Here is a 57671-nt window from a genome sequence, read left to right as displayed (position 1 = left end):
GACCCACTGGATGCCACCAAGATCTGGCCGAATGTGCCCGAGCGCAAAGTCGGGCAAATGGTGCTGAACCGCAACCCGGCCAATGTGTTCCAGGAAACCGAGCAAGTGGCGATGGCCCCGGCCAACCTGGTACCGGGTATCGAGCCGTCGGAAGACCGCTTGCTGCAAGGCCGGGTGTTCTCCTACGCCGATACGCAGATGTACCGCCTGGGCGCGAACGCCCTGCAACTGCCGATCAACGCTCCACGGGTCACCGTCAACAACGGCAACCAGGACGGCGCGATGAACTTCGGCAAGACCACCACCGGCGTGAACTACCAGCCAAGCCGGCTGTTGCCACGCGAAGAGCCGCAAACCGCGCGCTACAGCCAGTCGCCGCTGTCGGGCAGCACCCAGCAGGCGAAGATCCAGCGCGAGCAGAACTTCAAACAGGCCGGTGACCTGTACCGTTCCTACACCAAGAAAGAGCGCGAGGACTTGATCAACAACTTCGGCGGCTCATTGGCCACCACCGATGACGAGAGCAAGCACATCATCCTGTCGTTCCTCTACAAGGCGGATCCGGAATACGGCACCGGCGTGGCCAAGGTCGCCAAGGGCGATCTGGCTCGCGTGAAAGCGCTGGCGGAAAAACTGACTGACTGATTCGTTGGTTGCGGTCGGCGCCTTCACGGGCGTCGACCTTTGGCAGGAGAACACCCTATGCGCATCTCTATCGGTTTACTGATGGCCATGCTGGCCTTCGCTGCCCATGCCGAGTCCCCCGACCCGGTGGCGCTCAAGGCGCAGTTGCAGGACTACTATTTCGACGCCGCCCGTCGTGGCGACCTCGACATGCTCAACACCTTCATTGAGTCCGGCTACGGTCTCAATACCCAGGACGACAAGGGCTACACCGCGTTGATCCTGGCTGCCTATCACGGCCAGGGCCCGTATGTGGAGCGTCTGCTCGATGCCGGCGCCGACGCCTGTGTGCAGGATCAACGCGGCAACACAGCGTTGATGGGCGCCATCTTCAAAGGCGAGCTGAAAATCGCCCAGCGCCTGTTGGCCACCGACTGTAACCCTGACCAACGCAACGGCGCAGGGCAGACCGCCGCCATGTACGCCGGGCTGTTCAAGCGCGTCGAGTTGCTGGGGGCGCTGCAAGCCAAAGGCGCCGACCTGAACGCCGAAGACCCCGTCGGTAACAGCGCTTCACGTTTGGCTAATGGCGAAATCCGGACCCCAGCGTCGCGCTGAGCTATCATCGCGTTTTTTCGGTTGGAGGTTCTCATATGGCAAAGGCCAAGCGCATGTACGGCTGCACGGAGTGCGGCGCGACCTTTCCCAAATGGGCGGGCCAGTGCTCCGAATGCGGCGCGTGGAACACCCTGACTGAAACCATGATCGAGAGCGGCGGTGCCGCAGCCCCCACCGGCCGTGCCGGTTGGACCGGGCAACAGGCGCAGATCAAGACCCTGGCCGAAGTCAGCGTCGAAGAGATCCCGCGTTTTTCCACTGCCTCCGGCGAGCTGGACCGGGTACTGGGCGGCGGCCTGGTGGACGGCTCGGTGGTGCTGATCGGCGGTGACCCAGGCATCGGCAAGTCCACGATCCTGCTGCAAACCCTGTGCAGCATCGCCAGCCGCATGCCAGCGCTGTATGTCACCGGCGAAGAGTCCCAGCAGCAAGTGGCCATGCGCGCCCGGCGCCTGGGCTTGCCTCAGGATCAGTTGCGGGTGATGACCGAAACCTGCATCGAAAGCATCATCGCCACGGCGCGCATCGAAAAGCCCAAAGTCATGGTTATCGACTCGATCCAGACGATTTTCACCGAACAACTGCAATCGGCACCTGGCGGCGTGTCCCAGGTGCGCGAAAGCGCGGCGCTGCTGGTGCGTTACGCCAAGCAGAGCGGCACGGCGATCTTCCTGGTCGGCCACGTCACCAAGGAAGGCGCACTGGCCGGGCCACGGGTGTTGGAACACATGGTCGACACCGTGTTGTATTTCGAAGGGGAGTCCGACGGTCGCCTGCGCCTGCTACGGGCGGTGAAGAACCGCTTTGGCGCCGTCAACGAACTGGGTGTGTTCGCCATGACTGACCGGGGGCTGAAAGAAGTCTCGAATCCCTCAGCGATTTTTCTCACCCGCGCCCAGGAAGAAGTCCCAGGCAGTGTGGTGATGGCGACGTGGGAAGGCACCCGGCCGATGCTGGTGGAAGTCCAAGCGCTGGTGGATGACAGCCATTTGGCCAACCCACGGCGCGTCACCCTGGGCCTGGACCAGAACCGCCTGGCGATGTTGCTGGCGGTGCTGCACCGGCATGGCGGCATTCCGACTCACGATCAGGATGTGTTCCTCAACGTGGTGGGCGGGGTCAAGGTGCTGGAGACCGCGTCCGACCTGGCGTTGATGGCGGCGGTGATGTCCAGCCTGCGTAACCGGCCGTTGCCCCATGACTTGCTGGTGTTTGGCGAGGTGGGGTTGTCGGGCGAAGTGCGCCCGGTGCCGAGTGGGCAGGAGCGCTTGAAGGAAGCGGCCAAGCATGGCTTCAAACGGGCGATTGTGCCCAAGGGCAATGCGCCGAAGGAGGCGCCGCCGGGGTTGCAGATTATTGCTGTGACACGCTTAGAACAGGCGTTGGATGCGCTGTTCGAATAATCCGCAACACTGCTGAACCCCTGTGGGAGCTGGCTTGCCTGCGATAGCGGCGGGTCAGCTTACCCATCCTTGTCTGATACACCGCCATCGCAGGCAAGCCAGCTCCCACCCTTGATTCATGTTGGCAGCTAGATCTCCAGCAGGGCGCCCAGTTCGCGCTCCAGCTCTTGCTCATCACCCAGGTTCAGCTCAACGAACCTGCGCAAATGGCTGATCGAATCCAGATCAATGTGTTTGCACACAAAGCCCAATTGACCCTGATCTTCATGGGTCAGCCGCGCTTGCAGCTTTATATGCGTCTTCTGGTCCAGGCGTATGTCGATGTCAAAGGGCAGCGCTTTATTCCCCTTCCAGTCGTCAGGCCGTTCCACCAGTAAACCTTTGAGTGATAGATCCAGCAGTTTCACCGGCCATTCGCTGCCTTTTTGCCGAAGTTCGGCCGTGGCATCAAAGGCAATCCGACGAAAACGGCGACGTTCAGACGCATGCTCGGTCATGGTAAAGCCCTCTGTGAATGGGAGGAGTGTAGCCCCGGGCCATCAAGGGGTGATTATTTCGGCTTTTTTTTCCGGTTGAAGGCTCTAGACCAACGTAGGGGGCTGGTCTTTAAGGCCAGTAGCGCTAAACTCGGGCTGGCTGTCCTTTCTGTCCACCCTGGCTGGAATATAAAAATGAAAAATAATAATAGCCTGCTACGCCACTTACCCTGGCTGGTGCTGGCAATTGTAGGAGCGTGCGCCCTGGGCGTAGTGGCCTTGCGCCGCGGCGAGGCGATCAACGCCTTGTGGATTGTGGTCGCTGCAGTGGCCATCTACCTGGTTGCGTACCGTTACTACAGTCTGTTCATCGCCAACAACGTGATGCAACTCGACCCTCGGCGGGCAACCCCTGCGGTGGTCAACAACGATGGTCTGGACTATGTGCCGACCAACAAACACATTCTTTTCGGTCACCACTTTGCGGCGATTGCCGGTGCAGGCCCGTTGGTCGGCCCGGTGCTGGCGGCGCAAATGGGCTATCTGCCCGGCACCCTCTGGCTGATTGCCGGGGTGGTGCTGGCCGGTGCGGTGCAAGACTTCATGGTCCTGTTCCTGTCCACCCGTCGTAACGGCCGTTCCCTGGGGGACATGGTTCGCGAAGAGATGGGCCGCATTCCCGGGACCATCGCGCTGTTCGGCTGCTTCCTGATCATGATCATCATCCTCGCGGTGCTGGCGCTGATCGTGGTCAAGGCCCTGGCCGAGAGCCCATGGGGCATCTTCACGGTGATGGCGACCATCCCGATTGCGATGTTCATGGGCATCTACATGCGCTACATCCGCCCGGGCCGCATCGGTGAAATCTCGATCATCGGTGTGCTGTTGCTGCTGGGTTCGATCTGGCTGGGCGGGCAGATTGCCGCTGACCCGGTGTGGGCCAAGGCGTTCACCTTCACCGGCATCCAGATCACCTGGATGCTGATCGGCTACGGTTTCGTGGCCGCTGTGCTGCCGGTGTGGCTGATCCTGGCGCCCCGCGACTACCTGTCGACGTTCCTGAAAATCGGCACCATCATCGCCCTGGCGATTGGCATCCTGGTCACCATGCCTGACCTGAAAATGCCGGCACTCACCCAGTTCATCGACGGTACCGGCCCGGTGTGGAAGGGCGGCCTGTTCCCGTTCCTGTTCATCACCATTGCCTGTGGCGCGGTCTCCGGCTTCCATGCGCTGATCTCCTCGGGCACCACGCCCAAGCTGCTGGCCAGCGAAAGCCATGCCCGTTACATCGGTTACGGCGGCATGCTGATGGAGTCGTTCGTGGCCATCATGGCGATGGTTGCCGCCTCGGTGATCGAGCCTGGTGTGTACTTCGCCATGAACAGCCCGGCCGCCATTGTCGGCACCGACGTGGTTACCGTGGCGCAGACGGTCAGCAGTTGGGGCTTTGCCATTACGCCTGAGGCGCTCTCTGCCGTGGCCCACGATATCGGCGAAACCACCATCCTGGCGCGTGCCGGTGGTGCACCGACGTTGGCAGTGGGTATCGCGCAGATCCTGCACAGTGTGCTGCCGGGTGAAAACACCATGGCGTTCTGGTACCACTTCGCGATCCTGTTTGAAGCGCTGTTCATCCTCACGGCGGTCGACGCCGGTACCCGTGCCGGTCGCTTCATGCTGCAGGACCTGCTGGGTTCGTTCGTGCCGGCGCTCAAACGCACCGAGTCCTGGACCGCCAACCTGATCGCCACGGCCGGTTGCGTGGCCATGTGGGGCTACTTGCTGTATCAAGGCGTGATCGACCCACTGGGTGGCATCAACACCTTGTGGCCGCTGTTCGGTATTTCCAACCAGATGCTGGCGGGTATCGCGCTGATGCTGGCGACCGTTGTGCTGATCAAAATGAAGCGCCAGCGCTACATCTGGGTGACCATGTTGCCAGCGGTGTGGCTGTTGATCTGCACCACGACTGCGGGCTTCATCAAGCTGTTCGACGCCAACCCGGCGATCGGCTTCCTGTCGCTGGCCAAGAAATACAGCGATGCCCTGGCTAACGGCCAGATCCTGGCCCCGGCCAAGAGCATCGACCAGATGCAGCACGTGATCTGGAACGCCTACACCAACGCAACGCTGACGGCGCTGTTCCTGTTCGTGGTGTTCAGCATCCTGTTCTATGCGCTCAAGGTGGGTGTCGCCGCCTGGGGCAACAAAGAGCGTACGGATAAAGAAGCCCCGTTCCAGGCTGTACCGGACGCGTAAACGAGGATTGCAAACATGTTCAATGACATCAGTCGCCTCGGTAAATACCTCGGTCAGGCCGCGCGCCTGATGGTCGGCATGCCCGACTACGACACCTACGTCGAGCATATGCAAACCAAACACCCGGACAAGCCGGTGATGGACTACAAGGCGTTCTTCCGGGAGCGCCAGGAAGCCCGTTACGGCGGCAAGGGTGGGCCCAAGTGCTGCTAAGTTGGTAAAACGGCTGTACCTGTAGGAGCGAGCTTGCTCGCGAAAAACGCAAGGACACCACGTGCATCCAGACAGCACGCGTTATCGTTGACGTTCTTCGCGAGCAAGCTCGCTCCTACAGTTGTTTTTGCGCCCTCATATTTCAGGAGAATCTCTTTGTCCTCTCCCATCCCCGTCACCATCCTCAGCGGCTTCCTCGGCGCCGGCAAGACCACCTTGCTGCGCCACCTGCTCAAAGCCGAGCACGGCTTGAAAATCGCCGTGATCGAAAACGAATTCAGTGATGCCGGTATCGACACCCAACTGCTGGGCGACGAGCCGGTGCAAGTGATGACCCTGTCCAACGGCTGCGTGTGCTGCACCATCCACACCGACCTGACCAAAGCCCTGTACCTGCTGCTGGAACGCCTGGACAGCGGCGAGATCGCCTTCGACCGGTTGGTGATCGAATGCACCGGCCTGGCCGACCCGGCGCCGGTGGCCCAGACCTTCTTCATCGACGAAGAACTGCGCGAGCGCTATATCCTCGACGGCATCATCACCCTGGTGGATGCGGCCCACGCCGAGCATCACCTGACCCAGACCATCGCCCAGGCCCAGATCGGCTTTGCCGACCGCCTGTTGGTGAGCAAGCGCGACCTGGTGGACGATGCCGCCTTCGACGCCCTCAGCCAGCGCCTCACCCGCATCAACCGCCGTGCGCCGATTCGGGTGGTGGACCACGGCAAGATTGACCTGGCCGAATTGCTGGATGTGCGCGGTTTCAACCTCAACGCCGGCATGAGCCTGCGCCCGGTCAGTGCAGCGCCGTCGGTCGACCGTATTTCCAGCCTGGTGCTGCGCACCGACCAGCCGCTGGATATCGACCGCCTCAGCGAGTTCATGAACGAACTGCTGGAAGACCATGGCAAGCAACTGCTGCGTTACAAAGGCGTGTTGAATATTGCCGGGGAGGATCGACGCATGGTGTTCCAGGGCGTGTTGAAGCTGTATGGCTTCGACTGGGATACCGAATGGGCCGAGGGCGAGGCGCGGGAGAGTGTGATTGTGTTTATTGCCGATGAGCTGCCCGAAGACAAGATCCGCCAAGGCTTTGAGCGGGTCTACCAATAAATCCGGCTTGAAATGCACTCCAATGTGGGAGCTGGCTTGCCTGCGATAGCGGCAGGTCAATCACTGATGGGCTGACTGCAAAACCACCATCGCAGGCAAGCCAGCTCCCACACTTGACCCTGTTTCAAATTGAAATCGGCATAAAAAAGCCCGGCACAAAAGCCGGGCTTTTTATTCAAGCAACTGCAGTTACGCGCCGTATACCGGCAGCTTCTTGCAGATGGCCTTGACCTTCTCACGTACCGCGTCGATCACGGCTTCGTTGTTCAGGTCGGCCAGGATGTCGCAGATCCAGCCGGCCAGTTCCTTGCACTCGGCTTCCTTGAAGCCACGGGTGGTCACAGCCGGAGTGCCGAAGCGCAGGCCGGAGGTGACGAACGGCGAACGCGGGTCGTTTGGCACGGAGTTCTTGTTCACGGTGATGAAGGCTTTGCCCAGGGCAGCGTCAGCATCTTTACCGGAAATGTCCTGCTTGATCAGCGACAGCAGGAACAGGTGGTTTTCGGTACCGCCGGACACCACGTCAAAACCGCGCTCGATGAACACGCTGGCCATGGTCTTGGCGTTCTTGACCACTTGTTGCTGGTAGGTCTTGAACTCAGGCTGCAGTGCTTCCTTGAAGCAGATCGCCTTGGCCGCGATCACGTGCTCCAGCGGGCCGCCTTGGGCGCCCGGGAAAACGGCGGAGTTGAGCTTCTTCTCGATCTCGGCGTTGGCACGCGCCAGGATCAGGCCGCCACGTGGACCGCGCAGGGTCTTGTGGGTCGTGGTGGTGACCACGTCAGCGTAAGGCACTGGGTTGGGGTAAACGCCCGCAGCTACCAGACCGGCCACGTGGGCCATGTCGACGAACAGGTAGGCACCCACCTTGTCGGCGATTTCACGGAAGCGTGGGAAATCCAGGATCTGCGAGTAGGCAGAGAAACCGGCCACGATCATTTTTGGCTTGTGCTCGACCGCCAGACGCTCGACTTCGTCGTAGTCGATCAGGCCGTTGGCATCGATACCGTACTGAACGGCGTTGTACAGCTTGCCGGAGGACGAAACCGTGGCGCCGTGGGTCAGGTGACCGCCGTGGGCCAGGCTCATGCCCAGGATGGTGTCGCCGCCTTGCAGCAGGGCCAGGTACACGGCGCTGTTGGCTTGGGAGCCGGCGTGTGGCTGGACGTTGGCGTAATCGGCGCCGAACAGCTCTTTTGCACGGTCGATGGCCAACTGCTCAACCACGTCGACGTACTCGCAACCACCGTAGTAGCGCTTGCCTGGGTAGCCTTCGGCGTACTTGTTGGTCAGAACCGAACCTTGAGCCTCCATCACCGCAGGGCTGGTGTAGTTTTCCGAAGCGATCAGCTCAATGTGCTCTTCCTGGCGCACGGCTTCTTGCTCCATGGCGGCGAAGAGATCGGCGTCGTACTTGGCAATAGTCAAATCACGGCTGAACATGGCGGTCCTCAAGGATCGGGGGCAGAAAAGGAGGGCATTCTAACCCAATGGGTTTTAGATGGCATATGAAAGGACATCATGTCGCGGACAAGTGGGGTTCATCTGGGGATGGGCGGTGTCGGTACTGGCCCCATCGCAGGCAAGCCAGCTCCCACACTTGATCGGGTTCACACAGCCAAATGTGGGAGCTGGCTTGCCTGCGATGAGGCCCTGAGCCTCACCACAGCACTTTCAGTCAAACATGAACAGCGCATCATTACTGAACTGCACCTCAAACCGATTCGCCGGCATTGGCCGCCCGAACAGGTAACCCTGCACCTCATCACAGCCATGCTCACGCAGGAAGTCCAACTGCTCATGGGTTTCCACCCCTTCGGCAATCACCGCCAGGTTCAGGCTGTGGGCCATGGCAATGATCGCCCGGGCAATCTGCGCGTCCTGCTCACCCGAGGGCAGGCCGTCGACGAAGGTGCGGTCGATCTTCAGCACATCGATGGGGAATTGCTTGAGGTAGTTGAGCGACGAATAGCCGGTGCCAAAGTCGTCCACCGCGATGCTCAGGCCCAGGTTCTTCAGGCTGGCGAGGATCTGCAGGGCTTCGTTGACTTCGCGCATCAGGATGCTTTCGGTCAGCTCCAGCTCCAGGCACGCCGGCGGCAGGCCAGTGTCCTTGAGGATGGTGGCGATGCGCGTGCCCAACTGGCCGTCGGAGAACTGCCGTGCCGAAATGTTCACGGAAACTTTAGGCACGCGCACTTTGTTCTGGTGCCAGGCCTTGAGCTGGCGGCAGGCTTCGCTGATCACCCAGTCGCCGACATCCACCACCAGCCCGAGTTCTTCCAATACCGGGATGAAATCCCCAGGCGGCACCAGCCCGCGACGCGGGTGGCGCCAGCGCAGCAGGGCTTCGGCGCCGGTCAGGCGTTTGCCGTCGCCGCTGAATTGCGGCTGGTAATAGAGCACGAATTCGTTCTGGTCCAAGGCGTGGCGCAGGTCGCTTTCCAGCTCCAGGCGCTCCAGGGCGCTGGCGTTCATGTCGGCCTGGTAGAACTGGAAGTTGTTCTTGCCGCGTTCTTTAGCGTGATACATCGCCGTGTCGGCGTTTTTCATCAGTTGGCTCAGCTCGTTGCCGTCTTGCGGGCTCAGGGCGATGCCGATACTGGCGGTCACAAAGAACTCGCGGCCTTCCAGCACAAAGGGTTTGACCAGGCTGGCGAGGATCTGCTCGGCCACATGGATCGCACGGTTCAGCGCCATTTCGCGGCTGACCCGTGGTTGCAGGAGCAAGGTGAACTCGTCGCCGCCCATGCGCGCCACTGTGTCGTCTTCGGCCACACAGCCGAGCAGGCGCGTGGCCATTTCCTTGAGCATACGGTCGCCGGCCGCATGGCCGAGGGAGTCGTTGATCGGCTTGAAGCGGTCAAGGTCGAGGAACATCAGCACCACCCACGACTTCTGCCGTTCGGCGGACTGCAGCGCGGTGTGCAGACGGTCCTGGAACAGCGTGCGGTTGGGCAAGTGGGTCAGGGCGTCGTAGTAGGCCAGGCGGTGGATGCGCTGCTCACTGGCCTTGCGCTCGCTGATATCGCTGAAGAAACACACGTAGCTGGCCAGGTCGCCTTCGTCGTCGAACACCGCGGTAATGCCGACCCAGGCCGGGTAATGCTCGCCATTGAGACGCTTGAGCCACACCTCGCCTTCCCAGGTGCTGTGCTGGTGCAATTGTTTGAGCACATAACGCAGGTGGGCTTCCTGCTGCTCATCGACGGTGAGCATATTGGGCAACTGGTCGAGCACATCGCTCACCGCATAGCCGCTGACCCGGCTGAACGCCTCGTTGGCCTGCACGATGTAACCGGCCGGGTCGGTGATCAGGATCGCCGAGGTGGAATGTTCGAATACCGTGGCCGCCATGCGCAGGTCTTTTTCGGCGCGGCGTTGCTGGCTGATATCACGGCCCACGCCGAGGATGCCTTCAAACGCGCCATGTTCATCCCACACCAGCACCAGGCGCAGCTCTATCGGCACCTTGCGCCCGTCGGCGCGCAGGCAGTCGAACAGAAACAGTTGGGTCTGCACTTCATCGCGCAAGGTGTTCAAGGCGTCGGGGTTGCCGAGGGCGCGGCTGACCTGCTCCATCAGGCTGTAAATGCCGGTCAACTGCTGCGGGTTGGCAACGATTGACTGCCAGCCGTTCTTGAACACCCAGTCCACGTCATAGCCCAGCACGGTGTTGACCGAGGGGCTGATGTAGTTGAGCGCCAGTTGGCTGTCGGTGGAGCAGATCACGTCGCTGATGCTTTCGGCCAGCATCCGGTAGCGCTGTTCACTGTCGCGCAGCGATTCACTGGCCTCGATCTGGTCGGTGATGTCCTTGGCCACGCCGATGATCCGAGTGACCACCGTAGACGTATCCCGGGCCAGGGCCTGCTCGCGGATGTCGAAGCGGCGCCACTGGTTATTGCGGTGGCGAAAGCGCAGTTGGCAGTGCAGTTGGGTGGTGTAAGCGGCTTGGCGTTGCTGCTGACGCAAGTCGTGGTAATGCTCGGCGTCTTCGGGGTGCAGCAGGATTTCCCAGAAGTACTCGCCCATTTGCTGCAGTTCGGCCTTGTTGTAGCCCAAGGTGTGGCCCAGATGATGGTTGCTGAAAATCATGCGCTGGCTGATCACATCCTGCACATACAGGTGATCGGGCACCGTGCGCACCACATCCGACCAGAAGCTTTCACGCTCCACCAGCGACAGTTCGATCAGCTTGCGGCTGGTGATGTCGCTGATGCTGAGGATCACCGCCTTGACGTCATCTTGCTGCTCCGGCAAACGCATCACCAGCCACAGGTACTGTTCGTTGCCGGCCACGTCGTTGAGCTGGATTTCCAGCTCCAGCTGTTTTTGCCGGGTCAGTACGGCTTCCAGCACCTGATAGCCGATGGACGTAGCATTGCTCGGGCAATCATCGATCAGGCGCTCCCAGGCTTGCTCGCAGGACGCGACGTTCAGCAGGCGCACGGCCATCTGGTTGACCTCGGTGACGCGCAACTCCTTGAGCAGTTGCTTGCGCTGCGTGGGGTTGGCCTGCAACCAAGCGTGCAACTGCTCGCGGCTTTGCACCTGGGTTTTGTCGCAAAACGCCTTGAGCCCCGACAGGTCCAGCACGCACAAGGCCACGCCGGTGCCTTCGAAGATGTCCTGATAGCGCCGCCGGCCTTCATTCACCTGGCGTTGGCGGCGGCGCATGTTGAGCAGCACGATCACCGGGATCAGCGAAAACGCCAGGCCAAGCAGGCACTTGCCGATAAAGGCCGGCAGCAGCTGTTCCAGCACCGCACCGCGGTCAAACATGCCGCGCAGTTGCCAATCGCTTTTGCTCAACGGCGTGACCAGCACGCTGCGGTTCAATTCTTCCGGGGTCAGGGCGCCGGACCACTGCGCCGGCATCCCGCTGTCACGGCTGACCACACGATGGTTCAGGCTGTTCTCGATCGCCCACATCGGGCGCTGGCCCTGAACATCCTGGCGCGTGAGGTTAGCCAGATAATTGGGCGCCAGGCGCAAGGCCCAGTACACCTTGGAGCCACCGCTGGGTTGGTGCAGCAACAGATAGATGACCGTGCCGTCATTGTCGTTGCTCAGGTAGTAGGACTGGGCGTGACTGCGCTTGACCAGGTCTTCGAGCAGGGCACTGTCTCGGCTACCTTGGGCAGTGTCGCTGATCAGGGCGCCGCTGGGGGCGAGCAGGGCGAAGCTGCGCAAATCCGGCAGGGAGCGCTGCAGAGAGCGCATCAAGGCCTGTTGCTGTTCGGCGGTGCGCGGTGGTTCAAGGATGGGCAGCAGGTTCAGGGCGATCTGCGCGCTCAGGGCCATGTTCTGGCTGATCTGCTCAGCCAGGTCGGCGCTGTAGTCGATGGTGTATTGCTGTTGGTTTTTCTGGTTTTGCTGCAATTGGTCAAGCAGTTGCCAGAACAACAAGGCGAGCAACAGCAGGACAAGCGTCGCCAACGCGCCTTTCAAGGTGCCGTGCAGGGGCGCTCCCGGCGCAATATGAGCGGCGCGCAAGGGCGTGGGCGGCGTGACGTTGGACAAACTGTGATCCTGCGGTTTGGCTGGACTGGCGCGCGACGTGCACTATAAGCCGGACGCCCGAAGGGCGGCTAGCATGCCTTGAGTTGTGGCAAAGTGCCAGTCCTGCCTGGCTGGACTGCCCCAGCGCATTCAGGTAGCTTTGCCGGTTACGCGGGGGCGTTCCAGCCCCAGACATTCAGGCTTTTTTTGCTCGCTGGCATTGATGATAGTCAAAGGCCAGCGCGGCGCATGGCCTGGCACGGGCTTCGTCCGCTTAATTCATCAGTCACTGACGCTAGGTTCACCATGGCTCAATACGTCTTCACCATGCATCGGCTGGGAAAAGTTGTTCCGCCGAAGCGGGAAATCCTGAAAAACATTTCGCTGTCCTTCTTCCCAGGCGCCAAGATCGGCGTGCTCGGCCTCAACGGTTCGGGTAAGTCCACCCTGCTGAAAATCATGGCGGGCGTCGACACCGAGTTCGAAGGCGAAGCCCGCCCGATGCCGGACCTGAACATCGGTTACCTGCCGCAAGAGCCGATCCTGGACCCGACCAAGACCGTGCGTGAAGTGGTCGAAGAAGCCGTCAGCGTGATCAAGGACGCCCAGGCCCGCCTCGATGAGGTGTACGCCGCCTACGCCGAACCGGATGCCGACTTCGACAAGCTGGCCGCCGAACAGGCCAAGCTCGAAGCGATCCTGCAAGCGGGCGATGGTCACAACCTGGAGCGCCAACTGGAAGTCGCCGCCGATGCGCTGCGCCTGCCAGCCTGGGACGCCAAGGTCGAGCACCTGTCCGGTGGTGAGAAGCGCCGTGTGGCCCTGTGCCGCCTGCTGCTGTCGGCCCCTGACATGCTGCTGCTCGACGAACCGACCAACCACCTGGACGCCGATTCCGTCGCCTGGCTGGAGCACTTCCTCCACGATTTCCCGGGCACTGTGGTTGCGATCACGCACGACCGTTACTTCCTGGACAACGTCGCCGGCTGGATCCTGGAGCTCGACCGCGGCGCCGGTATCCCTTACGAGGGCAACTACTCCGGTTGGCTGGAAGCCAAGTCCGACCGTCTGGCCGCCGAATCCAAGCAGCAATCGGCCCACGAAAAAGCCATGAAGGAAGAACTGGAGTGGGTGCGCAAAGGCGCCAAGGCCCGCCAGTCCAAATCCAAGGCCCGTCTGCAACGCTTTGAAGAAATGCAGTCGCAGGAATTCCAGAAGCGCAGCGAGACCAACGAGATCTACATCCCGGCCGGCCCGCGCCTGGGTGACAAGGTCATCGAGTTCAAGAACGTCACCAAAGGCTATGGCGACCGCGTGCTGATCGACAACCTGTCGTTCGCCATGCCAAAAGGCGCGATCGTCGGCGTTATCGGTGGTAACGGTGCGGGTAAATCCACCCTGTTCCGCATGCTGATGGGCAAGGAAACCCCGGACTCCGGCAGCATCGAGATCGGCGACACCGTGCAACTGGCTTGCGTGGACCAGAGCCGCGACGACTTGGACGGCAGCAAGACTGTGTTCCAGCAGATCTCCGACGGTTCCGACCAGATCCGCATCGGCAACTATGAAATCCCGTCGCGCACCTACGTTGGCCGTTTCAACTTCAAGGGCGGCGACCAGCAGAAGTTCGTCAAGGACCTGTCCGGTGGTGAGCGTGGTCGCTTGCACCTGGCCCTGACCCTGAAAGAGGGCGGCAACGTCCTGCTGCTCGACGAACCGTCCAACGACCTCGACGTTGAAACCCTGCGTTCCCTGGAAGAAGCCCTGCTGGACTTCCCGGGCGCCGCCATTGTGATCTCTCACGATCGGTGGTTCCTTGACCGCGTCGCGACCCACATCCTGGCGTACGAAGATGACTCCCAGGCGGTGTTCTTCGAAGGCAACTACACCGAGTACGAAGCCGACCGTAAGAAGCGCTTGGGTGAGGCCGCTGCCCAGCCGCACCGTGTGCGTCACAAAAAGCTGGCCTGATGTTGCAATAGCCGCAGCAGCCTGTTGAAAAAATACCCCTCACGCAGGGGTATTTTTTTGCCCGCGTTATGCCGGAAGCGTTGTGGGCGCCAGGGCCGGGCGGCTGCGCAGCAATTCTTCGACCACTCCCATAAAGGCCTCGACCAACAATGAGCGTGATGGTGAGCGCGTGAGTATCAGCAGGTGTACCCAGGCTTCGGGGTCTGCCAAGGGGCGGTAGACCACGCCTTCCCTGGCCAGGGTGCGGGTGCACTGGGGCACCAGCGAGACACCTTGGCCTGCCGCCACCAGGGCGATGATCGAGGTGATCTGGCGCCCCGCTGGGCCCGGGCGTAGCGCCAGGCCGCGGCGTTGATACAGGTGCTCGATGGAGCCGTTGAGGCCCGAACCGTAATCGCTGGGAAACAGAATCAACGGGTACTCACTGAGCTGGGCGAGGGTGACTTCGTCCTGCTCCGCCAGCGGGTTGTCGCTGCAAAGCGCCGCCACCAGCGGTTCTTGCCCCAACGACAAAGCCTCGACGCCGGTTTGCCCGGCCTCCGGCAGCAGGCGGCTCATGCCGACGTCGATGCGCCCGTCCAGCACGTGCGTGTGCAGGCTGCCGGAAGCGCTCTCCACCAGGGTCAGTTGCACATCGGGAAAACGCTGGGCGAAGGCTTGCAGGGTTTGGCTGAAGAGTTCCGACAGGGCGATCGAGCTGGCATAGCCTACGACCAATTGGCCGGTCGAGCCGGCAGCCAGCTTGGCGGCGATGTCTTGTGCAAGCCTGGCGTGCTCCAGCGCCGCGCGTGCATAGGGCAAAAAGTGCTGGCCTTGGGCGGTCAGTGTGACCGTGCGGCTGGTGCGGTCGAACAGGCGAAAGCCAAGCTCGGTTTCCAGGGCCGAGATCTGCCGCGTCAGGGGCGGCTGGGCAAGGTGCAGGCGCTGGGCCGCACGGCCGAAGTGCAGCTCTTCGGCGACCGTCAGGAAGTAACGTAACTTGCGTAGATCAAGCATTCTGTTTCCTGGGTATTGATCGGTCCGAATTCGGTATTGGTGTTCCCTGCGCTGGGTATTCTATAAACATCCTCGACTATAAGACGAGAGGTCACATGAACCCGCGCTTGCCTCATGCCCGCTTCGCCGTGTTCCTGTGTGGCTGTGCGGCGTTTCTGAATCTTTATGCGACACAGAGCATCCTGCCTGCGTTTGCCGAAAGCTTCCAGGTGAGCGCCCGGCAGGCAGGGTGGAGCATCACGGTGACCACGCTGGCGGTGGCGCTGACCGCGCCGTTTGTCGGGCGTCTGACCGGACGTTTCGAGCAACGCACCGTGATTGCCGTGGCCGCGTTGCTGCTGGCGCTGCCGACGCTGCTGACGGCCTATGTGGACAGTTTTGCCGAGCTGCTGGTGTGGCGTTTTGTCGAAGGGATGTTGATTCCCGTGGTGTTCGCCACCAGCGTGGCCTACATCGGCGATCGCTGGCGCGCGGCCAGCGTTACCGAGATCACCAGTTTGTACGTCGCGGGGACGGTGCTCGGTGGGTTTGCCGGGCGCTTTGTCTCGGGTGTCATGACCCAATATGTGGGCTGGCGCGAAGCCTTCGAACTGTTGGCGGTGATCAGCCTGCTGGTCGGCCTGCTGATTGTGTGGCTGTTGCCGGCCAATCCGGTGGCGCGGCCCGGCGTTGCGGCCGTGGGCATGCACGGGGTGCGCCGGCTCCTGCGCAAACCCTTGCTGGCGGCCTATGGCGTCGGTTTCTGCGTGCTGTTCTCCCAAGTCGCAACCTTTACCTATGCCGGGCTGTATCTCAGCCAGGCCCCGTTCAACCTGGGCGCTGCAGCCTTGGGCACTTTGTATGCGGTGTTCCTGCTGGCGCTGGTGGTCATTCCTGTTGCGGGGCGCTTGAGCAAATCGCGACCACAATCGCAGTTACTGACCGGCGCTGTGGCGCTCGGCATCTGTGGCTCGGCGCTGACATTGTTGCCGTCCCTGTGGCTGATCGTGCTGGGGCTGGCCCTGAGCTCTACCGGCGTATTCCTGGCACAGGCATCCGCCAATGCGTATATCGCCACCACGGCGGGCCCGGACAAGTCCGGCGCCGTGGGGCTGTACCTGACCGGTTATTACCTGGGCGGCAGCGCCGGCGCCGTGGCCCCGGCCATGCTCTGGAATCAATGGGGCTGGCCGGGCTGCGTGGCGTTGGTCGCAGGTTTTCAGCTGTTGTCGCTGGCGATTGCCCTGCTGGGCTGGAAACCGGTAAAGCCCCAGGCCCTGATCGCCGGACAGCGGGGCAAACCAGCCTGATTTTTCATCCAATAAAGGACTATGAGAGGTGAACATGACTAACACCGTGATCAAGCGCAGCCAGTTGTTGAAGCTCATCGAACCGGTATTGAACGACATGCCGGCCGGTGCATTGCGCCACGCGCTGTTCGAAGCCTTCTGGGCTCAGGAAGACGCGCTGGTGGATATCGAAGACGCTTTTGCGCGACTCACCTCGCGTCGGCATTCGCCGGCGGTACTGCGCAAGTTCTTCGCCAGTTGGTCCAAGACCAATAATTCGGCAGCCAGTGTGTCCGGCCTGGCCAACCGCATTACCTTGCTGGCGCGCTCCGATGAAGGCTCCGCCGCCGCCGCGCAGTTGTACCGCGCCTGCGGCAGCCTGCAACGCATCACCGATGAAGATCTGGGCGCGTTGGGCAACACCTTGCACGCAGACCTGTTCTACACCATGGCCACCGCGCTGTGCGGCGATGGCCAGTGGATCTTGAAGGACAATTGCCTGCCCTCGGCGCAGGCGTTCAAAGACTGGACCGACACCCGCCGCCTGCGTGATCGCGACCTGCTGCAGGGGTTGCTGACCACGTTGATCCACGAGGTGTACACCCACGGCGAAGTGGAATTCATCCACCCGTTGTACTCACAGTGGTTCGTGCGGGACATGGGCGTGCCGCCGGAGAAATCCCGTGCGACAGTGGCCTGGGTCACGGTGCACACCGGCGGTACCGAGAGCAACCATTTCGCCCATGCGGTGGCGGCGGTGAATGAGTTCACCACTGCCATGCAGATTGAAGTAGACCCCGCCACCGCGCGCGACATTTTTGCCCAATACCTGCAGCGTAAAGCCAGTGTGATGAGCGACTGTGCGCAGTTGCTGGGTTAACCCGGCGTATTGCCTGAGAGCCTCTGACCCAGATGAACACCCTGAAGCAGACCGCAGCGCCATCGTTGTCGCCGCCTGACCCGGTCACCGTGCGTCGCCGCGCTCTGGTGGCCGGCTGCGGCGCGCATGCCGTGCACGACGGGCTGACCGATGTGATTTATGTGCTGTTGCCGATCTGGCAAGCGCAGTTCGGCCTCAGCTACGCCCAGATCGGCCTGTTGCGCGGTGCCTACGCGGGCATGATGGCCGGTTTTCAGTTACTGGCCAGCCGCGCTGCCGCGCGCTGGGGGCGTGAACGCTTGCTGGTAGGTGGCACGGCGTTGGCAGGCCTGGCCTACCTGCTGGCCGGCCAGGCCGGTGGGCTGGGCGTGTTGCTGTTGGCGCTGCTGCTGGGCGGGCTCGGCGCGAGTACGCAGCACCCGCTGGCCTCGTCATTGATCACCGATACGCATGAGGCAGGCGGGGGCGTCAAACAAGCATTGTCGCAGTACAACTTCGGCGGCGATATCGGCAAGACCCTGATCCCGGGGTTGATCGGCCCGTTGCTGGCGGTCATCAGTTGGCGCGCCAGTGTCACCCTGCTGGGTGTCCTCGGGCTGCTGGCGGCAGGCCTGTTGTGGTGGCTGATCCCGGCACGGGCCGAGGCGTCGGCAGCACCGGTGAAAGCTACCCGTACGGGCGGCGGCGCCGGTTCTGCGAGCGGCCTGCGTGCGCTGATCGTGACCGGCACGCTGGACAGCGCCGTGCGCATGGGGTTTCTCACGTTCCTGCCGTTTTTGCTCAAGGCCAAGGGCGCCGGGCCCGCGGGCATCGGCCTGGCGCTGACGATGCTGTTCGTGGGGGGCGCCTTCGGCAAATTGTTGTGCGGTTACCTCGGTGCGCGCATCGGCATGATGAAAACAGTGTGGGCCACGGAGTTCACCACGGCCGTGCTGATCGTCATGGCGGTGTACTTGCCCTACGCCGGCTTGATGGTGATGTTGCCGCTGCTGGGGCTGGCGCTGAACGGCACGTCGTCGGTGCTGTACGGCGCAGTCCCGGACCTGGCAGGGCCGGGCAAGCGCGACCAGGCGTTCGCCGTGTTCTACACCGGCACCATCGGTGGCGGCGCCTTGGCGCCGGTGCTGTTCGGCAGCCTTGGGGATGCCACCGGTGTGCCCATGGCCGTCCTGTTGCTGGCCGCCACCCTGTTGCTGACCTTGCCGCTGTCCTGGCGGGTTCAGCAAGGGTTGGAGGCCCAAGCCCGGTAGGGCGAACGAACGTTCCAACGTGTTCTGGCAGGTATAACAATGAATAACAGTGAGCCCTCTGCCGTGTCATTGCCGTTGTCCCAGCGTGCGCAACGTCTCAGCGCACCCGGCACGTCCAGCATGCGCAGCAAAGCCAATGCCTTGAAAGAAGCCGGCGTCAATGTGGTCAACTTTGCCGCGGGCGAATTGTCCTTCGATGCCTGCCCGGTCATGCAAGCCGCCGCGGCCGAGGCGCTCGCCACTGCCCGCAACCGCTATACGCCGCCCATCGGCCTGCCCCAGCTTCGCCACGCGCTGGCGCAGCAGGTCACTCAGCGCTGCGGGGTGAAGTACGTCGCCGATGAAATAGCGGTGACCGCCGGTGCCAAGCAGGCGTTGTATAACGCCGCAATGGTGCTGCTCAATCCGGGGGATGAAGTCATCGTCGCGGTGCCGTACTGGGAAACCTTCCCCACCCAGATCCAGCTGGCCGGCGGCGTCCCCGTCTATGTCGACACGGCTGCGGATGACTATCGCCTCACCTGCGCAGCGGTTCAGAAGGCCTTGACCCCGCGCACCCGGATGATTGTGATCAACACCCCGAACAATCCGACGGGCACGGTTTATCAGCGCGAAGAACTGCTGGGGATTGCCCGGCTCGCCTTCGCACACAGGCTTTGGGTGGTGTTCGACGAGTGTTACCGCAAACTGGTGCGCGCGCCCCACGAGCATCACAACATCGTGTCGCTGTTTGCGCCGCTCAAACATCAGACGGTACTGGTCGATTCGTTTTCCAAGAGCCACGCGGTTACCGGCTGGCGGGTAGGGTATGCGTGCGCGCCGGCCCCAGTTATCGCCGCCATGCACAACCTGCAAGGGCATACGACGTCCAACCCCAGCAGCCTGTCCCAATATGCCGCGCTCGGCAGCCTGATGGCGGACGCGCCGCACTTTACCCGCCAGGTCAATGCCTTCCTCGACCAGCAATTGCTCGCGGCCTGCACTTGCCTTGGGCATGTCGACGGCATTCGGTGCGCCCCGCCGGAAGGGGCGTTTTATCTGTTTATCGACGTGTCCCGCAAGTTGGGTGGCCGCTACCTGGGCACCGTTATTCGTGACGTCGACCACTTGGCCGATCTGTTATTGACCGAGGCCCATATCGCGGTGGTGCCCGGCTCTGGCTGTGGCGACGAAAACAGCATCCGCATCTCCTACGCCGTTGAGCGTGAAGCGCTGATTGAGGGCCTCACACGCTTCGCTCGTTTCATGTCAGAAATCGTTGCGCATTAACCCCACCTTAAAAGGATATGAGCCGTGGAAAATCTGAGCCGCCAATTTATCGGGTACGTGAACCAGGCGCTGGTGGATGTCGAGGACGAACATCTGGCCCAGGCCCTGCTCAGCGGTTTCAACAGTCAAACCGCCGCGCTGGACACGTACTGCGAGACCTATGTCGACATGACCTCCAGTAATTGGAGCGAGTCGTCACTGTGTACGTTCTTCTGTGGCTGGCGTAGCCCGGACGGCGCCGCCCATGCCGTGTCGAGCATCATCGTGCGCATCCTCCAGGAGTCGGCATCGTTGACGGATGACGCCCGGTTGAAAATGCTCGAAGCGGCGGCCCATTGTGGGGAGATCATTGTCGAGGACATCGGGCTGGGTGAAATGCATGGGCATCCGCACCATTCCAAGCTGTATTACCGCATGGCTTCGGCCATCTGCGGCTCCGATGATTGGCGCCTGCAAGACAAATTCCTCAACCCGATCACCAAAGAATTCTCCGGTTGGGTGGGGGAAAAACGCCCGTTGGCGCCGCAACTCATCGAAGCGCTGGAAATGATGGCCATGACGGAGTTGTTCAATACCGGCGAATACAACCTGATGACCCCGCTGTGGAAACAGTGGTTGCGCGATGTGCGGGGCTATAGCGCCGGTGAGGCCAGCCGCGTCGCGAGTTTTCTCAGCGTGCATTGCGGCAGCGTGGAAGCACGCCACTTCAAGCATGCCGCAGAGGCGTTGCGGCTGTATGCCAGCGCCACCGGGCAGGCGGTGGATTACGCGCGTATCGCACGGCTCTCCAGGGAGTACGTGGCCAGGGCCTGCGAACATCTGCAAAAGATGGCGTCGGTGCTCAAGTGCGAACAGCCCGCCTGGGATTGAGGCTGTCCGATAACCCCGTTGTACCGCTGATAAGGAGCCTGAACCTATGATGGATACCGAAGCGCGCCGACGCCCTCTGTCGGCGCTATTGGATAGCAACCGTTGCCTGCGCGTACTCGAAGCCCATAGCCCGATATCGGCGTTGCTCGCGCAGCGCGCCAGGCTGGAAATCAGCCCCGGGCATACGGTGGGGTACGACGCCATCTGGTCGAGTTCGCTGACCGACTCGACCCAGCGCGGGTTACCCGACATCGAAATTCTTTCGCCCAGTAACCGATTGCCGGGGATTCGCGAAATTTTCGATGTGTGTTCGCTGCCGCTGATCTTCGATGCCGATACCGGCGGCAAGGCCGAACATTTCGCGATTCATATCAAGATGCTGGAGCGCGCGGGCGTCTCGGCGGTGGTGATCGAAGACAAGTGCGGCCTGAAGAAGAACTCACTCTTGGGCATCGAGGTCGACCAGGCGCAGGAGTCCATCGAGGCCTTTTGCGCCAAGCTCCAGGCCGGCTGTGCGAGTCGCACCGGCTCAGGGCTGATGATGATTGCCCGGTGTGAAAGCTTGATCCTGGACCGCGGCATGGAAGAGGCGATGGCGCGGTGCCTGGCGTATGTGGAGGCGGGGGCGGACGGCATCATGATCCACAGCCGCAAGCAGGATGGCCTGGAAATCCTGGAGTTCGCCCGGCAGTTTCGCCGGCAGCGGCCCAAGGTGCCGCTGATTTGCGTGCCGACCAGCTATGTTCACCTGAAGTTCGAGGTGCTGGAGCGAGCAGGTTTCAACGCGGTGATTTATGCCAATCACATGTTGCGCAGTGCCTACCTGGCCATGCGCGATACCGCCGTCGGCATACTCGCCAATGGCAGGACGCTGGAGCTGGAGCCACGTTGCCTGGGCATCGACGAGATACTCGACCTGGTGCCGGGTACGCGCTAGTACCCTGCTCCCACATTTGATCGAGTACACCGGTCATGTGGGAGCTGGCTTGCCTGCGATAACGGCCTACCTGTTGGTGCAAAACTCAGAGCGAAATCCCCATTTAAGGGCAAAAAAAGGCAGTTATTTATACTTATTGCACCATTTAATTTCACAAAGGCGACATTTTGCCCTGTCGCGGTGCGAAACGAATTGATAAAGTCCGGCTCAATCTCTGTTTAACAACAATCAATTTGCCGAGACTTTTCATGACCGAATCCGTCGACTCCTTCCTTGCCCGCCTCAAGAAACGCGACCCGGACCAGCCGGAATTCCACCAGGCTGTAGAAGAAGTCCTGCGCAGCCTGTGGCCCTTTCTTGAAGCCAACCCGCACTATCTGACCTCGGGCATCCTGGAGCGCATCTGCGAGCCGGAGCGCGCGATCACGTTCCGGGTGTCGTGGGTGGATGATCACGGCCAGGTCCAGGTCAATCGCGGTTTCCGTATCCAGATGAACAGCGCCATTGGGCCCTACAAAGGCGGCTTGCGCTTTCACCCTTCGGTCAACCTGGGCGTGCTGAAATTCCTTGCCTTCGAACAGACCTTCAAGAACTCCCTGACCTCGCTGCCCATGGGCGGCGGCAAAGGCGGCTCGGACTTCGACCCCAAGGGCAAGAGGGACGCCGAAGTGATGCGCTTCTGCCAGGCGTTCATGAGCGAGCTGTACCGCCACATCGGTGCGGACGTGGACGTACCGGCCGGCGACATCGGTGTGGGCGCGCGGGAAATCGGCTTTCTGTTCGGCCAGTACAAACGCTTGAGCAATCAATTCACCTCGGTGCTGACCGGCAAGGGCATGACCTACGGCGGCAGCCTGATCCGCCCGGAAGCCACCGGTTTTGGCTGTGTGTATTTCGCCGAGGAAATGCTCAAGCGCCAAGGCCAGCGCGTCGAAGGCAAGCGGGTGGCGGTGTCCGGCTCTGGCAACGTGGCGCAGTACGCGGCGCGCAAGGTCATGGACCTGGGCGGCAAGGTCATTTCCCTGTCGGACTCCGAAGGCACCCTGTACGCCGAAAGCGGTTTGACCGAAGAACAATGGTCGGCGCTGCTGGAGTTGAAGAACGTACAGCGCGGGCGTATCAGTGAACTGGCCACACGTTTCGGCCTGGAGTTCCGCAAAGGCCAGACGCCTTGGGAACTGGCCTGCGATATCGCGCTGCCCTGCGCCACCCAGAACGAGCTCGACGCCGACGCTGCGCGCACCTTGCTGCGCAACGGCTGCCTCTGCGTGGCCGAAGGCGCGAACATGCCGACCACCTTGGAGGCTGTGGATATCTTTATCGATGCGGGCATCCTGTTTGCGCCGGGCAAGGCGTCCAATGCCGGTGGTGTGGCGGTGAGCGGCCTGGAAATGTCGCAGAACGCCATGCGCCTGCTGTGGACCGCAGGCGAAGTGGACAGCAAGCTGCACAACATCATGCAGTCGATCCACCATGCCTGCGTGCATTACGGTGAAGAAAACGGCCGCATCAACTACGTCAAGGGCGCCAACATCGCAGGCTTCGTGAAAGTGGCTGACGCGATGCTGGCCCAAGGCATCGTTTAAATCTCGGGTTCGACGCGTAACACTTCGATCAATTGATCGCCGACGGGGCGCTGCCACAGCACCTCGTCGCCCACCTGGGCGCCCAACAAGGCACGGCCCAGAGGCGAGCCCCAGTTGATCAAGCCCGCGTTGGCATCGGCCTGGTCTTCACCGACCAACTGGATGCGCTGCTGTTCGTCCTGCTCGTTGGCGAACGTGACCCAACTGCCGATCTGTACCTTGTCGGTGGACGTGGCCGGCACGACTACCTGGGCGCTCTGCACCCGCTGGTTGAAGTAGCGTAAATCCCGCTCAAGGTCAGCCTGGCGCTGTTTATCAGCCTGCTCACCTTTGGCGGCTTCGTCGCTGTGCTCCGCGTGTAACTGCGCCACCTTGGCCTGCAACTGCGCCAGCCCTTGCGCAGTCATGCGGTTGGGCTGCTCGCTGACCTGGCGCTCCACCGGCTGATCGGCCTGGGCCGCCGCGTTGTCTTCATTTACAAAAGCTCGGCTCATGGCGTTCTCCTTCCTATGGAAGTTGGGCCACATTCGCGGGCTGATCGTTCCCACGATCAGCGTGAGCGATAGGCTTTGGCGGCGTCGCGATCTTTTTCCTGCTGCCAATCGCGTTCGCGGTCGTCCCTGCGGTTTTCCTCGTAATCGCGCAGTTCCTGGCTCTCGCGCATGGCCTTGCACTGACGAAACCCATCTTCCCAACCTTCGGCGTATGGCCGGTCTTTCAGATAGCGCGGCACATTCTTGCGAAACGCCCCGGTAATCACCCCAGCGGCCTGGCGCCCGCTGCTGCAACCGTCGTCAAAACCGTCGGCGAAGGCCGGTGGATAACCTTTGGCCAGTAATTCCTGATGGGTTGACTGGCAACCCGACAACCCCACCACCGCGCACAGCATGACCGCATACCGCCACATGGCGTACTCCCTGGCCGTTTTACGGCTGATAAGGAGAGTCTAGAAGGGGATTTGTTGGGGCGGTGTGAAGAAAAGGTGAGAAGGGCGTTTGGTTCACTCGCCGTTCGAAGTCGACGCTGTACCTATGGAGATGGAGCAATCTGTCTCGCCATAGGTACAGGGTGTGGGGTTGCGCTAATACCAGCCTGCTGTCAGGTGTCAGTCGTAATAACCCACTGTCTTTTTCAGTTGATCGGCGTATTCGTAAATCTCATCGATGGACGAAATCGCATGCCGCGTTTCATTTTTTTCCTCGTCGAATATCCCGAGGTATTTCTGGCTGCGATTGAAGTGAAGACGGCAAATCGGCTTACGGTTGTTATCATCTAGCAGCACTCCAAAATAGCTCTGCGTATCCCTTTGTACGATTCGTTTTGCATCGACCACTGAGCGTACAACGGCCCGGACAATGTGATAACCCTCCAGCTCTTCCAGCGTCGTCAGGATTTTATCTTCTGTTTCATCTCGGTCTTGTGCGTCTGCCTTCGCGCTGTTTGTAACGGGTATTGATGCTAGCGAGGGTTGAATAACGCCGCTCATTGCGGACTTCAGACGATCGTTGATTTGATCATTCAGAAACTGGGCTAATGCTTTACGGGTCAGTTCGTAAAATTGCTCGCGAACCTTTTGTGTGATTACGCCCTCGTAGACACGGGAGGCGAAAAACTTCACAAAATCATCTTCTGGTTTGCTGACTTGGGTACCGATGAGCTTTTTCAATTGGCTGACGTATTTTAATTCCCCAGCAGCATTGATGATTGAGTCGACATCGAACGCTGATTTGGTGAGCTTGATCAGTTCAGGTACCGAATATTCATCAATATCCAGTAAGTCCAGTTCCAAAAACGGTTTTTCGTCCATTTTATTGGGGGCGTCCAAGTCGGTAAAGAACCTGTAGACCTGACCGTTGGTGAGGATGGAAATTCTTGCGCTTGTGACGTGAAAGTATCGAAAGAGCTGCGAGGCGTGATTAATACTCAGGGACTCGCCGATCTTTTTGCATTCGATGAGTATTTGCACCTCACCGTCCTTCATGATCGCATAATCGATCTTCTCGCCTTTCTTCGTTCCAACATCACAAACAAATTCAGGCATCACTTCCAGTGGATCGAACACGTCGTAGCCCAGCACCGTGTTGATAAAAGGCATTACGAAGGCATTTTTTGTAGCCTCTTCTGTTTGAATGGCCGGGCCTTGCAATCGAACCTTTGCTGCCAGACTGGTGAGCTTTTCAAAAAAATCCATAGTGAGCCTCTTACCTTTTCAGATCCGTGTTTAGGTTGATGGCAGTTTGATATCCAACCAAGACTAGACGCAAACCTTCATAAAGCTAGGTCATCAGGAATAAGTTTTCACAGGTAAAAGGCTCAAAACATGGCTAAAATTTTCTACTTGTTTTTCAAAGAGTTAATGAGGGGCTTAGAACTTCCATGCAGGCAAAGAAATTTGATTAATTTCAGCCTGCTGTTCCGAGCGCGGCATGCTCAGCCAATTCCTGTTGAATAAATGCAGCAATCATCGCGCGATAGACCTGCTCAGTGACCTCAGGGTTGGCGCCCACTACCTCGGATAATGCCCGCACCTTGGCGATTACTTGTTCAACCCGTTGTGGGGCCTTCACGTCATCGGTGTCTTTTTTGAAGCGTGCGGCTTGGGAAACGAAGTGGCCGCGTTCGGCCAGCAATGTGACGATATGTTGGTCGAGGCGGTCGATGTTTTCGCGCACTTCTTCAAGGGTGGTGCAGGCAACAGTCATGTCGATGGAACTCCTGATTTTGGCGAGGTGCGATGCGGTACGGCTGACTATACACGGGCCAAATGTGGGAGCGGGCTTGCTCGCGAATGCGGTGCGTCAGACAAACAATCAGTGACTGACACTGCGCATTCGCGAGCAAGCCCGCTCCCACATTTTGATCGTTGTAAGGCTTGAGTCAGTAGTGGTACCACTTCAGCTCAAGCATCACTTCATTCACTGGCGTGGACAGGTGGCTGTATTCACGCTGGGCACTCAGGCGCAGGCCCAGGTTGCGCGACAGTTCCCATTGCTGGTTGAGGCTGATGCTGCGCCGCACTTCGCCGTTGGTGAAGAAATCGCCGTTGGCTTCCAGGCTCAGGTTGCCCAACGGGTTTTTCCACAGGACGCCGGTGTTGAACCCTGCGGCGGGGGAGATGGCTTCGCTGAAGTCGTTGTTATGTTCCACTCGCACGGTGCCGAGGGCGAAGCCGAGCATGTCGTCGGAGAGTTGCCAGGTGCCACCGGCGCCGCCGTTGACGTGGGCCACGAGGGTTTCGTCGTCGTGTTTGCCCGGCACGCGTTCCAGGCCGCCGGTGACTTGCCACGACCAAGGCTGCAGCAGCGCATTGCGTGGCGTCAGCGAGCGGATGGTGGCCAGGTCCAGTTGCTGGAGTTGCCAGTGATTGCCCTCGTACTGGCGCAATTTCATTTGCAAAATTTCGATCTGCGCGCCCAGGGGGAAGCCTTCGGCGTTGTCGTTGAGGTCGTGGTAGGCCATGCGCAGGCCGTATTCGCCGAAGGCTTTGTCGCCACGGGTACCGATGCCGGCTTGCCAGGTGCGCGACTCGTGGCCGTTTTCCGGCAGGCCAGGCGGGGTGATCTTCAGGTCGGGCGCCGGGTTCTGGTTGATCGCGCGCAGCAGTTCGAAGCTGCGCTGGGAGCGTGTCGCATCGCGCTCCAGGCCATTGGCGCGGTAGCGGCCCAGGCGGTAAGCGGCATCCACGATCAGTGCCTGGCGCTCGCGGGGCAGGGTTTTGAATGCCGGTTCCTGCAGTTGCTTTTGGTCGTCGCTGATTTTCAGCACCCACTGTTGCTCATCGCTATCGAGTGGCTTGGCGCGTTCCAGCAGTTCACGTTCACGCGAAGGCCGATAGTCGATTTTTTCCACTAGCCCCGCATCCTTTACCGCTTTGACGGTATCGGTAGGGATCGCGGTGAGCGGGAACTGTTCGGTCAGGCGCAGGCCAGGGCGGGCCACTTGCAGCAGTTCCAGCAGGCGATAGGAGCAGTTTTCGTCGAAGAAGAAGTAATCGAACTGGATCTGCTTGAGCTCCCACACGTGCTCGACCATGCGCTTGGTCTCGACCTCGGTGAGGTTCAGGCGGTATTCCCACAAATCGCGGTTTTCGAGGCTGCGGTATTCGGAGAGTTTCTCCTGATAGGGCACCAGGGCGAACAGGCCCGGATAACCGCCCATCAGGCCCTTCCAGGCATAGAGGATGCTGTTGTCGGAGCCTTCGATATAGGCGCCGAAGTTGATCGCATAGCTGAGCAGCGCGGTGTTGTTGCTTTGCACGTCGGCCTGGTCGATGCGCAGCAGGGTGTGGCCGAACATCGACGACGGGCTGTTGAGGTAGGCCGCCGGGAAGATCATCACCGCACTATGGGGCGCGACGTCCTTGAACCACTGGGTGAACTCTTTGCATTCCAGGGCGGGCAGGTCGTTGAGTTGCAACTGCGCCTTGAGCCAGCGGGTACGTGCGGGGTAAACACATTGGGCGTGCTTTTCACCCAGGCTGGCCGGTGCGTACAGCGCATCAACGGTGGCCTTGAGTTCCGCATCCGGATGGTGTGCGCCATCGGGAGCGAGGAAGAATTTCTTGTCGCTGACATAGCTGCGCCAGCCACTGACCTTGCCGGCTTCGTAGTGCCCCAGCGACAGCCAGAACGGATCATTGGCCAGTTGCTGCAAACGTTGATCATCAAGGTGCGGGGCCGCGTACAGCGGGGCGCAGGCGAAGAGTGCCAACCAGGCAAAGCGTTTGAGCATAGGGGCAACTTAAGTCAAAAAAGTGAGACCCAAAGGGGAGGCGGGTCCAAAAATAGTACCCGCGCCTCGAAAGGCGCGGGCAGGTCGAGCTTAAGCCTGGGTTGCGTATTTCGCCAGACGGGCATCGCTTTTCAGTACAGCAATGGTGTTGTTGTGCACGTCGTCAGCGGTCACGTCAGCCTTGCTGAAGATCTGCTGGAAGTGCTCGTGGGTCACGGCCGCGAAGTGATCGCGATCTTCCGGCGCAACACCCAGTACCACCGCGTAGGTGGTCAGCGCTTCGCCGTTGCCTTTGGCCATGTCTTCGGACAGCTCGTTCATCATGCCATTCATGGCAATCCAGGACTTGCCGCCGTAGGTCAGGGCGCTGTTGGTGCTGCAACCGTTGGTGCCCGAGGTCATGCCGAAGGTGGCGTTACCCGAAGTACCGTTGGTGGTGGAGGCGAGGAAGTGGGCCGGAGTACCGCGCTGGCCTTCAAACAACATGTTGCCCCAACCGCAGTTCGGGCCACCTGGTGCTTCTGCCATTGCATTGAGGGAGACGACGGTGAAGAGAGTACCAAGAAGGATCCGTTTCATAGCTTTGTTCTCTTTGTGTGCAAACCAATGGACAAGGGTTCAGGTGCTCAACGCACCCTAGGGGCCAGTTATTAGTCCAACCCGCGCAGTTTGGAGTTTAGGCACGTTCCCAGGGTTCCGTGTTTTTTTATAAACATTCAGTGGCGGGCGATTTTTTTGTAGGACGCGTGCCGTGTCTATGCTTTCCCGAAAGCGCGCCTTGCCAGAGCGCTCAACCGGGAGCCAGAATGCCCCATCTGCCCCGCCTGATGTAAGGAAGCCCGATGCCTGATCCTGTTGCTGCCAGCTTGCGTCTAGCGCCCGAAGCGCTGACTCGCCCTTTCTCCGCTGAACAGTTCAGCTTCTCGACCACCAATGATTTGGAGCCCTTTCGCGGTGTGCTTGGCCAGGAACGTGCGGTTGAAGCCTTGCAGTTCGGCGTGGCCATGCCACGCCCCGGTTACAACGTGTTTGTCATGGGCGAGCCGGGCACCGGCCGCTTTTCGTTCGTCAAACGCTACCTGAAAGCCGAAGGCAAGCGCCTGCAAACCCCGGCGGACTGGGTTTATGTGAATAATTTCGATGAGCCCCGCGAGCCCCGCGCCCTGGAATTGCCAGGTGGCGCCGCTGCGGCGTTTATCGCTGATATCAACGCCCTGGTCGATAACCTGGTCGCCACCTTCCCGGCGGTGTTCGAACACCCCACTTATCAACAGCGTAAAAGCGCCATCGACCGGGCGTTCAACCAGCGCTACGACAAGGCGCTGGACGTGATCGAGCGCCTGGCCCTGGAAAAAGACGTGGCGCTGTACCGCGACAGCTCCAACATCGCCTTCACGCCGATGCTCGACGGCAAGGCGCTGGATGAAGCCGAGTTTTCGCAACTGCCGGAAGCCGATCGCGAGCGTTTCCACACCGATATCTCCGAGCTGGAAGAACGCCTCAACGAGGAGCTGGCCAGCCTGCCGCAATGGAAGCGCGAGTCCAACAACCAACTGCGCCAGTTCAACGAAGAAACCATTACCCTGGCCCTGCAGCCTTTGCTGGCGCCGTTGTCAGAAAAATACGCAGAAAACGCCGGGGTCTGTGGCTACCTGCAAGCCATGCAGGTGTACCTGCTCAAAACCGTGGTCGAGCAATTGGTGGACGACGCCAAGACCGACGCCCAGGCGCGCAAGCTGCTCGAAGAGCAATACTGCCCGAGCCTGGTGGTGGGCCACTCGGTCAACGGTGGCGCGCCGGTGGTGTTTGAACCGCACCCGACCTACGACAACCTGTTCGGCCGTATCGAATACAGCACCGACCAGGGCGCGCTCTACACCACCTATCGCCAGCTGCGTCCCGGCGCCTTGCACCGCGCCAACGGCGGTTTCCTGATCCTGGAAGCCGAAAAAATGCTCAGCGAGCCCTTTGTGTGGGATGCGCTCAAGCGTTCCCTGCAATCGCGCAAGCTGAAGATGGAATCGCCCCTGGGCGAACTCGGCCGCCTGGCCACCGTCACCCTCAACCCGCAGATGATTCCCTTGCAGGTCAAGGTGATCATCATCGGCTCGCGCCAGTTGTATTACGCCCTGCAAGACGCAGACCCGGACTTCCAGGAGATGTTCCGCGTACTGGTGGACTTCGACGAAGACATCCCCATGGTCGACGAGAGCCTGGAGCAGTTCGCCCAGTTGCTCAAAACCCGTACTTCGGAAGAGGGCATGGCGCCGCTCACCTCCGACGCGGTGGCGCGCCTGGCGACCTACAGCGCACGCCTGGCCGAGCATCAGGGGCGCTTGTCGGCGCGTATTGGTGATTTGTTCCAGCTGGTGAGCGAGGCGGACTTCATTCGCCACCTGGCGGGCGACGAGATGACCGATGCCGGGCATATCGAGCGCGCCCTCAAGGCCAAGGCCACGCGCACCGGCCGCGTGTCGGCGCGGATTCTCGACGACATGCTCGCCGGCGTCATCCTGATCGACACCGCCGGTGCCGCTGTGGGCAAGTGCAACGGGTTGACGGTGCTTGAAGTCGGCGACTCGGCATTCGGCGTGCCGGCGCGGATTTCCGCCACGGTGTACCCGGGCGGCAGCGGCATTGTCGACATCGAGCGCGAAGTTAACCTCGGCCAGCCGATTCACTCCAAGGGCGTGATGATCCTCACCGGTTACCTGGGCAGCCGCTATGCCCAGGAATTCCCGTTGGCCATCTCCGCCAGTATCGCCCTGGAGCAGTCCTACGGCTATGTGGACGGCGACAGTGCGTCCCTGGGCGAGGCGTGCACCTTGATTTCGGCCTTGTCGAAGACGCCGCTCAAGCAATGCTTTGCGATCACCGGCTCGATCAACCAGTTTGGTGAAGTGCAGGCGGTGGGCGGGGTCAACGAGAAGATCGAAGGCTTCTTCCGCCTCTGCGAAGCCCGCGGGTTGACCGGTGAGCAGGGGGCGATCATCCCTCAGGCCAACGTCGCCACGCTGATGCTCGACGAGAAGGTGTTGCAGGCTGTGCGTGCCGGGCAATTCCATATCTATGCGGTGCGCCAGGCCGACGAGGCGCTGAGCCTGCTGGTGGGCGAAGATGCCGGCGAGCCGGACGCCGAGGGGCAGTTCCCGGAAGGCACCGTGAATGCGCGGGTGGTGGAGCGCTTGCGGGCAATTGCCGAGATGATCAGTGAGGAGGATTTGAAGGAGGCGGAAAAAGAGCTGGCGCAGCAGGCGTTGGCAGAAGCCAAGCCGACCTGATAGCCAAGGCGAAACGGGATCAAAACTGTGGGAGCGGGCTTGCTCGCGAATGCGGAGTGTCAATCACTGCATCTGTGACTGAACCAGCGCATTCGCGAGCAAGCCCGCTCCCACATTGACCTATTAAACCTGCCACAAAATTGACTCTCGCCTGGGACCAACGCCCGTTGGTCTCTACAACCTTGGTTTGTCGCGTTTTTATTCTATTCTCAGAGTCAGGGATATCCACAGGAGTCGCAGGATAGAAACAGCCTCGCCGTGCGCTGGGGCTGAACACCGATCTACCGAGGGTCGCCGCCATGTCGCGCAACCTTTGCCTTACCCGCCAGTGCCTGGGCCTGGTCACCCGTATCGAATGCTCCATTCGCCCTCTGGCCGGGGATAACGGGATGTGGACGCTGCTATTTGCCGCCGGCATGTCGGGCGAACAGCCATCCACCGTCAAATCCCAGGGCCCGTTCCATGGGCCCTTCGTGGCAGAACGCATGCTGGGCACCATCGTCGATAGCCTGACCTTGCACGGCTACGAGCAAATGGACGAGCCGCAGATCTGGTGCCTGCACCTGCAGGCCCATCTGCGCCAACTCAACGGCGGCCAGGAGCGGCTGGCCCTGTAGCGCCGGTTATTTGCTCTCAGGCTTGTCCAGCTTGACCTCAAAGCCGTATTGCACGGTGCTGAGGTCGGTGCGCTGGTAACTTTCCAGCGTGGTCGGCTGGCCGTAGAAGTAATGCACGTCAAACATCGCCGTGCCGTATTCCTCGGCGCGGTGGCTGACGCCGAGGATCTCCTTGAGGTAATTGCCGCTGGCATCCTTGGCGTAGAAACGCCAGCTGTCGGCGGGGAAGTCCTTCTGGTCGACGATCAGCGCGTTGTCCTTGAGCGACAGGCCCTTGGGCAGCTTGGCGGCGTCGATTGTGGCTTTCTCGATGGTGGCCAAAAACAACGGTACTGAGCCCACCACATACGCCGGGGTTTCCGGGAACAGGTTCAGGTCGTACGTCAGCGTGCCGCTGGCGGCATTCAGTTCGAACGCTTCGGTCGGCAACTCGATGGGCTCGCCTCGTTCGCCCTTGTCATCGGCGGTGAAGAAGGTGATAGGCGCGTCACTGTTGTTGCGCTCGGCACCGACCAGGTCGTCATTGAAGGTGAACGGGTGGTCGAACACGATTTTTGCGGCGCTGGCGTCTTCGGTCGATTGACTGATGGTGACGCTGTTTTTCAGTTGATCCTCGGTCATCGACGCATCTTTGAGCCAACTGGCGGCGCCGTCGTCATACACCGTGACCGGCATTGGTAGGGCCTGCACGGTCTTTTGCAGGCTGTTCCTGTCAAAGCGCATCACCGGCAGGTCCAGGTCTTTACGGGTGAGCGTGGCCTTGGAGAAATCCAGCACATTGACCTGCAGGTTATCGATCAGCCCGTTGAAATACACCTTGGCGTAATGGCTGGTCTGCTGGCGCTCGAAGGCTTTTTGCGCGTCGGTCAGCTGTTTATCGAAGGCATCGGACCACGCGGTTTGTTTTTGCATCTCGGCCAGTTGTTTCTCATAGAACGCCACCTGCGCGGCACTCTCGTTGATCGAGCCTGAGCGGGTCAGAAACTGCCCGGTGCTGTCCCGTGCCTGCACCAGCAGCGGGTTGGGTGACGCATCGCCCACTTCGGCGGCCAGGGGCTGGCTGTTGGTCAGTTCGATCTCGGCGTAGTTCTTTTCCAGCGTCAGCAGGTTGAGGGTGATGTTGCCGTCGGTGCGTTTATGGCCCACGTCTTGTTTGGTCAGGTCGAACGTCAGCACCTTGCCCGGGGTGATCACCTCCACCGCGCCCTTGAGGCTGATGGGTTGGGGTTGGCTCTTGTTTTCCGTCTCGATGCCTTCGATAAACGGGTAGGTCACCGTCAGGTCGTCGGGGTTGGTCAGGTTGGAGCTGCTGGGGCTCAGTTGAATGCCGGGGTCGGTTTCGGACCATTCCGGTTGGAAGGGAATGACTTTATTGTTGCTCAGGGTGACCGACTGCCATTCCAGGCCATGGGGGAAGGGGAACTGGTCCGGGGCGTTGAAGTTGAACGGGAAGACCGGCTGCAAGTCCGTCAGATAGTCGGAGTGCGAGGTTTTGCGCAGTACGAACAGGCCATTGATGTAGGTGTCCACCAGCGCTTGGGGCGTAGGGTAATGCTTGAGCACGGCCAGGCTGTCTTCGCCGTATTCGGCTTCGATGGGCTTGCTGGCGAGCTTGACGCGCGCGCGCTCCAGCAACAGCAGCGAGCCGCCCAGGTCCGCAATGGCATCGCGCAGTTTAGGGTCCTGGATGCTGTCCAGGGACTGTTCGAACTTGGTGGTTTTCTCTTCGAGGGTCGCCTGCTTCTGCTCTTCTTTGGGGGAGCAGCCGCTGGCCATCAGCAACGCCGCGCACAGGCCGAGAGCGGCCAAAGGGGATCGCACATCCATCATCTGAGTCTTCCTGTCCGACATCATCGAGCCGAGTGAATGGTCTCGACACTAGCAGAAAAATTCTCTTACAGATGCCACTTGGGTCAGTTTTCTCGCGGTGACAGGGGCCAGGTGGCGGCTGGTATACTCGGCGCCATTTTTAGCCAAGCTGTGTGAGATTCAATGGAACGCTTTATCGAAAATACGATGTACGCCTCGCGTTGGCTGCTGGCGCCGATCTACCTGGGCCTGTCCCTGGGCTTGCTGGTCCTGGCGCTGAAATTCTTCCAGGAAATCATTCACGTAATTCCCAACATCTTCACCATGTTGGAAGCCGAAGTGATCCTGCTGCTGCTGTCGTTGATCGACATGGCCCTGGTCGGCGGCTTGCTGGTGATGGTGATGATTTCCGGCTACGAGAACTTCGTCTCGCAGCTGGATATCGACGAGAACAAGGAAAAGCTCAACTGGCTAGGCACCATGGACTCTTCGTCGCTGAAGATGAAAGTGGCGGCGTCCATCGTGGCGATTTCCTCCATCCACCTGCTGCGCATCTTCATGGACGCCAAGAACGTCGATCCAGAGCACCTGATGTGGTACGTGATCATCCACATGACGTTCGTGGTCTCGGCGTTTGCCATGGGCTACCTGGACAAGCTCACCAAGCATTAAGGCCACGCGCTGGCCTTACTGCTCCACGAAGTAGTAAGGCTGGCGGTTGACTGCCATCTGCTTGATCACCGTAACCGGCGCTTTCAGCCGGTCGGTGTGGTCCGTCAACGCAACGTTGCCGGGCTTGGCGCTCAGGAAGGCGCGCAGTTCGGCTTCGGTGTTCAGGATCGGCAAGTAGGCCTGCAGGTAGAACACGCTGGCGCCGTCGATGCGCTCGTTGGGTTGATACATCGCCACCGTCCTGCCTTCGTCTTGCAGGGTCTGGATCTGACTCATCACCGGTACGAATGAATGGCGCACATCGGCTTTGGGCGCAAACCAGAAGGCCGCGCTCAGGTAGCAGGCGATGGCCAGGCTGAAAACCCCGCCAATAATGCGCCGATGATAACGGTACAGCCCCGGCTTATGGTCCTTGGCCCACTCCAGCAACACCCGCGCATATTCGGCGGCCAGTACCGCCGCGGCTGGCGTCAGCGCCATCAAATACACCGTGCGTTTGCTGGACGCCAGGGTCAGCAGGGTGAACTGCGCCACCAGCCACACACTGAAAAACAACCGGTAGCGGTTGCGCACCAGGCTTTTGCGGAAGTGCCACAGGCCCAGGTACACCAGGATGTTCCAGGGCAGGAAGGCCTCGGGCAGTTTGGCGAGGTAATAGTAAAACGGCTCGTAATGCCCGGCTTCTACGAACGAACCGCTGAAGCGCCCGACGCTATTGGTCCATAACACTTCACCCACCGCCTGCATCCCGCCGCGCTGAAACAGAAACCCCAGCCAGATCAGCAACGGCACCAACGCCAACAACGTGAACAGCGCCGGCTTGAGCCAATCGCCTAGCCGCAGGCGCTTATCCATCAGGCTAGTGCTGAGCAGGTACACAAAAATCACAATGCCCGGCATCGCCAGCCCCAACACGCCCTTGCTCAACGTAGCGATGACCATCCCGGCGGTAAACAACGCCCAGGCCCAGGTACTCGAACCTTCACGCTCGGGCCGTACCGCCTGGTAAAACCCCAGCAGGGCGGCGGTGACACCGAGGCTGAGCAACGAATCCTCACCCACACCTCGCACATTGCCCCAGTAACTGGCCATGGTCGCCAGGATCAACGCAGCGCTGAACGCCAGCGTCTGCGGCCGCCCGAACCGACGCAGCATCCCGTACAACAGCATCACACTGAACAACCCGGCAAACGCCGACGCCAAGCGCACCGCCCCGGTGCTAGCGCCAAACAAACGAATCGCCCCGGCGTCCAGCCACAGGCTCAGGGGCGGTTTTTCCAGGAAGGGTTCACGAAACAGGCGCGGCACCACCCAGTCATTGTCCAGGTGCATCGCCATGGCGATCCCGGACACCCGGGCTTCGGTAGAGCCTTGCAGCTCATGGTTGCCGAGGGCGAAGAAGAACAACAGAGCAGCAAGCAAGAGCAGCAGGGGAGCGGGGCGCGTCATGGAGTCTGGCTACCGGGGCATGAGACCGATCGGGCGACCGGTCATGGGTAGTCAGGGAGTATACGAGCGCGATTCTTAACCTTTGGTGAACGGCTGTGGGTTTTTCTCGGGCGCGTCAGGGCATTTTCAAGCTGGGCACTGCCGCTTTGCCTTGTTCGGTCAGCACCGGCTCCAATTGCTCCCAGGTAAAGCTCAAGTCGTTGTCGCAACCGTCACCATTGGCCGGTGTCGAGAGTTGCAGGCCCTGAGTGTTGAAGCTGAGGTGAAAGTTGGAGTAATCGGTGATCGCCGGGCAGCCCTCGTCAGTGGTGGTTTGCTTGGCCAGCCAAGTGCTGAAGGCGGCCGGCAGCTTCAAATGGCCGGAATAGGCGTCATGCCATTGCTGATGGCCGCCGAGCCAGGCCCATGGGTCCACACTGTCACCGGTTTGCAGGTTCCAGGAGTGCAGGCCCCAACTGATGCCCATGGCGCCTTGGCCTGCGGCCCAGCGGTAGAACCGCACGGTGAGAAATTGCGATGACCAATAGGCGGGCTCGACCTCGATCTCACTGGTATAGACCGAGCCGTTTCGACCCAGGTATTCACGCCGTTCATAAAAATAGTCGGTTAGATCTTCGTCATTGACGGCCAACGCGGCGAGTTGCTGATTGATCTTCTGCACCGCCGGGCTATCGCCCTCCAGCTTGAGCGTGACGCGTGGGCCTTGGGTCTTGAGCTGGTAGGTGTGGTTGTGGAAAGTCTTCTTCTCGGTCTTGATCGGCAACGGCGCGGCTTCCATGGGCGCGTTATAGGCATCGCTGCCGCAGCCGTCCGTGCCAATGCGGCGCAGGGCCAGTGGCAGCGGCGCACCGCCATCGGTTTTGCTCCAGGCACCAGAAAGGGTATCGCCCTGAGGTTTTTGCAGGGCCCAGAAACCGGTGTTGCCTTCCTCCACCCAAGGGGCGTTGTCGTTGGCCTGGGTCAGTTGAATCGGCGTACGGATGCGCTGGTAGTAATAACTGCCATGCTCCCCGTCGGCGCCGTTGAAACACACGGTGATAGCGGACTTGCCCAAAGTACCTTGCCAAACCCCGTCCAACTCGGCAGCGGTGGCAAGTAAAGGCATGACGGAGAGGGCGATGACGGCGAAGGGCTTGAACACGGGTATCTGACTTCCGGTTGTCTGATAAAGGCCGTCAGGGTAATGGGAAGTGTGAGGGGATGCCAGCGGGCGAGATGCGCTGAGGCGTCTCGCCCGTTTTCGTGTTTTAAGGCTGTGGCGTTTGGGTAGTGAATGGTTGGGTGTTCAAGACCCGTTCTACGAGTAACTCGCCTAGAACGATCAATTGCTGAGCGGCCAGCAGCTTGTGACGGTGCGCGCCTTCAAGTTCGAAAGCCAGGTCGGTGGTCATGGCGTTGAGGGAGGCGAGGGTTTCGCTGGCTTGGATTAGCAGGGTTTCGGGGTGGATGTCTTCGGCGAGGATGAAGAGGGTGGTTGGGGGATTGGGGGTGATTTTTTTCATGATGAAGCTCCCACACTGTTTAAGGAGCTGCCTCCCCCCTGCTGTCAAACAGGAATAGGTGGCAGCTGTACGCGGGTTGACAGACCGGAAGTGTAGGAACCCGGCGCACCCGAAGATGCCCCACGCACAGCCGCCATGAACGGAGCGGAATGCGCAAGCATGCCGCCTTATCACGGGGTGTGAAAGGTTACACTTTTCGGCCTGTCAAAGCCGGACGCTGATCATCAGCGACGTAAAGAAGTTAGCGTTGTGAGGTGGCTTGCGCTAGTTCACCAACAGCGCGGCAACTTGCGGGAAAATTCCGAAGCTCGGCCCTGTTGGCGTCCCCCGTCGTCAGGCTCTGTTAAAAGCTCCAGTCCTCAGCCCGAACCAACTGGCAGAACGGCCCATCGAGCGTGGCATTGTGATGAGCCACGATGGCCTCGGCTTTCATCAAGGGCGTATCAGAACAGGTATGGCCGTCGGCGATAAGCACTGCATCGAAGCCAAGATCACGCGCGGCACGGCAGGTGCTGTCGACGCAGTATTGCGTTTTCATTCCAGTAACTACCACCCCGGTAGCGCCGCAAGCGCGCAGATTGTCTGCCAGTTCGGTCATCGCAAAAGCGTTTGGCCGGCGTTTTTCGAACACCACTTCCCCGCCCATTAACTTCAGTTCCTGTGCAATCAACGTAAGCGGGCTGCCCGGTTCGATTGGCGAGCCAGTAGGGCCGATGTGGCGAGCAAGAAAAATCGGCGCGCCTGCGCTGCGGGCCTTGTCCATCAGAGTATTCAGGGTTTCCAACAGCTCGTCGCAGCGCCAGGGTTTTTCCGGGCCGTGGATGAGTCCGACTTGGATATCGAGTATCAACAGGGCGTACATAGGTGCATCTCCTTGCGTGTGAACCAGCGACACCAAGGCATAAAAAAAGGCCCTGTCCATCGCTGGCGGGCCTTTGAAGTTCGTTTGTTATTGCTTCACGACACCTCGCACGTTCCGCTTGATGCGGTCGTGGTGGTGGTGGTGGTGGTGGTGGTGGTGGTGAGGCAATAGGCAGTCATGGGCTGACACTAGCATTGTGATTGATGGGATGCCAAGTACAAAAAAGATGTCTTTGGGCGTCAAACAGAAGCTGACACCTTGAGGATCGCTTTGCGTCGCATACCTGAAGCTGACCCGTATTCGGCAGTTTCGCACGCTCGGATCTGGCGGAATTTCGCAGTCGTGACGCCTACCGTTCGCTGCGCATATCGAGTCTGATCGTAAGAATGTGTGTAGTCGTCTCAAGTTGACCTGGGCCCGCGCCCTTCGTTGGACAGTGCCTGATTTGCTGGGTGCAGTGCATATCCCTAGGCAGTCCCACTTAACTCGGCATGATTATCTCAGTCACGATGAATTCTTTCGCCGGTTTAGCTACCGATCTAAGGTGGCGACGAAGTGCTTTGGAGATGGGACGCATGGCTGTGGGAGGAGTCGGTACTAGGTAGGTACGGCGCAGCCGTGCGCCAGTTCCCGGAGCTTTTTCGCGCCAGTGAGGGGGATGACTGGGCCTATGCACCCTGGCTGATTCTCCTCCTTGCGAAGCCCGCAAGGGCCGCCTACCCTCGCCTGGCTGGGCTCATGGCGAGCGGTAGTAAACGACGACCGGCTTTTCAGGCTCGCCGGGCTATCGTCAATCTGTTAGTTTGCCGCTTCTTTCGGCAAGCCATGGCAGTTTGCTCACGAACCCTATCTAGATCGCCATGGGTATATCATGGCGGCGGGCTTAGTTGCGATAAAGGCCACTTTTATCGCGCATGCAATAAAGGAAGGCTAAATGCCCACATTGAACTGGATCGGCAAGGAAGCCGTTGTCAAGCATCACAAGGATGTCCCTTTCCGCCTGCTGGAGCCGGTGACAGAACTTTCCTGTGGCGACAATCACGGTAAGGACAGCGGTAATCTCATCGTGCAAGGTGACAACCTTCATGCGCTCAAGGCTCTGCTGCCGCGCTATGCTGGGCAGGTGAGATGCATATATATCGACCCGCCTTACAACACCGGCAACGAGCGCTGGATGTACAACGATAATGTCAATAGCCCCGAGATACGCAAGTGGCTAGGCGATATCGTAGGTAAGGAAGGTGAAACCTTAGATCGCCATGACCGCTGGCTGAGCATGATGTATCCAAGACTCGTCATGCTGAGGCAGTTTCTACGGGAGGATGGCGCAATTTTTATATCGCTAGATGACAATGAAGTCGGACCTTTTCGAGTTCTCATGGATGAGATCTTTGGATCGAATAATTTTGTGGCAACTATTGTCTGGCAAAAAATTTTCACCATTAAGAATAGTGCCAAGCATTTCTCTGAAATGCACGACTACGTCATTGTGTACGCTAAGAAAAAAGATAAATGGGTGCGTAATCTTTCGCCTCGAAGCACCTCTGCGGAAGAAAGTTATTCTAATTCCGATAATGACGAGCGCGGTGAATGGACCAGTAATGCTCTGCAGTCGAGGAATTATTACAGTAAAGGGCTGTATTCCATAACTTGCCCGGGCGGGAACGTAATAAAAGGCCCGCCGCGCGGCACATATTGGCGAATGAGCGAAGAAAAGCTTTGGGAATTAGATAGGGATAATAGAGTCTGGTGGGGTAAATCCAAAAATAACAGCCCGCGAATCAAGAAGTTTCTTGACGAGGCGAAAGAAGGAGTTGTTCCATCAACATGGTGGGAGCACCGCTTCGCTGGGACTAACTCCGGCGCAAAAACTGAGTTGCGCGATATTCTTGGTGAGCAAGAGTTAGAGCTGTTCAATACGCCGAAGCCTTGGCAGCTTATTCAGCGAATAATTCAGGTGGCGACTGATAAGGATTCTATTGTCATGGATTCGTTTTCTGGCTCCGGCTCAACGGCACATGCTGTTTTGAAGCAAAATGCCCGGGATGGAGGGTCCAGAAAATTCATACTCATCGAGGTCGAGAAACAAGTAGCGGAACAGGTCACATCAAAGAGAGTGTCTAAGGTTGTGTCTGGATATTCATTTGTAGGTACGTCTCGTGACGAGTTGTTACGGGAGAGAGTGACTTTCAGTAGCTTCCGAAATGCTAGCAAAATACTCGAAAAAGTTTCTTTGATCGAGGAAGCTGAGAAGCAGCGGTTCACCAGGATAAAAAAAGAAGTAAAGGACGGAGAGTTGGTTGTCACTGGCGAGCTTGATGTTGAAGAGGACATGCCAGGTTTAGGCAGCGGTTTTCAATACTGCCGCCTAAGTGAGCACCCTCTCTTCAACGCCGATGGCCAAATACGCAGTGACGTGACCTTCGCGCAGCTGGCCGAATTCGTTTGGTTCGCTGAAACCGGCACGGGTTTTACCGGTACGGCCGACAGCCCACTGCTGGGCTTACATGAAGGCCGCGCCATTTACCTGCTGTACAACGGCATTCTCAAGGACAAGTCGGTGGCCGGCGGCAATGTGTTGACCGGTCCGGTGCTCGACATACTGCCTAAGTTTGCCGGTTCCAAAGTGATTTACGCCACCGCCAATCGCCTTGGTAGCCGTGCTGCCCGCGAGGGCATCACCTTCAAGCAAACCCCTTACGCGCTGGAGGTGTGAGAGATGAGCGGATTCGTTCCTAAAATTTACCAGCAGCAAGTGCTCGATAGTGTCGAGTGCTATTTTAAGGCTTGTCACGAGCTGGCCTCGCCCTCGACGGCCTTTTTCACAACTACCGAGCGATTGTGGGGCAAAGGCAACCCATACAATCCGCTGTCGGGCTTCCCGAGCGATATGCCGTATTTTTGCCTGCGGGTGCCCACCGGCGGTGGGAAGACCTGGCTGGCGGCCAAGAGCGTGGCGCTGGTCAACACCCACCTGCTTCGTTGCGAGCACAGCGTGATTCTATGGCTAGTGCCCAGTAGGCCGATCCGTGAGCAAACGATCAAGGCGCTGAAAGAAGGGAGCCACCCCTACAACGTCGCACTGCGCGAGACCGGACCGGTCACAGTGATGGATCTGGACGAGGCCAAGAGCGTGACCCGCGCCACGCTGGACACCTCCACCACGGTGATCGTCGCCACTCGCCAGGCCTTCCAAGTAGAGGAAGAAGAATGCCGCAAGGTGTATCAGAGCAGCGGCGCCCTGATGCACCACTTCGATAACCTTTCTCCCGCGCAGCGCGAAGAGCTGCTGAGCGATGGCGAAGGGACGGAGCGCACGACACCGTATTCGCTGGCAAACGTACTGCGCCTGCGTCGCCCCTTTGTTGTCGTCGATGAGGCGCACAACAGCCGCACTGAGCTGGCCTTCGACATGTTGGCGCGCTTTCGCCCCAGCGGCGTGCTTGAGCTGACGGCAACGCCGGATCTGGAGCGCACGCCCAGCAATGTACTGCATAGCGTTTCTGCCGCCGAATTGAAGGCGGAGGAGATGATCAAGCTGCCGGTGGTGCTGGAAACCGAGCCCAACTGGCAACAGTGCCTGGCCGATGCTATCGGCCGTCGCGATGCATTGCACAAGCTGGCCGATGATGAGAGACGGGCCGGTGCGCCCTATTTAAGACCCCTCGTACTCATTCAGTCGGAGCCTCGTCGTGCGGGTGTCGAAACACTGGATTTCGATAAGGTCCGCCAGGAGCTGATCACCAATCACGGCATTCCTGAAGAACAGATTGTGGTGGCGACGGGCGAAGAAAAAGGACTAGAGCAGATCGACGCCGACTACAAGCGCGGGATCGCTGATCCGGACTGTCCGGTGAAATTCGTTATTACGCAGAAAGCGTTGGCCGAGGGCTGGGACTGCCCCTTCGCTTATATTCTGGTCAGCATGGCTTCCCTTTCTTCCGCTACCGCCGTCGAGCAGCTGCTGGGCCGCGTGTTGCGTCAGCCCAATGCCAGTCATCGGCAAGCTAGGCCGCTAAACCAGTCTTATGCCTTCGTGGTGTCGCGCAATTTTGCCGAGACGGCGGGAGCCTTGCGTGATCGTTTGGTGGCTGGCGCCGGCTTTGAACGGCGCGATGTAAATGAGTTCGTCATTGCCGCCAAGGCTGAACAGTCGCGATTGGATCTAGAGGGGCATGCCGGGCGTGTGGTGGTTCATCCTGTGGTGGTCACGCTTGCAGAAAAGCCGAATCTGAAAAGTGTACCGAAGCCGGTGCGTGACAAGGTGAGCTGGGACGGAAAGCTCAACACGCTGACCATCACTACGCCGCTCACGGAAGACGAGACCGACGCGTTAAAGGCTTCGGTCGAATCTGAGTCCGCCACTCAGGCCATTGAGCAAGCGGCTGAAGTCAGCCGCACGACCGCCATCGAATATTTCCTAACGCCTGCCGAAATGGGCGAGCGTCTCCGGGTACCTCAGCTTGCTCTGCGCGTGCAGGGTGAACTGCATCTCTTCGATGACCCCGAAGTTCTGGAGTATCCGTGGGAGCTTTCGCCCTACGACGCAGCACCTACAGCGGGCGACCTGTCAGCGCTCGGCGCCGCACTGCAGGTGGCTGAGGGCGGAGAAATTGATATCGATGGCAGCGGCAAGCTGATATCGCGCTTTCTGCCGGAGCTGCAGCGCGATCTTGGCCTCATTTATCAGCCTGAAAACTGGGACGAGGTGCGCCTGGCCGCCTGGCTGTGTCGGAACCTGCCCGAGCCATCGCTGACCCATTCGAGCAAGCAGGCGTTCGTTGCCGCTTGGCTGCAAGAGCTGATGATACGCGATGGATTTAGCCTGGCCCGTGTCAACTTGCAGAAATTTCTGATCCGCAATCAGGTGGAGGCTCGAATCCGCGAACTGCGTAAACGGGCGGTCGGCCAGGCTTTCCAGCAAGCGCTATTTGGTGACGACGCAGCCGCACGCGTTGCAGTAACCGACCAGTATGCATTCGAGTTCCATGTGCAGGCATATGCGCCAAGCCGTGACTATGACTGGCGTTTCGGACATTTCGATTTCCGAAAGCATTTCTACGGGCGCATCGGGGACTTTGACAGCAAGGAGGAGTTCGAATGCGCCTGCAAGCTAGACACCTGGGCTCAGCAGGGGCGCATCAAATTTTGGGTGCGTAACCTCGTAAGGCGTGAAGGCAGCTCTTTCTTCCTGCAGAAAGCGGATGGGCGTTTCTATCCAGATTTCCTGTGTCAGCTACCAGACGTTGAAGGCGGCTCGGGCCCGATTCTCATCGTGGAGTACAAGGGCGCAGATCGCTGGAGCAACGCAGAGGACGACCGCTTGATCGGAGGCTTGTGGGCCAACTTATCGGAAGGCACCTGTCGCTTTGTGATGGTCAAGGATAAGTGTTGGGAAGGGATTGAGGAGTATTTGAAGTGAGGATCGGGTTGACCCCCAACTTCGCAGCGCTTATTGGCGATGAGTAGCCTTACTCTTATTGCCTTGGAGGCACGTCGCAAAAACCTCTGCAGCGTCTGAAAAATTCCTGCAGAGCGTTTGTCTGACTAGCGTTCAAGAAAATTTTTAATCAAAGAAAAAGGACGAGAATACCAGCATGAGCAGCCAAGGACTGCTCATGCTGGTTTATACATGCTGGGCGGGTGTGGAAGGCTATAGCTCAGTGCTGCGCAGTGATGAGAGATCTGATCCACTTTAGCAAGCAGCCGAACAGGCCTATTGCTAAGGCGACCAAAGGAAAAGGGGGACTGATTTATTTTTCACACCGTATTCACTGAATTCCAGACACAAAAAAAGACGCTCTCAGGCGTCTTTTCTCGTTCAATTGGTGGAGCCGGGGTAATTTGAACAGGCTCTGTATGTTATTGATTTAAAATAAAAATATATTACTGAGTTTTGTAGTGGAATACTGTTTGGAATGCCATCGGCTGAGGACTCCAACGGTGAGCACTGCAAATGAGGTTACCTGAATCTCAACCCCCATCGTGAGCCATAACTTCTCTGCAGCGGAGAGCTCGCTGCTTCGTGAGCCGGGTCATCTATTCACGCTTAGAAGCCCTGGGGCTGTATAAGTACCACCGCCCACATTGCATCAGCCCCGCGGCTTGGCCAACTAATCGTACGCACGCACTGCGCAACGAAGAATATCGCGCACATGTGCTCGTATTACCGGGGGTTCGAGTACTTCAATGTCACTAGCATTGCTGAGCAGGAACAGGCGCAGGCCCTGGGTGTCGAGGACGGTGCAGCACAAGTCCCACTTGTCGTCGGCGCAACGCGCTACCACCTGGTCTTCAGCCAGCGGATTCTCGGTAAGCCGATTGTGCAGATTGTGGCCAAGACGTAGTTTGAGTTGGATAGGGTCATCGCCGTGTATCGTCATGAGGTGCTTTTGGACCTCAAACGAATTGACGTTGTAGTTATCCGGGTCAGATATTTGTAGCCAACTCGCTTTGACCTCTACCATTCGATGCAGCATAAGGGCGCACATCGTCTTGGGACCGTTGCTGCTGTATTTGCCGCGACAGGTGCCTGTTGCAGGCGTATGCCCCTTCGGCCATTGCTCCTCGAGCACGTATGCCGACAGATAGACGTTTGAATCCTGATAGGAAAGAGCCAAGGGTTTAAGCAGGTAGATGCACTCAACACCGCCGGCGTCTCTTGGAAGGTAGGTCACCTCAAGCGAAGCATCGTCCAGAATGGCGCTTTGGATAAGGTCGAGATGCGCAGGGTCATATTTGCCGGGTCTGAGCAGCGTAAACCGGGTCCCCGAAGTGATCCGCTTCGTCCATGCGAGAGTCTGTTTGGAGTGCTTGGTTATTTCCGTGGTTGCGTATTCACGTAGCTTGGTCAGTTGTTCCGTGTGGGATGTGAAACCGAAGCGCTCTGCGTGGTCGAAAATAGCCGCCAAGGTCATCGCCTCTGTGGGAGAGAGCGTCAAGTCGAAGCTGCCTCGACCGGTTTTCCAGTATTTTGATTTTTTATCTGAGCCGGTTTCACCCGCAGTTACCAACTCGGCTGCGGTGAGAGCGTCGAGGTCTCGCAGTGTGGTTTTTACATTGAGGTTGAAATCATTGAACCACCGACATAGTTCCGCGTGGATATCCGCCGTCGACAGGGACTTGCCTTCGCGTTGAAGAATTTTGCGCAACGCAGTACGGCGTCGGTGATGATTTATCATAGCTCAATCTCAGGGACAAAAAGTGGGTTTATCTGCTGGGACTATGTGTTGGTTGGCAAGCAATCCCAGCGATAAATATAGTCAGCCCACAGGAGTATTTCATGAGCCGTCAAACCTATCTAACCCTCACTCACGTTCCTGCTTTCATCCACTGGCTGGCCACTGAGCTCGAATCAGAAACGCGCTTTAAACACCAATACGTCAATCGCAAAACGGATGAAAAATGGTCGTGCAACGGCCTGTATAACGCTTTCGAAAAGTACTGTTGGAATCACCCTGGTAATGCCCGCTTGGGTTTCAATCCAGGTGAGTGTTCCAGCAGCAACGGGATCGCATTGTCCGCCCTGCGTCAGGACCTGGTCAACGCCGCAGGGAGCGACTCGCGCATTCTTGAGGCGACCGTCGATGTGATGCGTTGGGGAGGCGTGGCCGCTCGCAACGCGGACTGGCTGAAGGCGAATAAAGCAGGGCTTGGCCGCATGTTACAAAACGTACAAACGGCGATCGGTGACGGTGACGATCAAGCATCTGTATTGCGTTCGAAAAACCTGCGTTTCAACTCCGGGATGACCAAGGTGTATTCGCTGTTGTGCAAGGACTTCATCATCTACGACAGCCGCGTTGCCGCAGGTCTGGGCTGGATGGTCGTGAAGTATTGCCAGGAGCACGACCTATCCGAGGTACCTGAGGCACTGTGCTTCCCTTGGGCCGCTGCCAAGGAAGGAAAAAAATCTCTCGCTCCTAAGCGCCGTAACCCTGGAACTGCCAAACTCAAGTTCAAGGGCTTGCGCTCAGGCCGCCATCACGCAATGTGGAATATGCGCGCCAGCTGGTTACTGAGTGCGGTCCTGGCGCATCCAGGCGCCGCCGGCAGCCGCTTTCATCTGGTGCCCTCTCCGAATGACCCGCTGCGTGCCCTGGAGGCTGCACTCTTCATGATTGGCTACGACCTGGGTGATCAGCTTCGAGTTTTGGTGGCTTAAAACTAGGTCGACAATTCCCTCCCCGTTGCTTGATGGGGAGGTCATTCTGAATGAGTGAGGTACAGGATGCGTGACATGAATCTGTTGCAGGCTTTGATTATGCAGCTCGCCGCTGACGGCATCAGCGCTGGCGACTTGAGAACGGCCGTTATGCAGGCATACCCAAATCTTTGTGATGCGAAGTATCAATCCACGCTATTTGGCCTGCAGGAGGCCGATAGCCTTATGGGCCAGGAAGTGGGCGGCGAGTGGTGCTTCACAGCAATCGATAAAACTGACCCGGACTACCCTCACCCGGAGTACAGCGCTGAATTTGCCGAGAAGATCTTGGCCGCATCATGCGGGGAATTTGTAGAGGTCAGCGCAGATGATTTGCTGGCTCAACTGGACGAGATGCTGGCAAAGGCACGCGCCAAGAAACCGGACACAGGACCGTAAAACATCGAGCAGCCCAGTATTCAATACGGATGCGGTGTTTAAGAGCATCAACTGTGTATCAGTCAGCAAGGGGTGTCTTGATGGACATCAAGTCCGATTTTGTGTCCGTCGAACGTGATGAGTTCGATGGTCTCACCACGATTCAGCACCTGCGTCACTGCCGGTATCGTTCTGGCAAGAATGAAATCACCTTCTCGTGGCGACGCAATATTCGTCCTGCTTCAGACCGCATGATTCTTGATGTTGAGATCAAGACCTCGCGCTCGGGCGGCTGGCTGCCCTCTCAATTGACCTTGTTGGTCGATGGTCGACGGATCGAGTTGAAGTATCTGACAGGCAAAAGCAGCGAATTTCGAGGGGGTAGCTTCTTCGAAATCGGTATGTTTTTCATCGAGCCATCTCAAAAGGTTCTTCGCTGTCTGTGTGATGCCAAAGTACTAAAGCTCAAGCTTCAATCTGACGAGAAAAATGAGCACACGGTTTTTCCGGACGAGTTTTGTGCCCAGCTACAGTTGCAGGCTCAGCAGTTCTATAACAACGCTTTCGATGGTGACGAGTATTTGTCAGCCGTCAGTGGCGTAGCCGTACGGACAGAAGACACAACGTTCGCTGAACAGATTGCCAACCGCGAGTCGCGCTATCGGCAATTGTGCAAATATCGACTGCTCTGGGCTGTACTCTGGGGCAGTTTTTTTGGTGGGCTGTGTGTGCTTGGCGCGTTCGAGATCATGACGTTTTCCGTCAGGTCGACGGACCAGTTGATCATCGCTGGAGTACTCAGCGCCTCAAGCTGGCTCATTCCTCATCTTAAGATCCTTTGGATCGAACACCAGAAAAACAAAGAGTGCCCCAGTTGTCACCATAGAGCGATAAAGCTGGTCCGCTATCATGAGGCGGTTTATCAAGTCCGATCCGTGGAGCGTCTTGTCATCGACAGATTGACAGGGCAGCGCAAGTCACGGCAGGTGACCGTGACGGACCATGAGGTGACGCAGGATTTCGAGTGCAAGGACTGTCGGCATCTATGGACGCGAAGCCATATTGCTCGAGGTTTCTAAGACATCCTGTCAATGAACGGCATCGCTAGGCTCGGATCTGATTTCGGCTAACGACTTATCTTGTCGCTCCCCGCTGTAGTCTGGAGTAAGTGCCCACAGATTGAGGAGTTTCTATGGTCAGGCCAGTGCGTCCTTTCACCATGCGTTGCAAAGATTGTGGTTGGAGCCAAACGGTTATACCGCTCAGTGATGTCTTGCGATTCGAAGACTGTCCTGAGGTTTGCCCGCGTTGTAACAGTCGGGATGTAAAGATGGAACAAGCCACGGCCTTGGAAGTGGCCGTGGCAAAAGTTAAGCGATTATTTGGTTAGTCCTGAGCGTGAAACTTTGCCTAGCGGCTATAGCGCACCATTCAGTTCTTTTATTTTGTATACGCCAGGCTTGACTCGCAGATACTTTGCTTCAGCACCCTGTTCGACATTGTAGCCGCCGACTCCCGTTTGCTCGTCCTGCGCGTAGTTGGCGATGGTCGTCCCGATCGTCGATTCCATAAAGAACTCGAATCCGATCCGATATTTTTCAACCAGCTTCTGCTCTACAGAGCACATGACCCGACGACGTTCGCTAGTCAGTTCCTGCACTTCAAAGGGTTCGCTCAGCGCACCGTTGTGCACTTCCAGCAGGATTGATTCATACAGCGTCATGGTTTTTTTCCTAGTGATGTCAGCGGCCGAGATCAACCCGACCGCCGTGATTGGTCGTTTACGCGAATGTGGAATCACGCCGGCGGCTAAAAAACCTGAATCGCTCCCGCGGCCACCGGCAGAAAGAGCCATGCGGCGATGACAGGCCGCCCCGATGCCGCCTCAATCGCTTGGGCGTAAGCATCAAGCTGACCCGCATGTTCCTCGGCCAATCGCTCCCACTGGGCTTCGGGCGCCGGATTGGATTTGTGGTCAATGAGCACCCAGCCATCTTTTGTGTCCAGCAGAAGATCGATCCGACCATTGAGCACCTGACCCGAGCGCAGCAACTGTTGCACCGGGTATTCAGCCATGGCTTTGGCCGCTGGCCAGTGGGATTCGATCCAGGCGTGCAAGGCCAATTGCTGTGCGATGACCTGACTGGCATTTACGTGCTCGTGCACTGCGTGGCTCTGCAACAGGTCCTGCACTTCGTCTAAGGTGAGGGGGCAGTTGGGGTCAGTGAATGAAAGGCACAAACTGGCATGAATGGCCGTTCCCAATGCACTCATTTCCGGGCTGCCTTGGAATGCGATCCGATTGCCGATCCGGCATGTATTGCGGCCTGCGGTGCTGGCGCGAGCGCCACCGTTGGACGGTTGAAAGCCCAGTGGCAAACGAGACTGGATCACTTGTACCGGGGCAAACCAGCGCAGATTCTGTTCAATTACCGACACGGGCACAGGTAAATCACTGGCAGTTAGCGTTTGGCAATCGGCGCGCAGTTCTTTTCCATTCGGCAGTTTCAAGGTCGACAGCCCGGGAGGCGTCATCAACCAGGGTGCCTGGACAGTGTCGAGCCACTCTCCTGTGATCTTTCTACTCGAACGGGCAATGACCAGCAGGTCTCGGGCGCGGGTCATGCTCACGTAGAGCAGGCGTTTTGCTTCTTCAGCGGCTTCAGCCCGGCACGCCAGGCCCATGGCGGTCTGTTCGAACGTTTCGCTCAACGGAACCGCTTTCTGTTTGCCCAGCGGCCATGGCCAGTAGCGGATAAAGCGGTCTTGCAGTGGTTTATGTGGATCGAATGCGCTATTGGACTGAGCCGAGACTGACCATAACCGGTCGCTGATATCGCGTGCCAGATCCATCAAAATCACGACCGGCCATTCCAGACCTTTACTGGCGTGATGAGTCATCACTTGGACGGCATCCAGCGCAGGAGTGGCTAGTGCATCGTTTTTGGCGTTGGCGATTTCGTCTAGCCACAACAACAGCCCAGAGATGGATGCCGCCCCTAATCCATTTCGGCAGAGATCCTCATATTGCTGCGCCAGATCGATCAATGCATCCAGGTTGGCCAAGCGTTTTTGCGCCAGTGCTGTCGAGGTTGACCAGCGGGTGATACGCGTTGGTAAATCGCACTCGGCGATCAGCCGTTGCAATGCCTCTACCGGTGTCAGCACTGGCAGATCTGTGCGCAGTTGTGCAACGGCCGCCACAAGCGGGTGTTGCAAAAACTCGCCGAGGCTCAGTTCACGCCACTGGGCTTTGGGGTGTCCGGCATTGAGGTAGCGCAGGCGCTCGGCAACCCAGCTTTCCGGCCCTTCGGTCTCGGTTAACGAGATAATCTGTGCCGATGCCAGGGTGTCGGCCGGGTCGTTCAGTCGGCGCAAACACGCCAGTGCCAGAGTTGCCTCTGCGGTTGCCAGCAGTCCTGGTTGTGCTGTGGAACAGGGAATGCCCAGAGTAGCGAGGGCTGCTGTTACTTTCGCAACGTTACTGTGGGAGTAGCAAAGCACAGTGATATCGCCCAAACGCACCGCTCGGGCTTCCTGGCGGGTTTTATCGAATACTTGATAACGGCTAGCCAGCAGTTGGGCAATCCCCTCGGCCAATGCGTTGACTTGCAATTCGGCATTTTTGCCGTCCAGTACCCAATTGGCGAAGGCAGGGCCGGGTAGTTGATCCGTACGGGTTGGTATCAGCTCAACGTCCTTTGTTTCCAGGCTATTGGCGAAGGCCTTGTTGAATACAGCGTTCGCCAGTTCGACCAGTTCGGTACGTGAGCGCCAAGAGTGAGGCAATACCTGTTTCTTGCCACCCATATCGGGCAATGCCTTGAGGATGGCTTGCATCAGTGCACAGTCGCTGCCCCGAAAACCATAGATCGCCTGCTTGATATCCCCAACCCAGTAAACCCTTTTGGCAAAGCGTGAAAGCTTGAGGAAAATCGCCAGCTGCATCGGGCTGGTGTCCTGGAACTCGTCGACCATGATCAAATCGAGCTCATCCTCGAGCACCCGCGCCACGGCTGGGTTGTCCAGCAACTTGAGCAAGGCGTGTTCCTGGTCAGCAAAGTCCAGTACGCCAAACTCCCGTTTGCTGTGTTCGTACACTTTTAATACGTCAATGGCCAGGCCGAAAACCTGTTCGAGGTAGGCGCGGATATCGCGATGCAGATCCGGGTGTTCGGCGTAGCGGCCAATGGTTTCAGAGAGGGTTGTTACCAATGGTTTGAGCTTGGCCTCAGGGGCTTCCTTCGCCAGTTTCGCCCAATCACTCCAACGGGCGTTGTCATGCTGCAGTTCATACTGAAAGCGGGTGAGCAACGTTATGTAGCCTTCAGTGTTCTTTTTGTCGCTGTTTGCTGTCTGTAACAGAGCCAGCACCTCGGGAATGCTGTGCAGCAACTCTCCACTCAAGTCGGTTTTGGTCGGTTTGGGGAAAAGTTTCAGCATGTCGTCGGCATTTCGGGCCGCAAAACCACGAGACAGTTCAAGATCAATGTCATTGGTGCGCAACTGATTCAGAAGCTTGCGCAGCTCATCGCGCCAATTGGTATTGGCAAAGTCGCCCTGTTGATACGTGTCTTCAAGGCCCAGACGTCGGGCGACGGCGAGTAGATTATCCAGGCGTTCACCATCAAGGACCCGGTCAACCGCCTTGTTCAGCAGCAGGGTTGCCTGGTTTTCTTCCAGCACACGTTGCTCGGGCGGCATGCCAGCTTCGAATGCAAAGCGCTCAAGCAATTGCCCGCAAATACTGTTGACGGTACCGATGCGGGCCTGGCCCATGGCGGTGGCCAGGTTGATTTGACCCTGCTTGAGAAGGTGACTACGGACCCGCTCGCGCAGCTCGGCAGCAGCTTTTCGGGTAAAGGTCGTGGCAATCACCCCCGAAGGCTGGACCTGCTGATCGAGCAACTCCTGGTGCAGTATTTCAGTAAGTCGGTGGGTTTTGCCGCTGCCGGCGCCAGCACTGATAAATGTGATGTGTGCGGTGGTCGGCATTGTCATTGCTCCCATCCGGCCAAGGCCAGGTAGTCGTTGTAGGCTTCATTAAGGTATTCCATCGGCATCGCCTGATCGGGAGGGATCGAGTCCTCATCCTCTTCAATACTTTGCAGGGCAACCTCAAACAGTCCCTCTGCCTGTTGCGCCTGCCGCCACTTCCAGGCCTCGGTAAAGCTGAGCCACAGTTGTGGCGTTGAGCTTGGCGGATTGGCAGGCACCTGCTCCGAATCTCTGAAGGTTTGGTCATCCGGGGTCAGTAGACGCGCGGATTCAAGGATGAAATAGGCTACGGATGGCCATGAACCGCTGTCCTGACGAAGCAACTCGGCATAAATCGCCAACTGCAGATGGCGGTTTGCCTTGAGCTGTTCCGGGTATTTCTTGCCCCCCGACCACTTCATGTCGACGATGGCACGATGTCCTAGCGCAGTGGTTAATACCAGGTCAGCAGAGCCGCCCAATGCGCCACCCTCGAAACGACCGGCCAGTTCCTGCTCAGACGTTACGACCGTGATGCCAGCATTGAGGAAGTGCGTTCGCAGTCGAGTCAAAGCACGTAGCGCACGATGACGCAGTGTTGCCAAGTCGGCACCGCGTCCCTCCATCAGCAACACCGCCCCTTCTTCACGTACCACACGGGGGAAATGGGTCGAGAACCAGCTGTTGAAATCTGTGGTGCTCATACTCAGCGCGTCCGGCCGAGTGAAAAAGTGTTCAGCTAGGCGATGGGTCAGCGAACCATTGAGCAAAAAGCCGTCGCTCAGGCTCTGACTTTTGGACGCCTGAATCTTGGCTCCGTATTGCAGCAACCATTGATAAGGGTTGAACAGCAACAGGTTGAGGCTCGAGAAAGAAGCCTTCTCAGGCTGCTCGAACGGGGTGTCGGATGGCAGGCGCCACCAGCGGTTGCGCAGTGGCAGTGGCGCCGATGCTTGGGCTTGGCAAAGTGGGCCGGGGGTATGCAGAAGCTCCTCGAGAATATGCACCTCCGGTTGCTGCACAACGGCTTCGATCATTTGCCAGAGCGGGTGGCTTTCCTCCTGTGGTGGCGCGAGTACCAGTATCAGCCGGCAGGTGGCTGCCAGGATTGGTCGCAGCCAGTCACGGGCTGCTTGAGTCAGCAGAGTGGCGCCGTCCGGTAGCGCCACCCCAGCATCGGCCAATTGCATGCGCTCGGCCTTGGACCACGGCGACAGGGGCGGTAACACAGGCATGCTCAGGTGCCACCAGATCACTGTGTCGGCTTGCTCAATGGCCGCGCCTGGACGCGAGACGCTCAAGTGGGCGCCGACTTGTGCGGCCAGCAATGGATTATCCACGCCGCTGGCGGTGGCTTGTTCGATCACCTGCTGCAACTGCCGCGGTTTTAACCGATCCACACCTTGATGATGCAAGGTCTTGAGGGAGTCTTGTGCTGCTTCACACTGGGCATAACCGGCCTGAGCCGCGAGCCTGTGCGCGGGCTCCTGGTGCCCCAGGCGTACTTTAAAGAAGTTCAGCAACTGTTCGACGCGTACCAGCACCTCACTGGGCGGCACACCTTCGTCAGCCATAAAGGTGGGCATATTGAGCCACTCGTCAATCGAGGCAAGTACGTTGGGCGCCTCTGCAGCGTAATGCGCTGCGATATCTGCCAGTGCGTCTTCCCACTTGCTCCCGACGAGGCCGGGTGAGCTTGCTATTTTGGCTGCCAGATGCCGACGCGCAAACAGACGAATCGGGCTTATCGAGTGGGTCAGAAACTGCAGGAGTGCCGGGTAGTTGGTAGGTGCCCAAAGCAGCTCCATGGCCAATGGTAATACCTGCAGGGCAGGGCGCAGATTGCTGGTGCCATTGAGGCCATGGCGAGCCTGGCTGGCACCGACCAGATGACCATCAAGGCAACCACCCTCGCCACCCGTTACTAGCAATGTGGGGGTGTCCTGGCCCAGTGAGCGGCTCAGCCAGCTGGCGGCCAATACTCGAGTTTGCGCTTGAACAACTTGTACTGTGCCGTCTTCTTGCCATTGAATGGGCGTGATCTCTACACCGGCAATGCTCTGGCGCAATTGCATTTGCAACTGCCCCAGAAAACCTTGCGCCGTACCCTCCGGTTTCTCCAGGCGCTCGTTAGGCAGGTGATTCAGTACCAATTGCCAGGCCAGTGGATAAAGCTCGAAAGCGTCAGCCAACAGCACGGTCTTGATCGGGGGGCGACGAGAGTCCAACGCCTTGGCAACATTCACTAAGCGCTGTCCCATTGAAGGGGCGACCTGCGCGCGAGCTTGTGTCTCGATCTCGGCAAGGTCTTTCAGACGTTGGCTGGCGTCGGCACCGACGCGCCCATCCCAACCGTGCAAGTACAAATCATCCCGCCAGGCCAGCAATGCAGCAGCCACCCCCAATTCATCGGCGGAAAAACTGGCATGATAGAAGCGCAGTGGGTTATTGCAGTGCGCCAGGCAATCGCGGTACGTGGCTGTACGTTGTGCCGCACAAGGCTGACGTGCCACTAGGCCAAGCTGGGTCTCCAGAATATCCAGCAGTCCCTGTGGCCCGACGGTCAACACCCCTAATCGATTACTGGCTCGGGTTGCCCGCTGACCATCGAGTTGCATACCGAACGTGATAAGCATTTCTGACACGTTGACGCTCCTTGTGAACGCTGATGGTTCAACGCACCGTGATTGGCGCGTCGTCGCAATGGGGAAAAATAGACTGCTGATCAGCGACGTGGCGCTACGCTACGAACCTGGCGTGACGGTTTGTGTCGAGCCTGCCAGGTTTTTGTAGCGAAACCAGGGTATCTGTTGCATCCGCCACTGAATCCAGTGGCCGGTAGGCTGCCGCCGCACGATGCAGTGTTTTGCCAATCTGAACCCGCAGCTCGGGCGGCTGCTCCACCACCATTGAGTCGCCTAGGGACAAAATCCACCAGTGCAACTGCCAGGTGTTGCGCAGTGTTGAACCGCCCGAAGCGGACATCCCGGTACATGCTTTGTGTGAGCTCCCTAGTCCAATGCACGCCAACTGATTGCGTCTGACTGTTCCCAGATTTGACCTTGCTCAAAGTGAAGGTAGGCGCGCCACCCTTCGATGCTGTTAAATGGTAGATCGAAATCGACCTCAGCCACTGTGACATGGGGGCCACAGTACTGAGCCATGTATGAATTGAGTTGGTCAAAAAAAATGTCCGGTAGCTTGGTGCTACAGGTCATATAACACGAGGTTCCATTTTCGAAAAAGTCGCACGGCCGCACGACCGACCATAATGTGGCAGGCTCTTGATCGGGGTTTTCCGTTATCCAGCTACGGGCTGCCTGATGGATCAACTTATGCCAATTACCGTCAGCATATGGGCCCTCAATACCCCACATATCAACGACAAATAGCAGTGCAATTTTTTTCGGCCGACGGAGATTCGGAGTGAATTCAAGGGCGTCTGTCATTTAAAGTCCTTATTTATTGGGCGATGCTGATAAAACCGTGATGATGAGATTCCGATTACCGTCTATTTTCAGCCTGCATGGTTCCACTCTCACTCATACCCAGCCGCAGCATTCCTCAGCTTTTGCGCAATTTGCTCGCGTAGGTTCAGCGGCATTTCAACCACTAGCGCATCGCCCAGCGACAAGATCCACCACTGCAGTTGCCAGCTATTGCTGATCGTTGCTGTGACGCGATAGCCATCGCCATTGCCAAGGTCGGTTAGCGCCATATCTGCGCTCAGCGGCGTTTCTCGCAGCAGGCGAGCTTGCTTTTCACTTAGCCAAGCCTGGAAGGCGATTCTTTCTGTATTGCCGAACTGCAGCGCATCGCTATTCAAGTAGGTCTGTAGATTGAAATCCTTCAGTCCCTGCGTTGGGGACTCCAAGAGGGACAATTCGCGGAATCGATGGACTGCGTACTGGCGCACATCGGTGTAAGAGTCGGCGGTGCCGATCAGGTAAGTGATCAATCCACGTTGCACCAGGGCCAGCGGATTGAGTGTCAGTTGGCTGACTTTGTCGGAGTGTGCGGAGTAGTACTGACATTGCAACTGTTTCTCCTCCAGCAAGGCCTGTTGCAACGTCTCCAGAATTTCCTCTGGAATCTCCGGCGCTTGCAGATTCAAGTCGGGGCGCACGCTGGCTACTTTATCCAGCCAGCGTGCGGCTTGATTTTCCTCGCCCAATGACTTGAGTTTTTGTCGCGCGTGGTTGAAACGAGGCTCCAGCACTCTGAGCATGCTGTTAGGCAGCAGTGGGCGGATTGCGTCTTCGACTAGAGCCAGGCTCAACGCCTCGGTCAGGGTAACTCCCTGCAATTCGACGCTGACACCGGGTTTCCAGTACCAACCGTAAGGCGCGCTTGCGTCATTGCATTGCAGGGGGAACATCAGCGACAGATCGATCAGGTCGCGTTCAATCGTACGCCGGCTGATTTTATAACCCGATAAGTGTAGGCGCGTGGTGAGTTCGGCGGTGGTGATTCCGGGTGATCTGGACGGCAACTGGCGAAGCAATTCCCACTGACGGCTGACGGTGGATTGGGCTTTGGCAGAGGGCAAGACAGGCTTCCTTGTGTAGTGCTTAAGCTCGGCATGGCGACAAGGGTGATAGATGGCACTAAGCCAGTCAACACCCGTCCGAACGTCCGCTGTCAATGTACGAACCCTATAGGTCTCTGCTTCCCGGCAGTTTTGAGACGGGTTTCAGCGATGAGCGCGCTGGCCAACTCGTTCGCATTGGCGAAGGGTTTGAAGCGCGCTTGCCTGGCCACCGAGGCAAAGTCGCCTGGGGCCAATTGCTGTTCGCTTCTCAGCCGCAGGCTTGCCGTCTTGGTGGGGTCCTTGAGCTTAAGTGCCTGCAAGTGGGTGCTGAACAGCTGCTGTACCTGGGGTTGGTCCAGGTAACCAAAGTAGATTTTCATGTCGAAGCGGCGCAGCGATGCTTCGTCCAGATCACGGATCAGGTTCGTTGAGGCAATGAACAGGCCACGATAGCTTTCCATCTGGGTGAGCATTTCGTTTACTGCTGTCACTTCCCAGCTTTGCTTTGCCTTGCGTCGATCCTGCAAAAAGCTGTCGACTTCATCGAGGAGCAGTACCGCGCCGTCCTGAGTGGCTTGTGCAAAAGCTTCGGCAAGATTCTGTTCGGTCTGGCCCACATACGGGGAAACAAGATCAGATACCCGTTGCACCATCAGTGGCCTGTCCAGTTCCTGTGCCAACCAACAGCCGAAGGCGGTTTTGCCAGTGCCAGGAGGCCCGTAGAAACATAAGCGTGCTTCAGCGTGCTTGCGTAAACCTTCGACCAGACCATCGAGTGGTACATCGGTGTTGATCAGTTCAGGCGAGTAAAAGCTCGGCAATCGCTGGCCCTGTGCGCCCTCCAACTTGTCAAAACCTTGGGCTTTGAGTGTGCTGTCGACCAGGCACTCGACCGTTGCATCAAGCTTTTTGCCGGCGCGGGGATTCAGGCTGCGGGCGATGCGAACCGCGCGGGTGATCACTGCCGGTGTCGCATGTTCATGATCGATAAGTTTCTCCACAAGCTCATTGCCCAGCTTGTCGGCGCTGCAGTCCCTAATGATTTGCTCGCGCTGTGCCCGAGGCGGGTTTGGCAGGTTGATGACCAGATCAAAGCGGCGAATGTGCGCCGCATCCAGCGACTCGACACTGTTGCTCAGCCAAAAGCAGGGCAGGGCGTTTTCTTCGAGCATCCGATTGATCCAGCCTTTCTGTGCCTTGCTGCGGTCACCCATACCCATGGGCGTGGGGCTATCAAAAATGTCTTCGATTTCATCCAGGACCAGCAGCGATTTGTGCGAATGCAAGACGCTCATGGCCGAGCGCAATGCGCACAAGCGCTGGCTGGCACTGACCGGATCGCCGTCACTGTCGGTGCAGGCGATCTCATACAGATCGGTATTCAGTGTTTTGGCGAGCAGGCGGCTCAACTGTGTCTT

46 protein-coding genes (2 of these 46 cut by a window edge) are annotated in these 57671 nt (G+C 58.7%); 24 read left to right on the top strand and 22 right to left on the bottom strand.

What is annotated here, in order from left to right; translation table 11 throughout:
• The 3 genes in view from katB to radA are tightly spaced (at most 57 nt apart) and all read left to right on the top strand, a layout consistent with a single transcriptional unit that may run on beyond the window.
• Positions 1-645: the 3' portion of a catalase KatB gene (gene katB / locus MF6394_RS07975; RefSeq protein WP_078466450.1), read on the top strand. 897 nt of this gene lie to the left of the window's left edge; the window shows 645 of its 1542 coding nt (coding positions 898-1542); its start codon lies beyond the left edge, outside the window; it ends in the stop codon at positions 643-645.
• Between the two features lie 57 nt (positions 646-702).
• Positions 703-1242, top strand: a complete 540-nt coding sequence (locus MF6394_RS07970) for an ankyrin repeat domain-containing protein (protein ID WP_003194316.1) — start codon at positions 703-705, stop codon at positions 1240-1242.
• Between the two features lie 35 nt (positions 1243-1277).
• Entirely contained in the window at positions 1278-2645 is a 1368-nt protein-coding gene (gene radA / locus MF6394_RS07965) for a DNA repair protein RadA (RefSeq protein WP_003194313.1), read from the top strand.
• Between the two features lie 128 nt (positions 2646-2773).
• Here the strand turns inward: radA and MF6394_RS07960 are convergent, their stop codons facing one another.
• On the bottom strand, positions 2774-3142 hold the full coding sequence (locus MF6394_RS07960; RefSeq protein WP_078466449.1) for a PilZ domain-containing protein: 369 nt from the start codon (positions 3140-3142) through the stop codon (positions 2774-2776).
• 174 nt (positions 3143-3316) lie between these two features.
• Here MF6394_RS07960 and MF6394_RS07955 point away from each other — a divergent pair, with 174 nt between their 5' ends.
• From MF6394_RS07955 to yjiA, 3 genes are all read left to right on the top strand, one after another.
• Positions 3317-5383: a carbon starvation CstA family protein gene (locus MF6394_RS07955; protein ID WP_003194310.1), complete on the top strand. Its 2067-nt coding sequence runs from the start codon at positions 3317-3319 to the stop codon at positions 5381-5383.
• Positions 5384-5398: 15 nt separating this feature from the next.
• A complete protein-coding gene (locus tag MF6394_RS07950) occupies positions 5399-5596 on the top strand; it encodes a YbdD/YjiX family protein (protein ID WP_003194308.1) in 198 nt (65 codons plus the stop codon).
• 156 nt (positions 5597-5752) lie between these two features.
• Positions 5753-6709, top strand: a complete 957-nt coding sequence (gene yjiA, locus MF6394_RS07945; RefSeq protein WP_078466448.1) for a GTPase — start codon at positions 5753-5755, stop codon at positions 6707-6709.
• Between the two features lie 189 nt (positions 6710-6898).
• Here the strand turns inward: yjiA and glyA are convergent, their stop codons facing one another.
• Together glyA and MF6394_RS07935 are read right to left on the bottom strand one after the other, a co-directional pair.
• A complete protein-coding gene (gene glyA, locus MF6394_RS07940) occupies positions 6899-8152 on the bottom strand; it encodes a serine hydroxymethyltransferase (RefSeq protein ID WP_003194304.1) in 1254 nt (417 codons plus the stop codon).
• Between the two features lie 231 nt (positions 8153-8383).
• Entirely contained in the window at positions 8384-12235 is a 3852-nt protein-coding gene (locus MF6394_RS07935; protein ID WP_044268778.1) for a sensor domain-containing protein, read from the bottom strand.
• Positions 12236-12520: 285 nt separating this feature from the next.
• Between MF6394_RS07935 and ettA the strand changes: the two genes are divergently transcribed.
• Positions 12521-14185, top strand: a complete 1665-nt coding sequence (gene ettA, locus MF6394_RS07930) for an energy-dependent translational throttle protein EttA (RefSeq protein ID WP_014720011.1) — start codon at positions 12521-12523, stop codon at positions 14183-14185.
• Between the two features lie 66 nt (positions 14186-14251).
• Here ettA and MF6394_RS07925 read toward each other — a convergent pair whose 3' ends face one another.
• Positions 14252-15181 carry a LysR family transcriptional regulator gene (locus tag MF6394_RS07925; protein WP_034133738.1) on the bottom strand — a complete coding sequence of 310 codons (930 nt, stop codon included), beginning with the start codon at positions 15179-15181 and terminating at the stop codon, positions 14252-14254.
• 95 nt (positions 15182-15276) lie between these two features.
• On the opposite strand from MF6394_RS07925, the gene MF6394_RS07920 reads away from it, so the two are divergent.
• From MF6394_RS07920 to gdhA, 7 genes are all read left to right on the top strand, one after another.
• Positions 15277-16470 carry an MFS transporter gene (locus MF6394_RS07920; RefSeq protein ID WP_078466447.1) on the top strand — a complete coding sequence of 398 codons (1194 nt, stop codon included), beginning with the start codon at positions 15277-15279 and terminating at the stop codon, positions 16468-16470.
• 34 nt (positions 16471-16504) lie between these two features.
• Positions 16505-17329, top strand: coding sequence for a hypothetical protein (locus tag MF6394_RS07915; protein WP_078466446.1), 825 nt, complete (start codon positions 16505-16507; stop codon positions 17327-17329).
• A 32-nt stretch (positions 17330-17361) separates the two neighbouring features.
• Positions 17362-18579, top strand: a complete 1218-nt coding sequence (locus tag MF6394_RS07910; protein WP_078466445.1) for an MFS transporter — start codon at positions 17362-17364, stop codon at positions 18577-18579.
• 39 nt (positions 18580-18618) lie between these two features.
• Positions 18619-19848, top strand: a complete 1230-nt coding sequence (locus MF6394_RS07905; protein WP_078466444.1) for a pyridoxal phosphate-dependent aminotransferase — start codon at positions 18619-18621, stop codon at positions 19846-19848.
• A gap of 24 nt (positions 19849-19872) precedes the next feature.
• On the top strand, positions 19873-20718 hold the full coding sequence (locus MF6394_RS07900; protein WP_078466443.1) for a hypothetical protein: 846 nt from the start codon (positions 19873-19875) through the stop codon (positions 20716-20718).
• 46 nt (positions 20719-20764) lie between these two features.
• Positions 20765-21655 carry a phosphoenolpyruvate mutase gene (gene aepX / locus MF6394_RS07895; RefSeq protein WP_044268765.1) on the top strand — a complete coding sequence of 297 codons (891 nt, stop codon included), beginning with the start codon at positions 20765-20767 and terminating at the stop codon, positions 21653-21655.
• 248 nt (positions 21656-21903) lie between these two features.
• The gene (gene gdhA, locus MF6394_RS07890) at positions 21904-23241 is read left to right on the top strand and encodes an NADP-specific glutamate dehydrogenase (RefSeq protein WP_078466442.1); all 1338 of its coding nucleotides are present in this window, start codon (positions 21904-21906) and stop codon (positions 23239-23241) included.
• On the opposite strand, the gene MF6394_RS07885 is transcribed toward gdhA, so the two are convergent.
• The 6 genes from MF6394_RS07885 to MF6394_RS07860 form a co-directional block, all read right to left on the bottom strand.
• Positions 23238-23735 carry a GreA/GreB family elongation factor gene (locus MF6394_RS07885; RefSeq protein ID WP_078466441.1) on the bottom strand — a complete coding sequence of 166 codons (498 nt, stop codon included), beginning with the start codon at positions 23733-23735 and terminating at the stop codon, positions 23238-23240. The two genes, gdhA and MF6394_RS07885, sit on opposite strands and share 4 nt — an antisense overlap.
• A 56-nt stretch (positions 23736-23791) precedes the next feature.
• Positions 23792-24148 carry a hypothetical protein gene (locus MF6394_RS07880; RefSeq protein ID WP_019818009.1) on the bottom strand — a complete coding sequence of 119 codons (357 nt, stop codon included), beginning with the start codon at positions 24146-24148 and terminating at the stop codon, positions 23792-23794.
• 198 nt (positions 24149-24346) lie between these two features.
• Complete coding sequence (locus tag MF6394_RS07875) at positions 24347-25432, bottom strand: type I restriction endonuclease (RefSeq protein ID WP_057711063.1); 1086 nt, start codon at positions 25430-25432, stop codon at positions 24347-24349.
• 211 nt (positions 25433-25643) lie between these two features.
• A complete protein-coding gene (locus MF6394_RS07870) occupies positions 25644-25943 on the bottom strand; it encodes a chorismate mutase (protein WP_044268754.1) in 300 nt (99 codons plus the stop codon).
• 175 nt (positions 25944-26118) lie between these two features.
• Positions 26119-27972, bottom strand: coding sequence for an Lnb N-terminal periplasmic domain-containing protein (locus tag MF6394_RS07865; RefSeq protein WP_078466440.1), 1854 nt, complete (start codon positions 27970-27972; stop codon positions 26119-26121).
• Between the two features lie 90 nt (positions 27973-28062).
• On the bottom strand, positions 28063-28551 hold the full coding sequence (locus MF6394_RS07860; protein WP_003194274.1) for a DUF3015 domain-containing protein: 489 nt from the start codon (positions 28549-28551) through the stop codon (positions 28063-28065).
• A 263-nt stretch (positions 28552-28814) separates the two neighbouring features.
• Between MF6394_RS07860 and MF6394_RS07855 the strand changes: the two genes are divergently transcribed.
• A complete protein-coding gene (locus MF6394_RS07855) occupies positions 28815-31253 on the top strand; it encodes a Lon protease family protein (protein WP_003194272.1) in 2439 nt (812 codons plus the stop codon).
• Positions 31254-31552: 299 nt separating this feature from the next.
• The gene (locus MF6394_RS07850) at positions 31553-31870 is read left to right on the top strand and encodes a PA4575 family protein (protein ID WP_003194269.1); all 318 of its coding nucleotides are present in this window, start codon (positions 31553-31555) and stop codon (positions 31868-31870) included.
• 6 nt (positions 31871-31876) lie between these two features.
• Here the strand turns inward: MF6394_RS07850 and MF6394_RS07845 are convergent, their stop codons facing one another.
• Positions 31877-33700: a hypothetical protein gene (locus MF6394_RS07845; protein WP_078466439.1), complete on the bottom strand. Its 1824-nt coding sequence runs from the start codon at positions 33698-33700 to the stop codon at positions 31877-31879.
• Between the two features lie 162 nt (positions 33701-33862).
• Between MF6394_RS07845 and MF6394_RS07840 the strand changes: the two genes are divergently transcribed.
• Positions 33863-34351 (top strand): TIGR00645 family protein, encoded by a 489-nt coding sequence (locus MF6394_RS07840; RefSeq protein WP_003194267.1) that lies wholly within the window; start codon positions 33863-33865, stop codon positions 34349-34351.
• A gap of 15 nt (positions 34352-34366) precedes the next feature.
• Here MF6394_RS07840 and MF6394_RS07835 read toward each other — a convergent pair whose 3' ends face one another.
• The 4 genes from MF6394_RS07835 to MF6394_RS07820 all read right to left on the bottom strand — a co-directional run bounded on the left by MF6394_RS07835 (position 34367) and on the right by MF6394_RS07820 (position 38164).
• Entirely contained in the window at positions 34367-35800 is a 1434-nt protein-coding gene (locus MF6394_RS07835) for an ArnT family glycosyltransferase (RefSeq protein WP_044268749.1), read from the bottom strand.
• Between the two features lie 115 nt (positions 35801-35915).
• Complete coding sequence (locus MF6394_RS07830; RefSeq protein WP_078466438.1) at positions 35916-36941, bottom strand: hypothetical protein; 1026 nt, start codon at positions 36939-36941, stop codon at positions 35916-35918.
• A 106-nt stretch (positions 36942-37047) separates the two neighbouring features.
• Positions 37048-37302, bottom strand: a complete 255-nt coding sequence (locus tag MF6394_RS07825) for a DUF6124 family protein (protein ID WP_078466437.1) — start codon at positions 37300-37302, stop codon at positions 37048-37050.
• Positions 37303-37645: 343 nt separating this feature from the next.
• Positions 37646-38164, bottom strand: coding sequence for a cysteine hydrolase family protein (locus tag MF6394_RS07820; RefSeq protein WP_078466436.1), 519 nt, complete (start codon positions 38162-38164; stop codon positions 37646-37648).
• Positions 38165-38176: 12 nt separating this feature from the next.
• On the opposite strand from MF6394_RS07820, the gene MF6394_RS34130 reads away from it, so the two are divergent.
• The 4 genes from MF6394_RS34130 to MF6394_RS07810 all read left to right on the top strand — a co-directional run bounded on the left by MF6394_RS34130 (position 38177) and on the right by MF6394_RS07810 (position 43586).
• Entirely contained in the window at positions 38177-38335 is a 159-nt protein-coding gene (locus MF6394_RS34130) for a hypothetical protein (protein WP_161952155.1), read from the top strand.
• Positions 38336-38552: 217 nt separating this feature from the next.
• The gene (locus MF6394_RS34990) at positions 38553-38765 is read left to right on the top strand and encodes a hypothetical protein (RefSeq protein ID WP_376753089.1); all 213 of its coding nucleotides are present in this window, start codon (positions 38553-38555) and stop codon (positions 38763-38765) included.
• A 333-nt stretch (positions 38766-39098) separates the two neighbouring features.
• The gene (locus MF6394_RS07815; RefSeq protein WP_078466435.1) at positions 39099-40880 is read left to right on the top strand and encodes a site-specific DNA-methyltransferase; all 1782 of its coding nucleotides are present in this window, start codon (positions 39099-39101) and stop codon (positions 40878-40880) included.
• 3 nt (positions 40881-40883) lie between these two features.
• Positions 40884-43586, top strand: a complete 2703-nt coding sequence (locus MF6394_RS07810) for a DEAD/DEAH box helicase (protein WP_078466434.1) — start codon at positions 40884-40886, stop codon at positions 43584-43586.
• Between the two features lie 691 nt (positions 43587-44277).
• Here MF6394_RS07810 and MF6394_RS07805 read toward each other — a convergent pair.
• The gene (locus MF6394_RS07805) at positions 44278-45345 is read right to left on the bottom strand and encodes a helix-turn-helix transcriptional regulator (RefSeq protein ID WP_078466433.1); all 1068 of its coding nucleotides are present in this window, start codon (positions 45343-45345) and stop codon (positions 44278-44280) included.
• 101 nt (positions 45346-45446) lie between these two features.
• Between MF6394_RS07805 and MF6394_RS07800 the strand changes: the two genes are divergently transcribed.
• The 3 genes from MF6394_RS07800 to MF6394_RS07790 all read left to right on the top strand — a co-directional run bounded on the left by MF6394_RS07800 (position 45447) and on the right by MF6394_RS07790 (position 47824).
• The gene (locus MF6394_RS07800; protein WP_078466432.1) at positions 45447-46328 is read left to right on the top strand and encodes a hypothetical protein; all 882 of its coding nucleotides are present in this window, start codon (positions 45447-45449) and stop codon (positions 46326-46328) included.
• A 75-nt stretch (positions 46329-46403) separates the two neighbouring features.
• Entirely contained in the window at positions 46404-46766 is a 363-nt protein-coding gene (locus tag MF6394_RS07795) for a hypothetical protein (protein WP_238597280.1), read from the top strand.
• 80 nt (positions 46767-46846) lie between these two features.
• Complete coding sequence (locus MF6394_RS07790) at positions 46847-47824, top strand: hypothetical protein (RefSeq protein WP_078466430.1); 978 nt, start codon at positions 46847-46849, stop codon at positions 47822-47824.
• Positions 47825-48162: 338 nt separating this feature from the next.
• On the opposite strand, the gene MF6394_RS07780 is transcribed toward MF6394_RS07790, so the two are convergent.
• From MF6394_RS07780 to MF6394_RS07750, 6 genes are all read right to left on the bottom strand, one after another.
• Entirely contained in the window at positions 48163-48468 is a 306-nt protein-coding gene (locus MF6394_RS07780) for a hypothetical protein (protein ID WP_078466428.1), read from the bottom strand.
• Positions 48469-48554: 86 nt separating this feature from the next.
• Entirely contained in the window at positions 48555-51740 is a 3186-nt protein-coding gene (locus MF6394_RS07775) for a UvrD-helicase domain-containing protein (protein ID WP_078466427.1), read from the bottom strand.
• Positions 51741-51742: 2 nt separating this feature from the next.
• Entirely contained in the window at positions 51743-54358 is a 2616-nt protein-coding gene (locus MF6394_RS07770) for a PD-(D/E)XK nuclease family protein (RefSeq protein ID WP_078466426.1), read from the bottom strand.
• Positions 54359-54461: 103 nt separating this feature from the next.
• On the bottom strand, positions 54462-54632 hold the full coding sequence (locus tag MF6394_RS34520) for a hypothetical protein (RefSeq protein WP_338013595.1): 171 nt from the start codon (positions 54630-54632) through the stop codon (positions 54462-54464).
• 628 nt (positions 54633-55260) lie between these two features.
• On the bottom strand, positions 55261-56271 hold the full coding sequence (locus MF6394_RS07755) for a helix-turn-helix transcriptional regulator (protein ID WP_078466423.1): 1011 nt from the start codon (positions 56269-56271) through the stop codon (positions 55261-55263).
• A 92-nt stretch (positions 56272-56363) separates the two neighbouring features.
• Positions 56364-57671, bottom strand: the 3' portion of a protein-coding gene (locus tag MF6394_RS07750; RefSeq protein ID WP_078466422.1) for an AAA family ATPase. 804 nt of this gene lie beyond the right edge of the window; the window shows 1308 of its 2112 coding nt (coding positions 805-2112); the start codon falls outside the window, past its right edge; its stop codon occupies positions 56364-56366.

The sequence above is a fragment of the Pseudomonas sp. MF6394 genome (assembly GCF_002018845.1).
Lineage (GTDB): Bacteria > Pseudomonadota > Gammaproteobacteria > Pseudomonadales > Pseudomonadaceae > Aquipseudomonas > Aquipseudomonas lactis.
Note: the sequence above shows the minus strand (reverse complement) of the source record. Positions and strands in the feature narration are given on the sequence as shown.

Excerpts from the sequence above, each read along its gene's own strand:
- MF6394_RS07770 (WP_078466426.1), bottom strand. The coding sequence starts at position 54,358 with ATGCTTATCACGTTCGGTATGCAACTCGATGGTCAGCGGGCAACCCGA.
- MF6394_RS07800 (WP_078466432.1), top strand. The coding sequence starts at position 45,447 with ATGAGCCGTCAAACCTATCTAACCCTCACTCACGTTCCTGCTTTCATC.
- MF6394_RS07795 (WP_238597280.1), top strand. The coding sequence starts at position 46,404 with ATGAATCTGTTGCAGGCTTTGATTATGCAGCTCGCCGCTGACGGCATC.
- MF6394_RS07905 (WP_078466444.1), top strand. The coding sequence starts at position 18,619 with ATGAATAACAGTGAGCCCTCTGCCGTGTCATTGCCGTTGTCCCAGCGT.
- MF6394_RS07810 (WP_078466434.1), top strand. The coding sequence starts at position 40,884 with ATGAGCGGATTCGTTCCTAAAATTTACCAGCAGCAAGTGCTCGATAGT.
- MF6394_RS07815 (WP_078466435.1), top strand. The coding sequence starts at position 39,099 with ATGCCCACATTGAACTGGATCGGCAAGGAAGCCGTTGTCAAGCATCAC.
- MF6394_RS07780 (WP_078466428.1), bottom strand. The coding sequence starts at position 48,468 with ATGACGCTGTATGAATCAATCCTGCTGGAAGTGCACAACGGTGCGCTG.
- MF6394_RS07850 (WP_003194269.1), top strand. The coding sequence starts at position 31,553 with ATGTCGCGCAACCTTTGCCTTACCCGCCAGTGCCTGGGCCTGGTCACC.
- MF6394_RS07805 (WP_078466433.1), bottom strand. The coding sequence starts at position 45,345 with ATGATAAATCATCACCGACGCCGTACTGCGTTGCGCAAAATTCTTCAA.
- MF6394_RS07855 (WP_003194272.1), top strand. The coding sequence starts at position 28,815 with ATGCCTGATCCTGTTGCTGCCAGCTTGCGTCTAGCGCCCGAAGCGCTG.
- MF6394_RS07910 (WP_078466445.1), top strand. The coding sequence starts at position 17,362 with ATGAACACCCTGAAGCAGACCGCAGCGCCATCGTTGTCGCCGCCTGAC.
- MF6394_RS07775 (WP_078466427.1), bottom strand. The coding sequence starts at position 51,740 with ATGCCGACCACCGCACACATCACATTTATCAGTGCTGGCGCCGGCAGC.
- MF6394_RS07860 (WP_003194274.1), bottom strand. The coding sequence starts at position 28,551 with ATGAAACGGATCCTTCTTGGTACTCTCTTCACCGTCGTCTCCCTCAAT.
- glyA (WP_003194304.1), bottom strand. The coding sequence starts at position 8,152 with ATGTTCAGCCGTGATTTGACTATTGCCAAGTACGACGCCGATCTCTTC.
- MF6394_RS07865 (WP_078466440.1), bottom strand. The coding sequence starts at position 27,972 with ATGCTCAAACGCTTTGCCTGGTTGGCACTCTTCGCCTGCGCCCCGCTG.
- MF6394_RS07885 (WP_078466441.1), bottom strand. The coding sequence starts at position 23,735 with ATGAGCCGAGCTTTTGTAAATGAAGACAACGCGGCGGCCCAGGCCGAT.
- MF6394_RS07825 (WP_078466437.1), bottom strand. The coding sequence starts at position 37,302 with ATGAAAAAAATCACCCCCAATCCCCCAACCACCCTCTTCATCCTCGCC.
- MF6394_RS07845 (WP_078466439.1), bottom strand. The coding sequence starts at position 33,700 with ATGATGGATGTGCGATCCCCTTTGGCCGCTCTCGGCCTGTGCGCGGCG.
- MF6394_RS07790 (WP_078466430.1), top strand. The coding sequence starts at position 46,847 with ATGGACATCAAGTCCGATTTTGTGTCCGTCGAACGTGATGAGTTCGAT.
- MF6394_RS07920 (WP_078466447.1), top strand. The coding sequence starts at position 15,277 with ATGAACCCGCGCTTGCCTCATGCCCGCTTCGCCGTGTTCCTGTGTGGC.
- MF6394_RS07950 (WP_003194308.1), top strand. The coding sequence starts at position 5,399 with ATGTTCAATGACATCAGTCGCCTCGGTAAATACCTCGGTCAGGCCGCG.
- MF6394_RS07870 (WP_044268754.1), bottom strand. The coding sequence starts at position 25,943 with ATGACTGTTGCCTGCACCACCCTTGAAGAAGTGCGCGAAAACATCGAC.
- ettA (WP_014720011.1), top strand. The coding sequence starts at position 12,521 with ATGGCTCAATACGTCTTCACCATGCATCGGCTGGGAAAAGTTGTTCCG.
- MF6394_RS07835 (WP_044268749.1), bottom strand. The coding sequence starts at position 35,800 with ATGACGCGCCCCGCTCCCCTGCTGCTCTTGCTTGCTGCTCTGTTGTTC.
- MF6394_RS07875 (WP_057711063.1), bottom strand. The coding sequence starts at position 25,432 with ATGGATTTTTTTGAAAAGCTCACCAGTCTGGCAGCAAAGGTTCGATTG.
- MF6394_RS07970 (WP_003194316.1), top strand. The coding sequence starts at position 703 with ATGCGCATCTCTATCGGTTTACTGATGGCCATGCTGGCCTTCGCTGCC.
- gdhA (WP_078466442.1), top strand. The coding sequence starts at position 21,904 with ATGACCGAATCCGTCGACTCCTTCCTTGCCCGCCTCAAGAAACGCGAC.
- MF6394_RS34520 (WP_338013595.1), bottom strand. The coding sequence starts at position 54,632 with ATGGTGGTGGAGCAGCCGCCCGAGCTGCGGGTTCAGATTGGCAAAACA.
- MF6394_RS07840 (WP_003194267.1), top strand. The coding sequence starts at position 33,863 with ATGGAACGCTTTATCGAAAATACGATGTACGCCTCGCGTTGGCTGCTG.
- radA (WP_003194313.1), top strand. The coding sequence starts at position 1,278 with ATGGCAAAGGCCAAGCGCATGTACGGCTGCACGGAGTGCGGCGCGACC.
- MF6394_RS07820 (WP_078466436.1), bottom strand. The coding sequence starts at position 38,164 with ATGTACGCCCTGTTGATACTCGATATCCAAGTCGGACTCATCCACGGC.
- MF6394_RS07915 (WP_078466446.1), top strand. The coding sequence starts at position 16,505 with ATGACTAACACCGTGATCAAGCGCAGCCAGTTGTTGAAGCTCATCGAA.
- aepX (WP_044268765.1), top strand. The coding sequence starts at position 20,765 with ATGATGGATACCGAAGCGCGCCGACGCCCTCTGTCGGCGCTATTGGAT.
- MF6394_RS07955 (WP_003194310.1), top strand. The coding sequence starts at position 3,317 with ATGAAAAATAATAATAGCCTGCTACGCCACTTACCCTGGCTGGTGCTG.
- MF6394_RS07925 (WP_034133738.1), bottom strand. The coding sequence starts at position 15,181 with ATGCTTGATCTACGCAAGTTACGTTACTTCCTGACGGTCGCCGAAGAG.
- MF6394_RS07960 (WP_078466449.1), bottom strand. The coding sequence starts at position 3,142 with ATGACCGAGCATGCGTCTGAACGTCGCCGTTTTCGTCGGATTGCCTTT.
- MF6394_RS07880 (WP_019818009.1), bottom strand. The coding sequence starts at position 24,148 with ATGTGGCGGTATGCGGTCATGCTGTGCGCGGTGGTGGGGTTGTCGGGT.